Here is a 55410-nt window from a genome sequence, read left to right as displayed (position 1 = left end):
TCGAGCGTAAATTCCGCGAAACCCGTCTGTATCAGGTTGCTCCCATCTCCACCAACCTGATCCTGTCGTACGTTGCCGAACACCTGCTCGAACTGCCGCGCTCCTTCTAAAGGATCAGCGTAAAGCCCAGTGCGTTTGCTTAAGCAGGCGCGACTGGGGAGCCATGACAAGAGAGATAATAATCATGAGCCAACCCAACGGCCTCCGTCCGCTCGATGGCATTACCGTCGTCAGCCTTGAACATGCCATTGCAGCACCTTTCTGCACCCGACAACTGGCCGATCTCGGCGCACGTGTCATCAAGGTCGAACGCCCCGGCACAGGCGACTTCGCCCGGGGCTACGACCAACGCGTCAACGGCCTCGCCTCGCATTTCGTCTGGACCAATCGCTCGAAAGAAAGCCTGACCCTCGACCTGAAACAAGAGTCGGCCACCGAGGTGCTGGACAGTTTGCTGGCTACGGCCGATGTCCTGGTGCAGAACCTGGCGCCGGGTGCGGCTGCACGAATGGGGCTTTCATTTGAGGCGTTGCATCAGCGGTTTCCGCGCCTGATCGTTTGTGACATTTCAGGCTATGGCGCAGGCGGCCCCTATGAAAAGAAAAAGGCTTATGACCTGTTGATCCAGAGTGAAGGCGGATTCCTGTCCGTCACCGGAGGCCCCGGCGATGAAGAAATGGCCAAGGCCGGTTGCTCAATTGCTGACATCGCGGCCGGCATGTACGCCTACACCGGAATTCTATCTGCCTTGCTGTTGCGTGGGCGCACCGGCGAAGGTAGCCACCTCGATGTGTCGATGCTGGAAAGCCTGGTCGAGTGGATGAACTACCCGATGTACTACGCCTACAACGGCGCGCCTCCGCCACCTCGAGCAGGCGCCGCGCACGCCACGATCTACCCCTATGGCCCCTTCCCCATCGGTGACGGCTCCACAGTCATGCTGGGTTTACAGAATGAGCGCGAATGGCAGCTGTTTTGCGACAAGGTACTGCTGACGCCTGAACTGGCGAAAGACGAACGTTTCTCTGCCAACTTCAAGCGCGTCGAAAACCGCCAAGCGCTGCGGGCACTCATCGTTGAATCGTTCTCCACACTCAATTTCGATGCAGTGTTTGATCGGTTGGAGCATGCGCAAATTGCCAACGCTCGGGTCAACGACATGCAAGGTGTCTGGGACCATCCGCAACTTCAGGCTCGTGATCGTTGGCGAGACGTCGAGACCCCTGCAGGCACCGTTCCTGGCTTGATACCTCCCGGTAGCAACAGCGCATTCGAGCCACGTATGGATGCCGTACCGGGCCTCGGTCAGCACACCGAACAGGTTCTAAGGGAACTGGGGCTGGGCACGGATCGCATTGACCAAATGCGCACAGCCGGGGCGATTTAGTCTTGATCTGAAAACAAAAAGCCTGCCTGCAACGATCAATGATTTTCGAGAGAACACTGCCCAATGAAGATCCTGGTAGCTGTCAAACGCGTTGTGGATTACAACGTCAAGGTTCGCGTCAAGGCGGACAATTCCGGCGTTGACCTCGCCAACGTCAAGATGTCGATGAACCCGTTCTGCGAAATCGCCGTTGAAGAATCCGTACGCCTGAAAGAACTCTCTATAAAAGAAGGGCGCGTTGCGACTGAAATCGTCGTCGTCTCCGTCGGCCCGTCCACCGCTCAAGAGCAACTGCGCACTGCGCTGGCTCTGGGTGCGGACCGTGCCATCCTCGTCGAATCCGCTGAAGATCTGACTTCCCTGGCCGTTGCCAAGCTGCTCAAGGCTGTTGTCGACAAGGAACAGCCTCAGCTGGTGATCCTTGGCAAACAAGCCATCGACAGCGACAACAACCAGACTGGCCAGATGCTCGCTGCATTGAGCGGCTACGGTCAGGGCACCTTCGCATCGAAAGTCGAAGTGTCCGGCGACACCGTTGCCGTGACCCGCGAAATCGACGGCGGCGCGCAGACAGTTTCCCTGAAACTGCCGGCCATCGTCACCACCGACCTGCGTTTGAACGAGCCGCGCTACGCGTCCCTGCCAAACATCATGAAAGCCAAGAAGAAGCCTCTCGAAGTGCTGACTCCGGACGCTTTGGGCGTTTCCACCGCCTCCACCAACAAGACCGTGAAAGTCGAAGCGCCAGCTGCACGCAGCGCGGGTATCAAGGTCAAGTCGGTGGCTGAACTGGTCGAGAAACTGAAAAACGAAGCGAAGGTGCTTTGAGTTAAGGAGCCAGAAATGACTATCTTGGTTATAGCGGAACACGACAACAAAATAGTGGCCCCGGCCACACTGAACACCGTGGCTGCCGCTGCCAAAATCGGTGGTGATATCCACGTGCTGGTTGCAGGTCAGGGCGTTGGCGCCGTGGCTGAAGCCGCAGCGAAAATCGCTGGCGTGGCGAAAGTGCTGGTGGCCGACAACGCCGCCTACACGCACCAACTGCCGGAAAACGTCGCGCCTCTGGTTGCTGCTCTTGCCCATGAAGGCGGGGGCAAGGGCTACAGCCACATCCTGGCTGCCGCCACGTCCAACGGCAAAAACATCCTGCCGCGGGTTGCCGCTCAGCTGGACGTTGACCAGATCTCCGAGATCATCTCGGTTGAAAGCGCTGATACCTTCAAGCGTCCGATCTACGCGGTACACGCCATCGCCACCGTTCAATCGAACGCTGCCGTGAAAGTCATCACCGTGCGTGCTACCGGTTTCGACCCGGTTGCAGCCGAAGGTGGCTCCGCTGCAGTTGAAGCGGTTGCTGCTGCGCACGACGCTGGCACTTCGAGCTTCGTCGGCGAAGAGCTGGCCAAGTCCGATCGTCCTGAACTGACCGCTGCCAAGATCGTCGTTTCCGGCGGTCGCGGCATGCAGAACGGCGACAACTTCAAACACCTGTACGCGCTGGCTGACAAGCTGGGCGCTGCCGTCGGTGCTTCGCGCGCCGCGGTCGACGCAGGTTTCGTACCCAACGACATGCAGGTCGGTCAGACCGGCAAGATCGTTGCTCCACAGCTGTACATCGCCGTCGGTATCTCCGGCGCGATCCAGCACCTGGCCGGCATGAAAGACTCCAAAGTGATCGTTGCGATCAACAAGGACGAAGAAGCGCCGATCTTCCAGGTGGCCGATTACGGCCTGGTGGCAGATCTTTTTGAAGCGATTCCAGAAATGGCTGCCCTGGCCTGATCACTGACCGACTGGAGCAAAGAATATGAGCAACAGTTCCGATTTTTCCCCTTGGATTGGACGACGTCAGGAAAGCCAGGACCGGATAAGTTTCACTCTGGTCAGACGTATTGCCGCGACATTGGGCGAGTCGACTCCACAACCCGGCGAGCCGCTGCCGCCCCTGTGGCACTGGGCATTTTTTCAGGATCCGGTGGGTGCCAGCGGGCTGGGGCCGGATGGCCATCCTGCGTTGGGGGGCTTTTTGCCGCCGGCCCATAACCGCAATCGCATGTGGGCGGGCAGCCGCATTGAGTTTTACCAGGCGTTAAAAGTGGAGGCTGACGTGACCTGTGTATCAACCATCCTCAACGTCGAGGAGAAGCACGGTCGCACGGGATTCTTATTGTTCGTCACGGTACGTCACGAGTTTTTCCAGGACGGCGAACTCGCCCTTCAAGATGAACAGGACATTGTTTACCGCGAACCTACCCCGCCTAAACTGCAAGGCACCGAAACGCTACCTGAAGGCCAATGGCAGGAACGGATAGAGCCCACTCCAACTCTGCTGTTCCGCTATTCCGCAGTCACCTTCAATGGTCACCGCATTCACTATGACTGGCCGTATGTGACAGAAACCGAAGGTTATCCGGGGCTTGTGGTACATGGTCCATTGATCGCCACATTGAACTTGCGTGCCTTCACCAAAGCGCATCCGACGGCGCGCCTGGAGCGTTTCACTTTCCGTGGAGTAAGACCGCTAATTTCACCTCAACCTTTCGAGGTGGGCGGACGCTTGATCGAAAATGGCAAGGCGCAGGTCTGGGCAGGCAATCAGGACGGCACAGCACAGATCGGAGAAATTGAGTTCAGCAATGGAGCAACGACATGAGCAAATCAATTGTTCGATCCGCCCTTTTTGTGCCGGCCACTCGACCAGAGCGCATCCAAAAAGCTATCGCCACCGGTGCTGATCGCGCCATCGTTGACCTGGAAGATGCAGTACAAGAAAACTTCAAGGAGCAGGCCAGGGACAATCTTGATTCTTTCCTGAGCGAAAACCCGGATGCACGGATTCTGGTCCGTGTGAATGCCCCGGGTCACTGGGCGCATGTTGCGGACCTGGACCTTTGCAGACGCCACGCCGGCGTGATTGGAATACTGCTACCCAAAGCAGAAACTGCGGCACAGGTAACCACTGCTGCTGGTACCGAAAAATCGATCTGGCCAATCATCGAGAGCGCCAAGGGTTTGGCTGCAATTAACGAGATTGCCAGCACTCAAGGCGTTGAGCGCTTGTCGTTCGGTAGTCTGGATCTGGGTCTGGACCTGAACCTGACTACAGGCAGTCCAGCCGCTGAAGAAATTCTTAGCCATGCTCGCTACGCCGTTTTACTCGCGACTCGAATTGCCGAACTCGCTCCAGCGCTGGACGGGGTGTTTCCCTCGATCCAAGACACCGTTGGGTTGCTAGGCGCGGTGCAATATGCACGCGACATGGGCTTTGGTGGCGCGCTGTGTATCCATCCAAACCAGGTCGCGATCATTCATCAGGCGTTAAAACCCAGCCTGGAAGAGTTGCACTGGGCGCAACGCATTATCGAAGCCGCCCGTTCGGGCGAAGGCGTTTTCGTGCTGGATGGGCAAATGGTCGATGCACCAGTCATTGGTCGCGCGCAATCCATCATGGCTCGCGCGACCTGACTCGACGCCGACGCTTTTGCTTTAAAGCCATGCATCCCTCCCCGCCACGCAGGACGGTGTCATGACTAACGTTTCAACAATAAGCAAGTCGCCAGCCCAGCGAGCACGGCCGCTGAGCCAAAGATGGGCGAGTCAGAAAAAGACTCGCCTCACCCTTATGAGGAGCTTTTGATGCGTGTCTTCCCTGCAATGCTGGGCGTTACTCTGACTGCGGCGCTAACCTTCACGCCAGTGATGGCTGCCGAACTCACCGGTACACTTAAAAAAATCAAGAACTCGGGGACCATAACCCTGGGCCACCGAGACTCTTCAATTCCGTTCTCCTACATCGCCGACGCTTCCGGCAAACCAGTTGGCTACTCCCATGACATCCAGTTGAAAATTGTCGACGCTATCAAGCAAGAACTTGAGATGCCCGAGCTGAACGTGCGGTACAACCTGGTGACGTCACAAACACGCATCCCGCTTGTGCAAAACGGTACTGTCGATCTGGAGTGCGGTTCTACTACCAATACCGCAGAGAGAGCGCAGCAAGTCGAATTTTCAGTCGGCATCTTCGAAGCCAGCACTCGACTGTTGGTCCGGAAGGATTCGATTTACCAAGATTTTGACCATCTCAATGGCAAGAACGTCGTGACCACTGCTGGCAGCACTGCCGAGCGGATGCTCAAGGTCATGAACGCCGATAAAAAGATGGATATGAACGTCATCTCTGCCAAAGACATTGGCGAGGCTTACCAGATGCTCGAATCCGGTCGTGCCATTGCTTTTATGCAAGATGACGCATTGCTGGCAGGCGAGATGGCCAAAGCTAAAAAACCAGAAGACTGGATGGTCACAGGAACGCCCCAATCCAATGAAATCTATGGCTGCACAATGCGTCGTGGCGATCCGGACCTGAAAAGAGTTGTTGATGATTCGATAAGATCCCTTTTCATCTCAGGTGAAATCAACACCATTTACGACAAATGGTTTACTCAGCCTATCCCCCCTAACGGTTTGAATCTCAAATTCCCCATGAGTGCAGAACTCAAGACAATTATTGCTAAACCCACTGACCAACCAGCGCTTATAAAACCCCAGTAATGTCGAATTGTTAAAATCGTTGGTCAACGCGCAAACGCCACCCGTAAACACTCCGATCAATGCAATGTGACCACCTATACGGCCACGATATTCAACCGCAGCAGCGTCCTTGCGACGACGAATGTCGGCACTGGTACCATTCCGCGCAGCGGATTTCGGCTGTGATCCGCTGCACGGGAGTAGGCTAGCAATAGCCTGCTTTGGACCTCGAACTATAGGCAGCCGTCGGCCAAAAGCTGACGGTGGTGACAGGCAGAAATCGGCCAAAGGCGGTCGTCCATCTAGATGTCCCGGTACACTTCCAGAAGAATCTCCAGCGGGTGCCTCAAGTTTCTGCTCGAAAAACGCTTCACTTGGCTGCGACACGAGTAGCCGGTAGCAAGTGGCTCACCTGGCATGTCCTCCGCAACCATTCGTTTCCATGACTAATCAAAAATCACCCGTGATGTCTCCTGATTACGCGCTTCATGACCATAGGTACCGGACATCCCACAGCAACCTGTCGCTTCAACACTCAGATCTAATTTCAAACGCCGAAATACCGCAACCCACTGCTTACTGCTCGCCGGAACATTGGTCTTAGCCGTACAGTGGGCCAGCAAACGAAATGTCCTTTGCATCTTGCGAATAGGGTCCTCACTCAAGCAGTCCAGTAGCCACTCCTGAGGCAACTCAACCGCGGGAGCCTTCGTCAGGCCGGCAGGCCCATGGTGCCCCTGGCTGTACGGAACTGTACCAGCGCTTTTTACACACTTTCCAGTACGAAGCGGCAGGCCGGAGGACTCCGCATTCCGGCTCTACCCATAGTGAGTGGCGTTAACTACGGTGCAGTGTGTTTGAGGTACCAGTGCTGTGTCGCATCCAAAGAAGCCGCAAAAACTCCAAGGATTTCATTGATATCCTTCTCCGTTGAGATCAACGGAGGACAGAATGCCAATGCATCTCCTATGACTCGGTTGATCATGCCACGCTCCTGGGTCTGAGAGGACAGATACCGCCCGAGTCTGCCAACAGCCTCGAAAGGCTCTTTTGTGTGCCGGTCGGCTACCAACTCAACGGCAGCAATCAACCCCACACCACGAACCTCTCCAACCACAGGATGATCAGCAAACTGCTGAAGGCCCTTGCGAAGGATAATCCCCATTTCAGCAGCATGCTGAACCAGGCCCTCCTCTTCGATAATTTTAAGATTCTCCAGGGCGACTGCAGTAGCTACCGGGTGCCCGCTACCAGTGAAGCCATGCCCTAACGTGCCGATCGACTGGCTCTGGTCGGCAATGTCTTGGTAAACAGCGTCGTTAATCAATATGGCTGCAATGGGCTGATAGGAAGACGACAGCTGTTTGGATACCACCATGACGTCTGGTTTGATATCAAAGGTCTCGCAACCGAACATATTGCCGGTGCGCCCGAAACCACAGATGACCTCGTCCGCGACAATCAAGACGTCATGCTTGCGGCACACCTTCTGGATCTTTTCCCAGTAGGTCTTCGGCGGAATGATCACACCCCCCGCTCCCATCAGCGGTTCGCCATAAAACGCTGCGACCGTCTCAGGGCCTTCCTTGATGATCAGATCATCCAGTTCTCGGGCGAGGCGATCGGCGAACTGTTCTTCTGTTTCACCTGCTCGACCATATCGGTAAAAGTGCGGGCAGCTGACATGCAGGAAGCCCGGCAGGGGAACGTCAAAACCGCGCTGATTTGCCGGCAGCCCAGTGAGGCTCGCACTTACGGTCGTGGTACCGTGATATGCGTTCTGCCGACTGATAAACTTTTTCTTGGCGGGCTTCCCCAGAGCATTGTTCCGGTACCACAAAAGCTTAACTACCGTGTCGTTTGCCTCAGAGCCGGAGTTGGTGAAAAAAACTTTGCTCATCGGCACCGGAGCCATCTCCACCAATTTTTCGGCGAGCTCGATGCTGGGACGGTGTGCCTTGCTAGAAAACACATGATAGAACGGCAGTGTACGTAGTTGCTTTTCGGCAGCCTCGATCAGCCGTTGGTTGCTGAAACCAAGCGCCACACTCCATAGGCCTGACATCGCCTCGATGTATCGCTTATTTTGATTGTCATAAACATGAACGCCTTCTCCACGCTCGATAATCAGGGGGCCATCCGCTTCATGGCGTCGAGCATCCGTATAAGGATGGAGGTGATTTTTAACATCTTTTTGTGCAAGCAAATCCGTCATGATTTTGCCTCGAAGTGAGAGAGGATTCGTTAAACCAAGGGCCGTACAGAAACCCAAATTAAATACCCAGGCAACCGCACCAGGCTCCACAGCTACAGCAACTACCTGTCGCCAATAGCCATGGAGCAAAAAGCGGCATAAACACCGTAGTCGGTGTCCGGACCTACTTGACCAGCTCAGGCTCGCCCACAGGTTATGCGCTAAACCTGTGGGAGCGAGCCCGCTCGCGAAGAGGACTTTAGGGCTGTTGCCAAAAAATCCGGATCAGAAGTAATAGCCGATGTTCATGTACAACTGGTTTTCCCACTGGTTACTACCACCAGTCCCCAGACTCTGGGTAAGGCTGCCGCCACCGATGACCGGATCATTCTTGCCATACAACCATTCCGTGGCGATCCACAGTTTGCTGACGGAGAACGAGGTACCGAAAATCATCCGTTGCGAGGTCTTGAAATCGTCCGCGGATTTATCGAAGGCGCTGTAGTTGGCGTACAGCTGCACACCGCTGATCTGATCGAACAGATACTTGCCGCTGACGTCGTAGCTCACATCCGCTACGTACAAGTTGCCGCGACTGGCGACGTTGAAGGTGCCGTCGTAACCGCCGAAAGTCACCAGTTCATCGGTACCGGGGTTGCGCGGGGACATCTGCTGTCGCGCGGCTTGAAGTTGCACGCCCCACGGGCCGTTTTTGCCAAGGTAGTGCACCGCCACGGCATTGCGCCGACCATCGTTGTTGGTGTCGCGGTTCTCCAGGGACGAGGTCAGGCCGGAAATCCCGACTTCGGACTTCCACGGCCCCAAGTCCAGCGCCTTGGCCACCCGAGGACCACTGTGTTGCGTTCCTGGTTGTTGCTGCCGTCGGTGACATAGCTGTCCGCTTCGGAGACCACGGTGGAGTAGGTGTCACCCTTGCTTGTGCCTTTACCCTGCCAGGCCGGGCGCAGGTAGTAACCGGCCTGAATATTCCAGTCGCCGCTTTGCTGGATGTACTTGGCGCCGACTTCTTCCACGTCTTCCAGTCCCACGACACTGCCCAGGGTTTGGAAGAACGTGCTGCCGAAGTACGGCTGCAAACCAAACGGCAGCTGGTTCAGGCCGACCTGGACCTGCTGGTCGGGGTTGAACTTGTAGCCGATCCACGCCATTTCGGCGAACTGGACGTCACCGACATTCTTTGTGTAGTTGTAAGGGTAGGCTCGACCGTAGAACCGGTATTTGGCCTGGCCAATCCAGGTGTCGGAGTGGTACTTGGCGCTGAGGATCGCGGTGTCGAAGTTGAACTTCTGGATGTCGCGATCCGGATCATAGTCCCAACGCGCCCGGACGGCACCGCCGAGGTCGAGGTTGTCGGTGACCTGGATCGCCATCGCGGGGGTGGCAAGGGCCCCCAACAGCGCCAGCGGGGTCAATGAGCGCAAGGCCCGGGTGGTGTTCAAGTTCATGGTCGCTCCGTCTCTTGTTTATTTTATTTTTGGCAACACTCATCCCGGCCACGGCAAAAGCGCGGTCTGGATGAAAGGGGTAGGGCCCGCCAGGACGAAGGCTGCGAACAGCGTCCAGATGCCAGCGGGCCGGGAGGGTCAGCCGCCGGCGGCGCTCAGGTTCGCTGCCGGTCCCGCTTCTCGCACCGAAGCCCCGGGCGCGGCGGCCAGCAGGGTCTGGGTGTAGTTATGCCGAGGCTGCACATGACACCTCTTCACCAAGGCTGGGACGTTCCTGACAAGCGGCGGTCGTTCATACTCCCGCATCAGCTGCGTTGCAGCTCTTCAACCACAGCGGCACAAGCACGGAAGTTATTCACCGTCCATTCTGAATTGATGAAATCCGGCCAACTGGAAAGTTTTACGATTGCCACTTCAGAAGCCGGATCGAAATAGATACTTTGCCCAAATACACCGCGCGCCGAATAGATGCCCTGCTCACTGTCCAGCACCCAGCACTGATTGCTGTAGGCGGCGCTTGGAAAGTGTTTGAGAAAGGGACCATACAGGACCTCAAAAGCAGGTGTGGAACCACGACCACAAGCACGAACAAAATCCTCTGGAACAATCTGCTCCCCGTTAAAACGTCCACCTTGCAGATACATCTGGGCAAACCGCCCCAGATCGCGCAGCGTGACACTCATCCCGCCATCGGCTAATGCGGTTCCAACACAATCGAGGGTGATATTCGCGTCTTGTTCCGTACCCAGCTTTGACCAGATCTCCCGACTCAGTAAAACGGGGAGCCGCTCACCGCAGGCCCGCTCACAGACCCAAGCCAACATATCGGTATCCACTGAGCGATACTCAAAGAACTGACCATGTTCACGGTCTTTGCCCAGTGACTTCAACAAACCATAAATGCTGTCTGGAGACGTACGCTCTCCCCGTTCACGCCAGCCCGAGGCGATATCCAACTGGATGAATTCAGCATCCGGATCGGTGTAGTCCTCCCTGAATCTCACCCCCGTACGCATATCCAGCAAATCCTGTACCCGGACGTCGCCATAACCGCTTGCCGAAAGCTCGGGCACATAATGGCTGACCGGCGCTTGGGGATCGATTCTGCCCTGACCGATCAACCTGCCGACCAGGCTGCCGATGATGGTCTTGGATACCGACTGCAACAGATGCAACGTGTGCGGCTGCATACCGTTGAAGTACTGCTCCGAAACCACCTTGCCTCGGTGGAGCACTAAAAAGCCATCGGTATAGCTGTCGGTCAGAAACGTCGCCAGGTCAGTTTGACCACCGTCGACCCGCTGGAAACGTACGTCGTCCAGTGAGCGTTCGTCGCGCTCGAGTTCGGTGACCGGCCCGGAACTGCGATGAATAGCGGCCACCGGAAACAGCTGGCTCATGTGCTGGAACGACCAGCGGTTATAGGGCGGACTGTCCCAGTTATGCAGGCCAACTTGCTTTTCCCGGGGCGGCGGATAGCCCTGCATCAGCCTTAAGTCCTGATAACCGACGCCGGGAGCGGTCATGTCTTTTTTATTGTACATAGGGGTTCAGCTCTCATCGTTCAGAGGGTGGTGGCAAGAAAAGCGGTGGCCGTGATCCAGGGTCTCGGCTGGCACCTCTCGGCGACAACGATCACTGGCCCGCGGACAACGGGGCGCGAAGTGGCACCCGGCAGGCCGGTTCAAGGGGCTGGGGATCTCTCCACTCAGGATTTGCAACTGGTCACGGCGCTCCGGGTCGATGGAGGGCACTGAATTGAGCAGCGCACGCGTGTAGGGATGACGCGGTCGGCCGAACACCTGCTCCACCGGTCCGGCCTCGACGATGCGCCCCAAGTACATCACCAGCACCTGCTGCGCCAGATACTCGACCGTTGCAAGGTCGTGGCTGATAAACAGGTAGCTCAGGCCATTGTCGGTCTGCAGCGTCTTGAGCAGTTGCAGCACCTGGGCCTGGACCGACACGTCGAGCGCCGCCGTAGGCTCATCGAGAATCAGCAGTTTTGACTCCAGCGCCAGGGCCCGGGCGATAGCGATACGCTGCAACTGGCCACCGGAGAATTCATGGGGATAGCGCTCCATGTGCTCCTCGCCCATCCCTACATTTCCCAGCAGTGTGAGAATGCGCGCGCGCAAGGCGCTACCGCGCAAACCAAAGGCAACCTTCAGCGGCTCGGCAACAATCGCCTTGATCGTCATTTTCGGGTTCAGCGAGGCGTACGGGTTCTGGAACACCATACTCAAGCTCCTGCCCCGCGCCCTGGCATCAGTGGGCAGCGGCCGACCTTCAACCAGAATTTGCCCACTATCGGCTGGCAGCAGACCGAGCAAGGTCGCGGCCACCGTACTTTTGCCACAACCGGATTCCCCCACCAGCGCGACTGTCTCACCGACCTGTACCTCCAGGCTGATGTGGTCGATGGCGGTCGTCAGGCCGTCGCGGGTGGCGAAGGTCTTGTGCAGCTGATTGACGCTCAGCAGTGCGGGCTGTTTGTTGTTATTCATAACCGTTTACCTTTCAAAGAAGCCTCACACCTTGACCAATATGTTGTGGCAAGCTGCCCAGTGCTCCTTGCCGATGACAACCCTCGGCGCAGCGTGATTGCAGCGTCCGGTGGCGCGTTCACAACGTGGGTTGAAGGCACAGCCAGCCGGGGGAGCCGCCATGTTCGGCACCTGCCCCGGGATGAAGCCCAGGGGCTGGGGTCCCTGCCCCAACTTTGGCACGGTGCCCATCAACTTCAGGGTGTAGGGATGTGCAGGTCGCTTGAACACCTCGCCCACCGGGCCGCTCTCCACCACTTCGCCGGCATACATCACCGCCACCCGGTCACAGAGCGAAGCCACTACTCCCAGGTTGTGGGTGATAAACAGAATCGCCAGGTCCTGCTCCCGTGCCAGCTTGCGCAGCAGAGCGATGATCTGCGCCTGCACGGTGACGTCCAGCGCCGTGGTCGGCTCATCGGCGATCAGCAGTTTCGGCCGACAGGCCAGCGCCATGGCAATCACCACTCGCTGCAACTGACCGCCAGACATCTGGTGCGGGTACTTGGCTAGCGCCAGAGGGGGGTCGGGCATGCTCACCGCTTCCAGCGAGCTCAGCGCCTCGGCGCGGATTTGTGCCTTACTCAGTTGTCGATGGCAGCCGATGACATCGAACATCTGCCGCCCGATGGTGAAGAACGGGTTGAGCGCCTTCATCGGATTCTGGAAGATCATCGCCGCGCCACCGCCACGCAAAACCGCCAACTGCGATGCCGATGCGCCGTTGACCTGCTGTCCGGCGACCCTGACACTGCCTCCCAGCCGAGCGGCCTCAGGCATCAATCCAAGGCAGGACATGGCCGTCATAGACTTGCCCGAGCCCGACTCCCCCACCAACCCGAGGATCTCGCCGCGCCTTACCTTAAGGTCGATGCCGCGTACGGCCTTTACGGTCTTGAACAAACCAGGGAAGGACACCGTCAGCCCTTCCACTTCCAGCACCAGGTCTTGAGCTGCGTCGTTATTCGAAGCGGCGAGACGCTCGATAGCAGAATATTGCAAGGATTCGTCGATCATCAGCGCGTCCCCTTCTTTGGATCAAGCACATCGCGCAGCCCGTCACCCACCAGGTTGACGGCCAGCACCAGGACAAAAATCGCCACTCCGGGAAACAGCACCGTCCAGGGATTCTCGAGTAACTGCGAGCGCGACGCTGAGGCCATCAGCCCCCATTCGATCATGGGCGGCTTGGCCCCCAGCCCGATAAAGCTCAGCGAGGCAGCGGCGAGAATGGTGTAACCAAAGTCCATGGAACCCTGCACGATCACAGGCGTGGTGGCATTGGGCAGTACATGGCGAAGCAAGATACGGCCGTGACTGACGCCCATGGAACGGGCGGCATGGATATAGGTTTCTGAACGAACCCGTACTACCGCACCGCGCATGATCCTCGCGTACCAGGGAAACCAGGAGACAGCGAGCGCTAACATGGCGTTGGCCAATCCCGACCCCAGCGCAGCGGTGATAGCGATCGGCAACAACAGCGGCGGAAAGGCCAGGAACACATCTGAGAAACGCATCAGCAGCGTATCAACTCGACCACCGAAGTAACCGGAAACAAGCCCAATCGGAATACCGATCAGCATCGCAATCAGAGTCACGCTCACTCCGATGATCAGCGAGGTGCGTGCGCCATAAAGCACCCGTGAAAGAATGTCGCGACCAAACTCGTCGGTGCCCATCCAGTGTGCCCAGTTGGGTGCCAGCAATTTCTGGGAAAAGACAATCTTGTTTGGCTCATAAGGTGCAAGCCAGGGGGCGAAGACTGCCGCCAGGATGATCAGCAGCAATAACAGCGCGCCGAATACAAACAACTTGTTATCGCTGGCAAACGCCATGGCCTTGATACGCCATGATGGGGCTCGCGAGGGCATGGACAGGGATACGTCTTGGATACTCATTGGACTCGCAACCTCGGATCAACAAGGTGATACAAGAGATCAACGATCAGGTTGATCGACAGATACGTCGTGGCCAGCACCAGCGTGGCGCCCATCACAGCGGGGAAATCATTCTGGGCAATCGAAAACACTACAAAGCCGCCCAGGCCAGGCCAATCGAAAATGAACTCAACGACTACCGCACCACCGAGCAGGTAACCGAAGGTCAGGCCCACCACTGTCAGGAGCGGAATCATTGTCGCCTTCAGGGCATAGGCGTAATGGATACGCCACTTGGGTACACCGTAAGAAACGGCCGTACGGATGTACTCCTCGGATAACACCTCCACCATCATGTTTCGGGTGATCCGGGTGACAGTGGCCAAGGTCACGATGACCAGGGTGAGCACGGGTAGCGTCAGGTGTTTGATGGCGCTCCACAGTGCTACGAAATTACCGGCCAGCAGAGTGTCGATCAGGTAAAAGCCTGTCACACGCTCAAAAGGGCTATCGAGAAGAATGGAAGCATCGATACGTCCTTGCAGGGGCAGCCAGTTGAGCTTGCCGTAGAACACCAACTGCAAGCCCATGGCCAGGATGAAAACTGGAAACGCCGTCCCGGCGATAGACCCCGCTCGTGCCACGTTGTCGACCACAGAGTTCTGCCGCGCCGCCGAGATGACACCGATCGGCACCCCCAGCACCACTACCCAGAACATCGCCAGGAATGTCAGTTCAAAAGTCGCGCCGACCCGCCTGACCACTTCCTCCACCACCGGTCGCCCGGTGCGCAGACTAGTGCCAAAATCACCTCGGAGAAGATCGCCGATGTAATTGAAGTATTGGATCGGCAGAGGCTTATCCAACCCCAGATTTTCCCGTGCGACGGCAATCTGCTCCACCGTGGGGTGATTCCCCAGCATCATTTCTACCGGGGAACCCGGAAGAGCTCGGCTCAGAACGAAGGTGATGGTCAACACTCCCAAAAGAATGAAGAACATCACTATCAATCGCTGAGCTATATACTTCGCCATTTGGAATACCCCTTGTGGCTAAAAAACTTGACCCTGACTTCTTACGCCCAACATAAAAATCCCAAAAGCGGGTTAACCCTTGAGGGAATAACCAGGCAAATTAACTAACTGCCCGGTTATCGATTTACATGGCAAATCAGGCGTTACAGGTACCACTTCATCAAGGACGACTCAGCATTCAACGATTCAAGTTGTAATAGAGAATCGCCTCATAAGCAGGATTCAGGCTCTTTTCCATACCCTTAATGTCTTTGCGGGAGACGCGTATCTGCTGCACGTCGGCGTACCAGATCGCAGGGGCGTCCTTGGCCAGTAGCTGCTGGGCCTGCACGTACTTTTCAGTGGATTTGGCCCGATCACTGCCTTCTAGCGCCGCCGCCTCTTCGATCAACTGATCAAAGCTTGGGTTGCTGTAGTGAGACAGATTGAATAGCGTGGTTTTCTCTGTATGGAACTCACTGAAAAGCCAATCGCTGGGTGTCGGATACGTCGGCCACCAAGCCATAGATTGCATGTTGGGGGCGGTATCCAGCTTCTTTGCCTTATCCCAGATCACACCCCACTCGCCGGGGAGTAACTCCACCTCAACGCCAACCTGAGACGCCGTCGCCTGGAATAGTTCTGCAGCGTTTGCATAGATGCCACTGATGTACTGCATCGAGACCTTCCAGTCCTGCTTAGGTACACCGGAGGCCTCCAACAATTGCCGGGCTTTATCCAGATCGTAAGAGGCCATAGGCACGCTGGCATGCCCCCAGATACTGGTGGGCAAAGGCCCCTTGGGAACACTGCCGTAGCCATGCAAAATATCTTTGGTGACACTTTCATAGTCCCAGAGGTACTGCAGCGCCTGACGAAATGCCAAGTTGTTCGTAGGGTACTTCTGGGTATTGATCAAAAATTGAAAGTTCTTCCACGAAGGCGCGGTGCTCACCTTGATGGAGGGGTCCTCTCCCAACACCTTGAGCTGATCAAGAGGGATATCCCAGGCGACACCGGCCTCGCCATTTTTAATCATCTGGGTACGGGTGGAGGCTTCGGACACGACCTTCACGATGACCCGATCAAACTGCCCTTCTTTCCAACCTCCCCAGTAGCCATCGAAACGCTCAAGCACCACTTGCTGGCCCGGTTCGACCTGCCCAAGCTTATAGGGACCGGTACCGATGGCGTTGGGAGCCATCATCCAGTCATGCCCTTTCTCCACCGCCGCCGGGGCAATGATGTAAGCGGCATACTGACCTGCCGCGATCAGATTGGCCGGAGTGGGACTCTTAAACTTGAGCACTACCGTATCGTCAGCGAGGGCCTCGACGGTATCCAGACCGTTCCATACAAATGCAGCGCCCTGTTTCAGCTGCTTGACGTAATCAATGGACTTTTTGACGGCTGCGGCATTAAAGGCCGAACCATCATGAAATTTAACGCCGTGCCGCAGCTTGAAGGTCCAGGTCTTGCCGTTGTCGCTGCTTTCCCAGGACGTGGCGAGCCCGGGGGAAAACTCCTCCGCACTGCCTGGCGCGTTATATACAACTAGTGTCTCGTAGATATTGCCAAGTACCCGCACTTCCTCCGAAAAAGCCGAGGCAGGATCCCAATCCTTGAAAGAGGCTCGATCAGCGACAACCAAGGTATTGTTTGCCGCATACACCAAACCACTGGTCAATGGCGCAGTAATGGACAGCGCCATCAACCCCGCCATCAATGTTCTTTTGAATCTCATAGATGTTCCTCTTATTTTTATGGTGGGCGCAGCGGATCACTTGTAGAAGCAGGAACTCATTCAACTGGAATGAATGATGTGATTGGCCGTTAACGAAACTGACTTCTGAGTGGTGTATGGCATTATCGATCTGCCGCACGACCAGCTCAATTTCGCGAGCACGAAGAAAAAAACGCCAGATGACGCCCAGAAGCGTCACCTAGCGTCTATTTTAAAAAAGACTAAAACAGCGGAGGAACCAGGTTGAACTCACCTTCTGATGGATGTACCAGCAGCCGCGCCCTCACCTCGTCGGGAATCTCAGGGGCATCAATCGGAAAACAGCTGCAACTGGTGAGAGCGTTACGCAGGTCGATCGACTCGCCTAGGTACTCAAATACAATATGGGCACCAAAAGGACGGCGGAAATTGTCACCCGAAACGCCGAGTACCAAGCCGTTGAGAAAACGGAAACGACTACGGTAGGAGGGATAAATCGCTGACCAGATATAGCCCCGGGACGAGAGGTACTCGCGCTCTACGATGTAAATCAGATCCGATGAGGCAAAGCAGAACCCACGATATTTATTGATGCCGAAACTCTTCAGCTGGTCATCGCCCAACCTCATCCGCTCGTATGTTTTACTCAGCATCTTTTCGCCGGAGCGGGTCAAGCGGGTAATCGACTTGATCACCTCCCCCGGCGCGGAAGGCGACAACAAATAGACAAAGTAGTAACCCTGGTACTTCGACAACGCCTGCGCGGAGCTCGGGAAAAAGCCGGCTGGTACCGCACTGTCCGGCTCTCGCGTCGTGCGTTGCCTGTTGAGCAGAGCGCGGAAGGATTCATGCTCGGAGAATATTTCCTCCTCATCCACCCCAAAAAAAGTGCAGATCTTGCGCAGGGTAAAGGACGAGGGGGTCGCTTGCGCCCCCAAGTATTTGTTGAACTGCTGGCGGTTGATATCAAGGGAGCGGCACACCTTCGCCACCGACTTATAATATCCGCAGAGAAGGCGCAAGTTTTGACTGAAGTCTTGCATCGACTGGGATGAACTGGAGCTCACCATAAAGAGTATTCCTAACGCCTCAATTAACAACATGCTGAACTAATCGTCGCTTGGGGTCACGGCTTCAAGAGCTCAGTGCAAGACAGTGCCTGAAAGTGGCGCAGAAGCTCGGCATTGCCAACCCCTGATCGACGCGAGCATTGAACCCGACCTTAGCGACTAGGTGAGGAAATATTCAACAAATACACAAGCTTATCCAGCGATTCCTGACGCCTAGGTAGAATTACCATCGGCTGCATATTTGTAATTCGCGCCTATTGCTACCCAAGATGTCACCGCTGTGGTTTTTCGTTAGCACCATCCGTCCGGGCGAGCCCGGGGCTAGCACGTGCGGCCTAGCCCCGAGGCTTTCATGCCACCGAACGGGATCGGGTGGCCGGTGAACTTGATGCCGTTGACCGCGACCATGGCGTGGTCGAGGCGGCAAATCAGGGCGGGGTAGATTAGGTCCCGGCGGTTCATGGACGAGTTCGGCACCCGCCCTGTAACCGGTCGGTGAAACGATGATGCCGCCGGTGCCCATCAGTGGCTCGCCGATAAACGCGGCCACAGTGTCGGGGCGGGCGACATGAGAGCCGGAAATTGAATTTCTGGATGCTGTCAGCGTGTACTTTCATCACGCCACTTCACAGCGCATTTGCACACGCCGCTTCAGGCGAAGTGCAGTCTGTTCCTCACTTCTGGCGTTCGGCTTTTAGCCACTCGCCAGAAGCTGGCGCGCAAACCATTCGCTGGGCCCACACTGTATAGCCGGTAACGGCGCAATCTGTCATGAGTGGTAGCATTCAGCCAAAAGGCGCAACCCTCAACAGCCCACTTTCGCTTGGAACTCTTCAAAATAATGCCGTAACAGTGGCACCTCGCACTAATAGTCAACGTAGGCATGTACGCACCCACCAAATCCCTCCTCTCAATCCAGATAAGTAGCTAGCTATTTGTTGATGAAAGTCTGAAGTATTCATTTGAACTTTCAGATTCTTTCGCCGCTCGGCCTGTGCCTAACATCGGCTCCACAGCGAACCCGCCTGGTATCGCTCAGTGGATCAGATTTACGCAGAGATCCAGACCTGAAGTCCTCTGCCCCGCTGACCATTGATCGCTTGGTGACTTGGCGCCGTTGAAGTGCTTTTGCAGTAGGCCCTGGATTTTTGAGGATCACCGATGAAGCTGGAAATTTTCCGCACGCTGTGGGGTTACACCGCCAGCAAGGCTCAGGCGCTTGAGGAGTTGCTGCAAGCGGGCTTTGATGGCATGGAAGCACGCCTGCCACTGGACGCCCATGAACGGGCTGAGTTTGGCGCCTTTCTCCGGGCCAATCGCCTGGGCTATATCAGCACCGTCTTCACCGCGTACGACGTGCTGCCGGACCAGTCGGCAACGCCCTCCGTGCACCTCAATGACCTGGATCAGAAACTCGCCTGGGCTGGTGAACTCGGCCCGCGTTTCGTCAACGTGCTGGCGGGCAACGACCGCTGGGCCTTGCCACAGCAAGTGGAGTTTTTTGGCCAGGCGCTGGAGCTGGCGCGCAAGCACGGACAGGTCTGCAGTTTCGAAACGCACCGCTCGCGTTCGCTGTTCAATCCTTGGGTGACCCTGGAGTTGATCCGGCAACTGCCCGATCTGTTGTTCACCAGTGACATCAGCCATTGGGTCGTGACTTGCGAGCGCCTGTTGAATGACCCGGCCGATGACCTGAGCGCTTTTGTCGAGCGGGTTCACCATATTCAGGCTCGGGTCGGTTATGACCAGGGGCCGCAAGTGCCGCACCCGGCGGCGCCCGAATACGCAAAAGAACTGGCGTTCCATCAACAGCATTGGGAAAGCATCTGGCGATCACAGCAAGCCCGTGGTTACCAGGTCAGCACCCTGACCCCGGAATTCGGCGCCGACGGCTACCTGCACCATTTGCCCTTCACCAATGTCCCGGTCGCCGACCTGTGGTCGTTGAACGTGTGGATGGGCCAGACCGAGCGCAAACACTTCGAGCGTTTCCACCACTCAAGCCATCCTTAGGGAGTCGATGCCTCATGCCTGACAACAAGAACAACAGCGCCAGCACTGACCCACAAAAAGCCAACTTCAACAGCATCCCGGTGGTCAACATCGCCGGTCTGTTCAGCGTGGAACTTGAACACCGTCTTGCCGTGGCCGAACAATTGGGGCGCGCCGCCAGCGAAGTCGGGTTCCTCTATATCACCGACCACGGCATCGACCCGCAACTGATCGCCAACCTGCGCCAGGCGGCCAAGGACTATTTCGACCAGCCCCTGGACGCCAAGATGCGGCACTACATCGGCACCTCGCAAACCCACAAGGGCTTTGTGCCCGAAGGCGAAGAGGTCTATTCCAAAGGCAAGCCAGACCACAAGGAAGCCTTCGACGTCGGCTTCGAAGTCCCGCCCAATGACCCGCTGGTGCTGGCCAACACTCCGTTGCTGGGGCCCAACGACTGGCCACAGCTGCCAGGTTTCAAGGCGGCGGTGCAGGCCTACTACGAAGCGATCTTTGCCCTGGGCCGACGCTTGTTCAGCGGCTTTGCCCTGACCCTGGGCCTGGAAGAAAACTACTTCGACAGCCTCGTCACCCGACCGCCGTCCAAGCTGCGCCTGATCCACTACCCCTTCGACGGTGCAGCCCATGACGCACCGGGACTTGGCGCCCATACTGATTACGAGTGCTTCACCATTCTCCTGGCCGACAAACCCGGCCTTGAGGTGATGAACAACCTCGGACAATGGATCGATGCACCACCGATTGCCGATGCCTTCGTGGTCAACATCGGCGACATGCTGGAAGTGATGACGGCAGGCGCATTCGTTGCCACCGCGCACCGGGTCCGCAGCGTGAAGGAGGAGCGTTACTCCTTCCCGTTGTTTTATGCCTGCGACTACCACACCCAGATCAAACCACTGCCCGGGTTCGCCCAGGCAGGCAACGACTACGAAGAAATCACGATCGGCGAACACATGTATGGCCAGGCGCTGCAGACCTATCAGTATCTGCGTCGAAGGGTGGCCAATGGGGAAGTTCAACTGCCAGGCAAGGCACGCAAGCCCGCCAGTTTCGGACATTTGAAAAATCAGGCTGAACCGTCCTGATTGAAGTTTTCAGCGACATCCCTTACCTACGCCGGAGTCAGTAAAAAATGAAAAACAACAAAACACTGTTGAGCTTGGCTGTATTGGCAGCCGGAATGCTCGGTGCCTCCGTGAGCATGGCCGCGACAGACTCGTTCAAGGTCGGCATGGAAATCACCTACCCTCCTTTCGAGTCCTATGACAAGGACAAGAACGTCGTGGGTTCGGACCCTGAGTTGGCAACGGCATTGGCCAAGCACATGAACGCCAAGGTGGAGTTCGTCGACACCAAGTTCCCGAGCCTGATCCTGGGCTTGAACTCCGGCAAGTACGACGCGGTCATTTCCGGCATGTACATCACGCCAGAGCGCCAGACTCAGGCTCAGACCATCGCCTATGCCAATACCGGTGCCTCCGTCATGGTGCCCAAGGGCAGCGAGATCAATGCGAAAAAACCTGAAGACCTGTGCGGCTTGAAACTGGGCCTGGAACAGGGCACTACCTGGGTCAAGGAATTCAGGAAGCTGTCCGATGACTACTGCGTGCCGAACAACAAAGGCGCGATCACCGTCAGCGAATACCCTTCGGCGCCTGAAGTGACCCAGGCCCTGTTGTCCAAGAACATTCAGGCCCAGGTTGAAATCGCCGGCGCCGCAAAAATGATCGCGGACAAAACCAACGGGCGCGTGGTGATTACCACCGAGCACCCGATTTATCAGCAAACCCTGGGCATCTTCGTCAAGAAAGGTAACGACGAAACCTTCAAGGCCGTGCAAAAGGCTTTCGAGGAGACCAAAAAGAGCGGTGAATACGCCGCTATTCTTAAAAAATATGGCCTGGAAGAACCGACTGCCAACTAAGAATCTGCCCTTATAGATTGGTCATCTGCCTCCCCGGCACCGGGGCGGCAGATCGAGGTGTCCCATGCAATTCGATTGGTCGTATTTTCTCTCCCTGTTCTCCCTTCCGGACTTCTGGCATGCCTGCATAACAGTCATCCAACTCAGTGCCCTGGCCTGGTTCATCGGCATGCTGCTGGGTTTTGTCCTGGCCACGGCCAAGCTGTCCCATTCGCCGTTGCTGCGCATTCCCGCAGCGGTCTATATCTGGTTCTTTCGCAGCATCCCGTTGCTGGTGCTGGTGGTGTTCGTCTACAACCTGCCGCAATTGTTTCCCGGCAGTGGACCGATTCTGTCCAACCCCTTCTACTCCGGCTTGCTGGCCCTGGTGGTCACCGAAGCGGCGTACATGGCGGAAATCCATCGTGGCGGCCTGATTTCCGTCGCCAAGGGCCAGAAAGAAGCCGGGCGCGCATTGGGCGTCGGCCTGCTCGGCATGCAACGCTTGATCGTGATCCCCCAGGCATTCCGTATTTCGCTGCCCACCTTGATCAATGAATACATCACGGTGGTCAAGCTGACATCGCTGGTCTCGGTCATCTCCCTGACCGAAATCCTCACCGTCGGGCAACGCCTCTATGCCACTAACTTCCTGGTCATGGAAACCCTGGCGGCGGTCGGCGTGTACTACGTGTTGATCGTCACCGTGTTCGGCTTCTTCCTGCAGCGTCTGGAGCGCTACCTGGACCTGAACTTCCGCAAGCCGCACACGCTCGACGCGGCCGCCATCGCCAAGCTCAAGGCCTGTGCCGAAGCATTGCCCGACAACGCGCCCAAAGCCGTCGGCAACAACGCGACGCCCATCCTGCAACTCAAGAACATCCAGAAAAGCTATGGCACGCACAAAGTGCTGCTGGGTATCGACCTGAATGTCCAATATGGCGAAGTGGTCTCGATCATCGGGCCATCCGGCTCTGGCAAAACGTCGCTGATCCGCACGGTCAACGGCCTGGAAAGCATCGATACCGGTGACATTCTGTTGTTCGGCGAAAAATTCATCGAAGCCTCGGACAAACCCAACAGCTCGCGCCTGCGCAAAGGCGTGCGCCACATCGGCATGGTGTTCCAGAACTTCAACCTGTTCCCGCACCGCACCATTCTCGACAACGTCACGCTGGCCCCGCGTTACCACGGTCAGCCGGGCGAGCTGAGTGAACATCGTGCTTATGCGCTACTGGACAAGGTCGGCCTGCTGGCCCATGCCCACAAGTACCCGCACCAGCTCTCCGGCGGACAGCAACAGCGCGTGGCGATCGCTCGGGCCCTGGCCATGGAGCCGCAGATCATGCTGTTCGACGAGCCGACCTCGGCCCTCGACCCGGAACTGGTCAACGACGTGCTCAACGTGATCCGCGACCTGGCCAAAGAAGGCATGACCATGGTCATCGTGACCCACGAAATGGACTTTGCGATGTCGATTTCCGATCGGGTGATTTTCATGGAAAACGGCAATATTCAACTCGATGCCGCACCTGAAACCATTCGCTGCGATGCCGAAGGAGAACGCGTGCGGCGCTTTATGGGCATCGGTGTTCGAGCGCCAAACACGCCGGTCGCAGCGGATCATGCATGATCAGGAAAACTCTTTTTTGAGCTTTGTTCATTCAGGAAAACACGCATGAATCTTGGAATCGCAGGACGCTGGGCGCTGGTGTGCGCGGCCAGCAAAGGTCTGGGTAAAGCTTGCGCAGAGGCACTCGTCCACGAAGGCGTGAACGTGGTGATCACTGCGCGGGGCGAACAGACGCTGAATGAAACAGCCCGCCAGCTCAGAGCGATCAATCCTGAGGTGACGGTCATCGCCGTCGCCGGAGACATTTCGACGCCTGAGGGACGGGCCGCAGCGCTCAACGCCCATGAGCATTTCGATATCTTGATCAACAACGCTGGCGGCCCTCCTCCCGGGGATTTTCGCGAATGGAACCGCGATGCCTGGCTCAAGGCGCTGGATGCCAACATGCTCACGCCCATCGAGTTGATCAAGGCAACGGTGGACGGTATGGCGGCTCGCGGATTTGGCCGAATCATCAACATCACCTCGAGTGCCGTGAAGTCCCCTATCGAAAGCCTGGGCCTGTCCAATGGCGCGCGCAGTGGCCTGACGGGGTTTATCGCGGGGCTGGCCCGACAAGAGAACATTGCCAGTCGCAACGTGACGATCAACAACCTGCAACCGGGCTCCTTCGACACCGATCGACTGCGTGACAACCTGGTCGCCGCGGCCCAGGAGATGGGGCAAGACAGTGAGGCTTTCCTCGACGAATGCCGCAGCGAAATCCCTGCCAAACGCTTCGGCACACCCGAGGAATTCGGCGCGCTGTGCGCCTTCGTTTGCAGCCGTCATGCAAGCTACCTGACCGGGCAGAACTTGCTGATCGATGGTGGGGCCATTCGCTCCAGCCAATAATGGCAGCAGGCGGGGCGGCTTTTCAGCTGCCCTGCCATACTGTTGAGCATGACCCGTGCAACCTTCCGCTTCTACGAGGAGCTCAACGATTTCCTGCCGGCCGAACGGCGGCGGCAGTCATTCACCTGCGAGTGCGCGCAAGGGGCGACGGTCAAACACATGATCGAGGCGCTCGGGATACCGCACACGGAGGTCGAACTGGTATTGCTCAACGGCGAGTCAGTGGGCTTCGAACGGTTGGTCATAGACGGTGACCGGCTGGCGGTGTATCCCAAGTTCGAAGCGCTGGATATCAGTCCGTTGCTAAAGGTTCGCGCGCAACCGCTACGGGTGCTGCGCTTCGTCGCTGACGCGCACCTGGGCGGACTGGCCAGCCTGCTGCGCATGAGCGGCTTCGACACCCTCTACGACAACGCCTTCGAGGATGGCCAGATCGCCGAGATCGCTGCCCGGCAAGGACGCATCGTGCTGACCCGCGACCGCGATCTGCTCAAGCGGCGCATCATCAGCCACGGCTGCTACGTACATGCACTGAAACCATCCCTGCAACTGCGCGAAATCTACGAGCGCCTCGACCTGGCGCGAAGCGCGCGGCCCTTCAGCCTGTGCCTGCATTGCAATCTGCCGCTGCACGAGATCAGCCCGGAACTGGCCCGGGCGCGAGTGCCGCCCCGCGTTGGCGCCCTCTATTCGCACTTCGTGCGCTGCGACGCCTGTCAGCGGATTTATTGGGAGGGCTCGCACTGGCGCGGCATGTGTGCGCTGCTGGCACCGCTACTGGGTCGATAGCCAAACATCGGCCGGCTGCTTCAAGCCACTTTGCGCGTCAACCATGCCCCCCAGAAAAGGCTGCTGAAGAATCGGGTAGCGTCGCCAAATCCGACGTCATGCAACAGCTTTTGAACCGCTGCTTCGGAGTGCGGAGGATCGGCGCCTTGAAGAATTTTCCCAAGCTTGGCTTTCACCTCGTCCGGACTGGCGCCATGCTGCCGCCAACGCTGCCCCCAAGCGGCCAACAGTAACGGCTGACTGGCATAAGCGTACTGATTGCCAGCGACAATCAGCGGCGCATCCGGCCTTAGATGAGCCCGAATGGATCGTAGAATTTGTCGCTTGGCGTCCTCCCCTTCCAGATGATGCAGTACGCCGATCAGGGTGGCTGCATCGTATGATTCGTCTGCTACCAAGTCTTCAACATGACCAAGATGCAGGTCCGTTCTTTCAAGGAAGTTGTTGGCGTCCAGCTGCTGCTTCGCGGCTTCAAGCATCGGCTCGGATGGATCAACGGCGGTGAAGCGCCAACCCGGTTCAAGCCTGGCCATGGCGATAATTTCCTGCGCCGTACCACCAGCGCCCACCACCAGTATGTTTGCCGAGTCTGCAGGGCCAAGGCTTGCCGCCAGCATGCAGGCCGCCAAGTCCTGGCAGGCGTCGTATCCCGCGAGCGCAATACGGCTCTGCCGCCCGTACTCATTGGCGCGGGAGGTATCAAATTTTTCGGCTGCGTTGAGAGAGGATGTTTTCAAGGCGGTTCTCCATGTCCTGAAATCAAGCTACGCCACACGTTGAAATAATAAAAATTCATTAATTTTATGTGCTGCATTCCTGTAAGGAATGTATGGTTGAAACGCTGGGATTCTATCGCTATGAAAATTGATCAATCAGCTCCCAACGGACCTCCCTATGCCAAAGCATCAAACCCGCCCCTCACCCGCTCCGTTACTCAAACAGGGTGAGACCGTTGTCCTGTTCGACGGCGTATGCAAGTTGTGCAATGGCTGGGCAAAGCTCCTTATCCGCCACGACCTCCAGCGACTCGTGCGGCTGGCCTCAGTGCAGTCACCCGAAGGTCAGGCGTTGCTAGCGTGGGCGGATTTACCCCTGGATCAATTCGATACCATGGCGGTGATCCGCGACCGGGATTACTGGACACGTTCCGATGCCTTCTTCGAAGTCGCTGCCCTGCTGCCCGGACGTTGGCGTGCAGTGATGCTTTTGCGCGGCTGCCCGCGCTGGTTACGCGACTGGGCCTACGATCGTATTGCGTTGAATCGGTATTGGCTCTTTGGAAAATACGACACATGCCTTTTACCTAATCCCGACCATGAACAGCGCTTCTTGAAAGCACCCAAATGAGTGCGCTCAAACGGCTCCACTGGATCGCCCGAGGCAGCCTGGTTTTCATGTTTGCCTATCACGGCTTGGTGCCCAAGCTGCTGTGGCTGAGTCAAGGCGAGCGAACCATGATCCAGGCCCACGGCATCACGCAGGTGGAGATGTTTGCCTATGCTGCTGGCGCTGCGGAGATTGGCCTGGCGTTGTGGTTATTACTGGCTCGGCGCAGTGCCTTGCCGTTGATCGTTGCGGCAACGGCGCTGGCCGGCTTGCTGCTGGATGTCGCCATTTTCAATCCAGCGATGCTCAAAGAGGCTTTCAATCCCGTCACCCTGAATGTGGCGGGATTGGCCCTGTGTGCGGTGGCCTGGAACACGAGGCTTGAGCAAAGGTGAACACGGGTGCAGTGGCCCCGCCTGCCCTCCTACACCAATAGTTGAAACAACTGCCCCGGCGTCATTTTCGTCACCATCATCACGATGACAAACATCCCTGCAAATCCGAAAACGCCCATCCACCACCATTTCTTGTACACGGATCGGTAGTCATCATCGAGTGCGTTCCCGGTTTCTACTGCGCTCGAAGCCATCACGCATAACCGCTTCTGAAGCACCAGGACCGGCAGCCAAAGCGAGCCTACGCAAAGGAAGATAATCAACGACGTCAGAATCCACTCCGTGCTCAACGGCAGTCCTGCAACTTTCATCAGCAGGTAACCCGTCACGATCTGGATAAAGCCTGCCGGTGTGGTAATCCAGGTGTCGAACCGAACGACCATCCTTGCCACATGCACAATCACTTGAGGGTTGGCCGTGCGGCTGGCGGCGATCAGGTAAAGGTAAGACCCCATGCCAAATCCGAACAGGAACACAGCGGCGATGATGTGAATGTACTTCAGGCCCAGATAGAGCATGGTCAGCGCTGCTCGTCAGAGAAGTGTACGGACAGGCTCAAATTGTCCGGGTCGTTGATGGCAGCCATGTATTCGTCGACGGTGATTTCGCCCACGCAAGCCCGAGCACCGGACTCGGGCGAATATCCCTGGGCGATTTTCGCGGCCAGGGCAACGGCCGCACAGCTCGGAATTTCCGGGCCTTTATCATTCAACGCCGTGAGCTGTGCCGTCATGGACAGCGGCGTGCCTTCAACACCGAGACCCTGGACGTCGATGTACATCGCGCTTTTGCCGTCGCCAAATCGTTCGAACCACAGTCCCCAGCGATGCAGCCGTGCGGCCCAAGGCGCATGGTCACGAACCAAACCTTTGCGCATTGCCTGGGCAAGGAGGTAATTGGCGACGCCGCCAAGTTTCAGACCCGCACCCGCTTTGAAACTCAGGGTATGGGCGCCGTAGCGGCTGGCGAAGATATCGATGTCCGGCACATCGACATTGGCCAGCATCCGGGTGCCCAAGTGTTGCATCTTGCGAAGCGTGAGGTCCTGCCAGCCCAACACCTCATGCACCTGACCGTGCTTGAGTTGCTTGATCGGTTTGCCCGCGTAGGCAAGAACACCTTCGACGGTAGACAGTCCCGGCATCTTGGCCGAAGAGGAAATGCCATGTTCGATCGAGTCGATGCGTGTAAAGCGATATCGCTGTTGATCAATGATGGCTGCCGATAGCGTCGGCACCGAACTGCAACCACTGAGGATCGCCACGCCCGCCTGTTTTGCTCGAGCATCGAGTACACCGATACCGCTGACGAAGGTTCGGCAGTCAGCCAGGTCGCAGTAGTTCACACCGGCGTCGATGCAGCTCTCGGCGACTGCATAGGATTGCCCTTGAAACGGGCCGCCCGTGTGGATGAGCAGTTGGATATTCATCTTGCTCAGGACGGACTTGAACTCCGTGCCCATGGCATCGCCGCACCAACCTTCGCAGACGATGCCCGATCGGGATTTCAACTCATTGACTGTGCGCTGCAACTTGTGTGGATCGCGGCCCGAGATCACGAGCTCTACGCCTGGCATCGCAATTAAATGCCTGCAAATGATGCTGCCAAAATTTCCGTACCCGCCGATCACCATCACCCTGAGTGCCATTCAACTCTTCCCTAAATGAAACGATCATGCAGCTCGCTCGCCGTGGACCGGGTTGGCGGAGCTTCACTAATTGGATTACGCAGGTGTCGGGGGCCATCGAGTTCATTCAGAGAAACGCTGGCGCCTTTGGAAAGGATCGCGAACGCCGACTGGGAGACGCCCGCCGATTTTGAAAGGGCGATCATACCTGCCAATGACAGCAAGGTATGTAGCCGGGCGAATCTGCAAGTAGCTTCGTGGCTGTGGTGGAAGCGCCGAAGGTGATTCCCAACCATATGCACTATTGCAGTGCAAAATTTTGGCGAAAATCCGTTTCCTCGACTAGGGTATTTACCGAACCCAAACTGCCTGATTCATTGGCGGTCGCCTGATCAAGGAGAGATAGATGACATCCATTCCTCAAGCTGAAAAAACCTATCGCACCTGGTCCAGCCCGATACTCCTTGAGCTCAAGAAGCGAGAGCACCAGCTAGAGCCCGTCGCGCGGCAGGCACTGCAAAATATCCTGATCGAGAGGCGGCTGATAAACACCGCCAATCCTTCTGGCCTGGGCCGGCGCCATACAACCTCCTGACGGCTCTCCACAGCCGGCATCGACCGGCCCTTTTCTGCGGACGGCCTGTTCATCGGATACTTCAGGCGCACCCTTGCGGTAGTGGCCACTAGCCGCTACACGTTAAGGGGAATTCGAAAAGGAGTATGTGAAGATGATTCCAAGATTCGCTGTTGTTCCTGCAATCCCCACGGAAACGGGATCGACGCGCAACGGATCGCGCTTCTACTGCAAAACTGCGTCCGTCGGATTCAACCTTTATGACAATGAAGAAAAGCGGCGACTACCCACTCACTATGCAACCAGGGAAGACGCCGACCGGGAATGCTTGCAGCTCAACAATGAGTGCCTTCAATGCATGCGGGCTGAGAGTTCCGGAGTCAACTTGCCAAAATATCGAACATGACGGGATAAAAAACTTCGCGTTTTGAGGAAGCTGATAAAAGTCCGAAAACCGAGGGAACTGGCACTACGCCACTAATGTCGTAGTGGCAGCACCAGGAGAATCGGATGATCCGCCGTCGACATTTTCAAATCACTTACAGCCTAAAAAAGAGTCGTCATATTTTCGTTCAACCCGACTCACACATGACCGACGCCGACGCATGGTATTACGCCTGCCTGCACTCGGGGATCGGGCTTTCGTATGGAGAAAACCACGATCAGCTAAACGAGGAAGCGCTCCGAGCCCACGCCCAGGCGTCAGGGTTGATGCAAGTCAGTTGGGAGGAGTTGCCATAAAGACAGGCATGGACAACCTACGTGCCGCCGTCCACGCCTTCTATGGCTTTTGAAAAGGCCGTGCCGGCTTGCCGCACCAACTCGCGCCATTCCGCACTGTTGATCAGCCCGGTACGCTCCATCTCGTCAGCGGCCTTGAGCAACTCGTCGTACTGTTCTTCACAATCCATACGAAGTTGCGGCTCGTTCAAGAGTTTGTACCAGGTATCCAGGGCATCTTTTTTCAAATCGTCATTCATCGCCACACTTCCAAGGACAGTCTTCTCTTGGAAAGTGCCAGATCAGTCAGTGTTCCTCGGTTCCGACATACGGCACTGATAAATGAAGTCGCCATTGAGCGATTTCTACAAGCAACTGCGAACCGCCTTGCGCATCGCCTCCGACTTGGCCCACGGCGGTCCCTGGTACAGCGAAATGTGACTGCCGTCCTTGTATTTCACAATGTCCAGAATCTCGTCAGCCGTGATAATGCTCGGCGCTTTGATCCGGTAACCATTGGAAATCGGACTCTGAGTCGTTTTGGAGATTTGCTGCTGCCACAGCGGTAGAACGCAGGCGGCATAGTCCTTGGGTATCTTGTTACTGTATTTGCTGAGGTTAGGCTCGCCTGGCACCAGGGATGCCGGCAACGAACAACCTGCCAGCATCGCCACCGCGATTCCCCCAATCCACATCCGCATGACGCTTCCTTATCCCGAAAAACGGGAAATGTAGCGCGTAGCGGTCCAGACATCCATCGGAATAACGTCAGGAGTTGATGTTGTTCTCACCGGGATCGGGGTATGACCTTTTGTTCAAATACGTCATCCATCGTTCATACGCTTCATGTTGCCATTGAGTGACCCGTTCCCACTCCGGGCCGCTTAATTGATGGGCGGAAATCAGCTTCATCATTTCAGTGGTTGCAGCGTCCAGATCAACAATCAACTCATGCGCATGAAATCTGAAATCGTCGGTATTCGTCATTTGATATGGCCTCACCCTAGCGATAATTCACTCTTTCACTACGACATCACGCAGGTTCGAACCCACGCAACTTCCCGACCAATGGAAGCCCTTCCTTTTCTCGTGGATCGGACGAACACACATTCGCCGCGGCCAAATGGGACTACGCTTTTCTTAGCGGAGTATTGCAGGAGATCATCATGTGGCTTAGCGAAGATGAGAACCAACTTCGGCGTGACCTGCAAGGCGTTGCGTCGGACCTGAGGTGGTCGGCAGTGGAACTCTTGCGCATAGCAGAGCAGCTACGCCTGGCCGGTAATGATGTGGATGCACAGGCAACGCAGAAGCTGTGCGAACTGTTTCAAGGTGATGAAGAACGACTGGCGGGGTATGCCGAAGAAGTCAAGGCAAAGGTGATCAGACGAACGAAAGCTCACTGACGGGAGCGTTGCCATGAACACGCCTCTATTCGTGCTGGTCGTCGTGCTGGCGACGGTGGGTGGTTGCAGCAGTGAGTCACACGTCTATCGTGATCAGCCGCTGGTCGCCAAAGTCGAGTCCGGCATGAGCAAGGATCAGGTCGAGCAGATTGGCGGCCAGCCTTCAGCGATAAGCGAACGCACCGTGGTGCCTGGCACCTGCTTTGACTACAAGCTCAAGCAGGCCGGGCAACAGCAGGCGTACAACATCAGCTTCGATGACCGGGGCAAGGTTGACCACAAAAGCTTCATGACCTGTGCTGAATGGAGCAACGCACAAGAAAGAGCCAGGGAGCCCTCGCACAGTACCGGCGGTGGGGGTTACTGAACAGCTCGCTGCGTTTGCCGATTAACTGGGAACGGGATGGTTACATGTGTTCCGCCATTTATCCGCGAATGTATTGATGGCGGTGCTCTTGAGCTCAGGCGAATCGAGGACAGGCTGACTGTACGCTTCTTCGATCAGCATGGCGCCTAGCTTGTCATGGTCAGGGTTACCCGATTTCACCGCCAGCAGACTTTCCTTGGATTCGCCATTCTGGCGAGACTGCATGATTGAGCCGGCCAATGTACGGAAGACATCGCAAACCTTTTGATTGGTCTGGATCTCACCTTGGGTCTGGGCTTGTGCCAGATTCAGGCTAGCAAAAGAAATAGCCGATATCACGGCGAGAACAGTCGATCGCACCTTAAACATGAATTCGTCCCTGGGTAAAAAGCGCCACCCTATCACCTGAATCGTGGGTTTCAAATCCTCCTCGGACGGGTTTTTCGACAAAAAAATCTCGGTTTACCAGTGATGCTTTTCATTTAAGAAAGTTTTGGGGGTGGGATTGGGATTGGGATTGGGGGCATATCCGTTTCTGCGGTAACGGCGGCTATTGGTTCCGCCCTGACGGCGGGTTACTTGGAAGAGCGCCAAGTAACCAAGCGCTTGCGCCCCTGACGTACGGTGCCTCGCCTAGGCTCGGCATTCCCTCACTCCGGTCCTGCTCCGTGGGCCCGCCGCCATCGGCCATCCATGGCCGGGGGCGGCTAACCCGGCATCCATGCCGGGTTGCCCACTGCGCAGAACCTGCGTTCGGCCTTCCGACGGGGCAGATCAAGATCAAAAGCTGAAGGCGAGCTAACGCTCGACCTGATGAGTGGTGAGGAGCCACAGCGGTGCGCCGGTCCGCTTTATGTAGGAGTGAGCCTGCTCGCGATGCTGTTGCCGTTGATCGTTCCCACGCTCCGCGTGGGAATGCCGCCGGGGACGCTCTGCGTTCCGCTGTCGACACCAGGCTTGAGTCTTGCGCAAGGGTGACGCGGAGCGTCACGGGATGCATTCCCACGCAGAGCGTGGGAACGATCAGGGTCAGGATCACGACGCGCAAGCGTTGAAGAACCAGGTCGGCCCGCAGGCCGCCTCGCTTGGCTTTGGCGGTGCACGCCCCCTCGTGAGGCCGAGCGCAGGTTCTGCGCAGTGGGCACCGCGGCAAGGATGCCGCGGTAGCCGCCCCCGGCCATGGATGGCCGATGGCGGCGGGCCCACGGAGCAGGACCGGAGCGAGGGCATGCCGAGCCTTGGCGAGGCACCGAACGTCAGGGGCAAGAGCGCTTGGTTACTTGGCGCTTCTCCAAGTGACCCGCTGTAAAAGCGGAACCAATAGCCGCCGTTACCGCAAAAACGGATATGCCCCCCAATCCCAACCCCCCAAAACCCTCTTAAATGAACAGCATTACCGCTTTACGGGGGCTTTGAGCGCAGGCTCATTCTGACTTCTGACGTTGAGTCGACCTCGCTCTATAGGCTGGAAGTGCCGCAGCAAACGCCAGTGCTTCTTCCCTGCTGGCAAATGCACCGAGGTGGTCACCTTTGGTGCATACCCGCCAGGGCCCGTTATTTACGCTGAGTACGTCATAACCATTCATGTGCATTTTATTCAGCATCGGAACGCTCATAGTCACCTCCTTTTCGGCAGTGATACGCCGCCATTGACGGGCTTACCTTACACCCGCCCTACGCTCAGGTGCCGACCAGACGTCGCGCCACCGTTTTGTCATTGAGTTGCACTTTTTACCTCCACCAGGGCTCCAACCCTTTGAATACGGGCTCGGGCCTGAATATTGCATTTTTATGTCTTTTTTATGACACGCGGCGGTTTGGTAACAAAATGAAAGTACGCGCAACCGTTATTTGCGAGCAGGACCGGCATGTACTCCTGGTGCGCAAGCCCAGGTCTCGCTGGACGCTGCCCGGCGGAAAAGTCGAGCGCGGCGAAACCATCGCGGACGCGGCCATGCGAGAACTGTACGAAGAAACCGGACTGGGCGTTGACGGTTTGCTGTACCTGATGGAGCTGGAAACGAGCAGCACCCGCCACCACGTCTATGAGGCGTCAGTGCTCAACTCCGACGAGGCCCGGCCACTCAATGAAATTTTCGATTGCATGTGGTATCCGCTGGACGCGGTGCAGAACCTGAACACAAGCGACGCGACGCTGAAAATCATCAAAGCGTTTCAACGTCGCCTGTGAGAATGCGCTGTCGCGTCAGCCTTGATCGCCGCCGCCCACCGGCATGACCATGCCAGTGATGTACGAGGCTTCGTCGCTGGCCAGAAACAGAATAGCGCTGGCCTGCTCATCCAGCGTGCCGTAGCGCTTCATCAAACTGCTGTCGAGCGTCTGGTCGACAATCTGCTGATACCACACCTTTTCCTCGGCGCTTTGTTGCGCGCTGTTGCGCGGAATCACCCGTGGCGGCGCTTCGGTGCCGCCCGGTGCCGTCGCGTTCACCCGCACGCCACGACCGGCGGTTTCGAACGCCAGGCAAGCGGTCAGCGCATTCACCCCGCCCTTCGCCGCGCCGTACGGCACGCGATTGATGCTGCGGGTGGCAATGGACGACACGTTGACGATGGCGCCACTGCCTTGTTCAAGCATGAACGGCAGCGCGGCGTGACAGCACCATAAAGTTGGGAACAGCGAGCGGCGCACTTCAGCTTCAATCTGCGGTGCTTCGTAGTGCTCGAACGGCTTGGCCCAAATCGTCCCGCCGACGTTATTGACCAGCACATCGAGGCGCCCAAAGCGCTCGACGGCAGTGCGCATCACGCGGCTGCATTCCTCGTATTGTTCGAGGTCGGCCGTCAGCGCGAGCACCTGGCTGGTCTGCCCCAGTTGTTGCTGCACCTCGAACACCAGATCCGAGCGGTCCACCAGAATCAACCGCGCACCTTCGGCGGCCATGCGCTCGGCCACGCGCCGACCAATGCCTTGCGCGGCGCCGGTGATCAGCGCGATTTTTTCGTGAAATCTGTTCATGTCTACCTCATGGAAAAACACTGGCTTGGGGGCGGCGCCTGCAGGCATGACTCAAGCCGCGCTGGCGGCGAATTTCTCGTAGTAGAAGTTCGCTGGCGCAACGCCTTGCTCACGAATGAACTGACTGACCGCCTCGACCATCGGCGGCGGACCGCACAGGTAGACGTCGACGTCGCCATCGTTCAAATGCCGTGGCTCGATGTGTTGGGTGACGTACCCCTTGAGCGGATGACGGCTGTCGGGGTTGGCGACGCAGGCACTGAAACTGAAATTCGGGATACGCGCGGCAAAGGCTTCGAGTCGGTCGAGTTCCACCAGGTCGAAATCGTTGGTCACGCCGTAGATCAGATGCAGCGGGTACTCACTGCCCTGCTCGGCGATTTTCTCGAGCATGGCGGTGAACGGAGCCAAACCGGTTCCGCCTGCCAACAGCAACAACGGCCGGCGGATGTCGCGCAGGTAAAAACTGCCCAACGGCCCGGCCAGGCGCATGCTGTCCCCCGCCTTGGCCATGCCGGTGAGGAAGCTGCTCATCAAGCCGCCAGGCACGTTGCGAATCAGGAAACTGACCTCGCCGTCACGCTGCAACGAGCTGAACGAATACGCGCGGGTCTGCTCGCTGCCCGGGATTCCGAGATTGACGTATTGCCCCGGCAGGAATGCCAGTTTGCTCAAGGCCTCGCCCTTGATCGACAGCGCGATGGTGCTGTCCGACAGCTGCCGCACGGCGCTGATGGTCGCGTCGTAACTGGCCTGCTGCGTACGGCACACCTGCGATGACGTCGGCACGCGCACCACGCAATCGCTCTGGGCGCGCATCTGGCAGGTCAAGACAAAACCTTGCTCGGCTTCTTCGGCGCTGAGCGCGTCTTCAATGTATTCCTCACCCAAGTCATAACGGCCGGCCTCGGCGAAGCATTTGCACGTGCCACAGGCGCCGTCGCGGCAGTCCAGCGGAATGTTGATTCCTTGGCGATACGCAGCATCGGCCACGGTTTCGCCAACATTGGCGTCGATGAACCGGGTGACGCCGTCTTCGAAATTGAATGCAATGGAATGAGTCATGACGGTCGCCTCACAGGTGATAGACATCGATAACCTGGCGAACGTAATCGTTCTTCAGGATCACTTTCTTGGCCTTGATCAGCGGGTTTTCACCGCGCACATCGAGGGTGTAGAAACTGCTGCCGAAATAGCTGTCGACGGTCTTGTAGCGAAAACTCAGGGTGTGCCAGTTGAAGCGCACCTTGCACAGTCCGTCGGCCTGTTCGAGCAGCTCGATGTTGCTCAGGTTGTGCGAGGTCCGGGTGTCCGGAATGCTCGCGCTGGAGCGCTCGGTCTTGATGCGGAAGATGCGGTCTTCCAGGCCGGTGCGATTGCCGTACCAGATCAGCGAAATCTCGCGCTGCGGGTCTTCGGTCAACTCGTCGTTGTCGTCCCAGGACGGCATCCAGAACGAGGCATCGGCGGCGTACATTTCCAGCCAGTCGTCCCACTGCTTGTCGTCGAGGTAGCGCGCTTCGCGGTAGAGAAAATCGCGCACGGCGTCATAGGTGATGGTCATTGCACGGCCTCCACTGCGATCAAATCGGACTGTTCAGCAGCCAAGGCCTTGAGCATGGTTTGCTGCCAATACTTGTGTTGCAGCACGAACAGGCCTTCATCTTCGGTGCGCACGCCGCTGAGCAGCGGATGCAAGTCGATCTCTTTGGCCGCCTCATCGGCACCCTCGACCCAGTGTTCGGCGCCACGGGACATGTCGTTCCAAGTGGTGACGCTGCCCTGATAACTGGTCTGGCAGGAGCGAAACTCTTCCAGATCGTCCGGGGTGGCCATGCCGCTGACGTTGAAGAAATCCTCGTACTGACGAATCCGGCTGGAACGTGCGGCGTCGCTTTCGCCTTTGGGGGCGATGCAGTAGATGGTGATTTCGGTGCGGTTGACCGAGATCGGCCGGGCAATGCGGATCTGCGAGCTGAACTGATCCATCAGGTACACGTTGGGGTACAGGCACAGGTTGCGTGAGTTCTCGATCATCCAGTCGGCGCGGGCCTTGCCGAAATCCCGGGCCAGCTCGTCGCGGCGCTCGTACAGAGGACGATCCTCGGGGTTGGACCAGCGGGTCCAGAGCAGCATGTGGCCCTTGTCGAAGGAGTAGAAACCGCCGCCCTGCTTGGCCCAGGTACCGGCGCTCATGGTCGGATTGGCGTCACCGGCCTCGCGCTGTTTGCGTTGGTTCTGGGTGGCGGCGTAGTTCCAGTGCACCGAGCTGACATGATAGCCGTCGGCGCCATTTTCAGCGGTGAGCTTCCAGTTGCCTTCGTAGATGTAGCTGGAAGAACCGCGCAGCACTTCCAGGCCGTCGGTGGACTGGTCGACGATCATGTCGATGATCTTGGCCGACTCGCCCAGGTGTTCAACCAGCGGCACCACGTCGGCCTTGAGGCTGCCGAAAAGGAAGCCGCGATAGGATTCAAAACGCGCGACTTTGGTCAGGTCGTGGGAGCCTTCGCAGTTGAAACTAGCCGGGTAGCCCGCCGCTGCCGGGTCTTTGACCTTGAGCAGCTTGCCGGAGTTGTTGAAGGTCCAGCCGTGGAACGGGCAGGTGTAGGAGCTTTTGTTGCCGGTCTTGTGCCGGCACAGCGTCGCACCGCGATGGCTGCAGGCATTGATGAACGCGTTGAGCACGCCGTCCTTGTTGCGGGCGATGAAGACCGACTGGCGCCCCATGGTCGTGGTGTAGAAATCGTTGATGTTGGGGATCTGGCTCTCGTGCGCCAGGTACAGCCAGTTGCCTTCGAAGATGTGTTCCATCTCCAGATCGAACAAACGCGGGTCAGTGAACATCTCGCGCTTGCAGCGATAGATGCCCTGCTCTTTGTCATCTTCAAGCAGGGAGTGAAGGTATTCGGGTCGCAGGGACATGGCCGCCGCCTCCATTGTTTTTATTCAGGCAGGGCCATGCTAGGACGCGGGGATGTGGCGGACTATCCGCTGGGTGCAGACCTGTATCCGTTTACTGCAATGGGGGGGTTTATGATCGTTCCCATGCTCTGCGTGGGAATGATCAATTTGCCAGATCAGTGCCGGCGCTTGAGGGTGTCGGAGGGCAGTTCGCCGAACTGTTTGCGGTAGCTGTCGGAGAACCGTCCCAAGTGCATGAAGCCGTAATCCATAGCCACTTCCGTGACGTTGCGTACGTTGCAGGTCGGGTCGCTCAGGCACAGGTTGATGCGCTCGAGCTTCTTCTGCCGGATGTAATTTTTCGGTGAGGTTCCAGCATTGCGCTCGAACAATCCGTACAACGAACGCAGGCTCATTTGCGCCTGGCGCGCCAGCTCTTCGCTGTCGATGTCTTGTTTGAGATGGCGTGCGATGTAATCGGCAATCACCTCGAACGTGGCCGACGTCGAGCCAAGGCTGCTGCGCATGACGTTGGTCTTCATCAGGCTCAGCATCTTGCTGACGATGATCTGCGCGTAATACTCCTGCACCCGGGGAATCTGCTCGGTGGCTTCGGCTTCCTGGCAAATCATCGCCAGCAGGCTGACGAACCCTTCCAGCTCATTGAGCTGATAACGGTTCTCCAGAAACCGCACGCCCTGCCCCGGGTAGCGCCAGCGTTGCTCCTCGCACACCGCCTCAAACAGGCGGGTGGGTACTTTGAGGATGAATTTTTCGCAATCGTCGGAGTACGTCAGGTCGACCGGATCGTCGGGATTGATCAGCAGCAACTCACCCGGCGCAAAGTAGTGTTCCTGACCGTGACCGCGCCACAGGCAATTGCCGCGCAGCAACACTTGCAGGTGATAAATGCTCTCGAGCGCGCCCGAGGTCACGCGCACGCTGGCGCCGTAGCTGATGCGGCACAGGTCGAGGCTGGCGAATTTGCGGTGATCCAGGCTGGCCAGTGGCTGACCGACCCTGGGCATCAGGATGCAATGGTTGCCGACATGCTGATTGACGTAACCCGACACCGCGTAAGGGTCGGCGTGGTCGAAAATTCTGCTGCGCTGACTTAACAGTTGCGCGTGCATCATCGGGTTACTCTCGTTGTTGTTATCGATTACGTCGGGCCATTCTAGGTCGCACGTGTCGAACGCAGAAAGCCACGAGATAAACGGTCGTTATCTCGTGGCCCGGTTCGACGGCTCGAAAGGATCAGTCCTCGAGAGCGCGAACCCGTTCCATACGCTGTTGCTCTTGCGGCTGAGCAGTCGATTGCAGCGTGAAATCGAAGTCGATTTCGGCAAACTGGCCGCTGACGCCATGTGCCGCCGCACGTTGCGGATCGTCGCTGAAGGTGATGTGGGCAATCAGCTCGTCGCGGGTGGCATAGGCGAAATCGTCGTGCAGGTACTTATCACCGTCGAGGTTGATCTGGGTGGTCAGGTGACGATGATCCGGGGCGGAGATGAAGAAGTGAATGTGCGCCGGACGCTGGCCATGACGGCCCAGTTGATCGAGCAATTGCTGGGTCGGACCATCCGGCGGGCAGCCATAACCCGACGGCACGATGCTGCGGAAACGATAACGGCCCTCGGCATCGGTAACGATACGGCGACGCAGGTTGAACTCGGACTGGGTGGTGTCGAAGTACGAATACGTTCCGCCCGTGTTGGCGTGCCAGACATCAACCACCGCGCCGGCCAATGGCTCGCCAGCGGTGTTACGCACCTGGCCTTGCATGAACAGGACCACGCCCGGATCGACGCCATCATCGAGACGCGCTTCGCCTTCAGACAGCGGCGCACCCGCCACATACAGTGGGCCTTCGATGGTCCGCGGGGTGCCACCGGCCTTGCCGGCCTGTGCGTCTTCGGCGTCCATCAGCAGGTCCAGGTAATGTTCCAGACCCAGCCCGGCCACCAGCAATCCGGCTTCCTGACGCGCGCCCAGCACGTTGAGGTAATTGACCGCTTTCCAGAATTCTTCCGGGGTCACGGCCAGGTCTTCGATGATGTTCACCGAATCACGCAGGATGCGGTAAATCAGTTCTTTGACCCGTGGGTTACCGGCCTCGTTGAGCAAGCCGCTGGCGTCTTCGAGAAACTTCTGGGCAGTGGCAGTGTGGGAAATCTTCACGTTCATGGGGGATCCTCATCTTGTAATTATTGGCGTAGCAAACCGAGCAGGCTGGGCTCAGCGGTCGTTTTCTCGAATGGAAGAAGGATGCCGGCACATCGCGTCGACCTCGATCGCCATGTACGGGAACAGCGGTAATTGCATCAACAGGTCATGCAGCTCCTGGACACTGTCGACGTCGAACACGCTGTAATTGGCATAGTGCCCGGCGATACGCCACAAGTGACGCCATTTGCCTTGCTCCTGCAGGCGCTGGGCCAGGGCTTTTTCGTCGGACTTCAGCTTGGCCGCCGCTTCCGGATTCATGTCGACCGGCAGATTCACGGTCATTTTGACGTGGAACAACATGATGCTCTCCTCAGGCTTGATGAATGGAAGTGGATGTCTTGTCGCGACGGAAAAACGCCAGGCGTTCTTCATCCAGACTCAGGCCCAGGCCCGGCGTGTTCGGCACATGCAGCTCGAAATCGCGGTAGACCAGCGGCTCGCTGAGTATGTCTTCGGTCAATAGCAACGGGCCGAACAGCTCAGTGTCCCAGGCCAGTTTATTCAGGGTAACGAAGGCGTGGGCCGACGCCAGCGTGCCGATGCCTCCTTCAAGCATAGTGCCGCCGTACAGGCCGATACCGGCGGCTTCGGCGATGGCGGCCGTACGCAACACAGCGCGTGGCCCGCCGTTCTTGGCGATCTTCAAGGCAAACACCGACGCAGCACCGTCGCGCGCCAGATTGAAGGCGTCTTCCACGCATTCGATGGATTCATCGGCCATGATCGGTGCCGGGCTCATGGCATTCAGGCGCACCATACCCGCACGATTGTTGCGCGAGATCGGTTGCTCGATCAGGTCGATGCCGTTGCTGCCCAGAATCCGGCAGGCGCGCAAGGCGACCGCTTCGTCCCAGGCCTGATTGACATCGACCCGCACACTGGCGCGATCGCCCAGGGCTTTCTTGATGGCAATGACGTGGGCCAGGTCGCGATTGACTTCGCCGGCCCCGATCTTCAGTTTGAAAATGCGATGGCGGCGCAGGTCGAGCATTTTTTCCGCTTCGGCGATGTCCTTGTCGGTGTCGCCGCTGGCCAGGGTCCAGGCCACTGGCAGCGCGTCACGAACGCGACCGCCAAGCAACTCGCTGACCGGCAGGCCAAGGCGTTTGCCCTGGGCATCGAGCAACGCGGTTTCGATACCTGACTTGGCAAAAGTATTGCCACGGATGCTGCGCTCCAGGCGCAACATGGCGGCGTTGACATTGGCGCTGTCCTCGCCGATCAACAGCGGCGCGAAGTGCGTGTCGATGTTGGTCTTGATGCTGTCCGGGCTTTCGTTGCCGTACGCCAGGCCACCGATGGTGGTGGACTCGCCGATGCCTTCAATGCCGTCGGCGCAGCGCACACGGATGATCACCAGGGTCTGGTGCTGCATGGTGTGCATGGCCAGTTTGTGCGGGCGGATGGTCGGCAGATCGACAATGATCGTCTCGATCGATTCAATGGCTGTAGCACGCATTTCGATACCCGTCAGGTTCTTGAAGTTCTGGAACGGATTCTCATACGGCTTTTTGCTGGCGGCCAATATAGAATTGGTCTGGCTCGATACCTTAAAGGTATTCAACTGATCAACGCCTGGAGGCCCCATGGAACTGCGTCACCTACGCTATTTTCAGGTGTTGGCTCAAACCCTCAACTTCACCCGCGCCGCCGAACTGCTGCACATTGCCCAGCCACCCCTGAGCCGGCAGATCCAGCAGCTGGAAGACGAACTCGGGGTGTTATTGCTCGAACGTGGCCGCCCGCTGAAGCTGACCGATGCCGGGCGTTTCTTCCATGAGCATTCCACCGCCCTGCTCGAACAACTGGCCAAGACGTGCGACAACACCCGACGCATCGGCCTGGGGGAAAAGACCTGGCTGGGCATCGGTTTTGCGCCGTCGACGCTTTACGGCGTGCTGCCAGAACTGATTCGCCGGCTGCGCAGCGGCGAGCCCCTGGAGCTTGAACTCGGGCTTTCGGAAATGACCACCCTGCAACAGGTGCAGGCGCTCAAGGCCGGGCGCATCGACATCGGTTTCGGGCGGATTCGCATCGACGATCCGGCGATTATTCAGACCGTGCTGACTGAAGACCGGCTGGTCGCCGCCTTGCCCGCCGGCCATCCGCTATTGGCCGGGCCGATCAGCCTTCGCGAACTGGCCAAGGAACCCTTTGTGCTGTACCCCGGCAACCCCCGCCCCAGCTATGCCGATCATGTGATTGCACTGTTCGAGTCCTATGGCGTGAGCATCCACGTGGCGCAATGGACCAACGAGCTGCAAACGGCAATCGGGCTGGTTGGCGCGGGAATCGGGGTCACGCTGGTGCCGGCCTCGGTGCAGTTGCTGCACCGCGACGACATTGGCTTTACCCCGTTGCTGGAAGACAACGCGACCTCGCCGATCATCCTCAGCCGGCGCGTGGGCGATGTGACGCCGGGGTTGAATCATTGTCTGAAGATGATTGATGAATTGTTGCCCCGGGACTAACCGGCGAAGGCCCGGCGTCCGGCGCGCAACTCGGTGCGCAACTCGCCAACGAAGTCAGAGATCGCGCGGATGCTGGTCAGTTGCGCCGGCGACACGCAAGGGATCAGCAAGTCGATACGCCCGGTTGCCGGGTCGTACACCTTGATCCGCAGCAACCCGTTGGAATTCTCGGTGCATTCGCAGGCCAGCGGTTCAAAACCGGACTCCACAATGCTGCAAAGGACTGAAATGGGCACCATGACGAACGCCTCCGTGGCTGATGATCAAATTCAACTCGATCAGCATAGACCCGCTTTCACGCGCCTGCGCCAGCGACTACCCATACGCTGTGTTAGCTGCTTCTCGTTTTGGCGATGTTTTAGTGCGAATCCCCGTCCCATATCCAATTCCAGATTCCCGGCAGTTTCACGGACTGGGAACTGTCGGTAACGGTGCGCGCCATGGCCGCCCGTTGCAGCGCCGCGGTGTCGTCATAAAACGGTTTCTGCGCCAGCGGCACGCCGGTGGCATTGGCACTGTCGAGCAGGATTTGCAGGTATTCGCGGGTATGCCGGGCGGTATATCGATTCAGGTCATGGAACGTCACCACCACCGGAATCACACCGTCCACCGTCGGCAGTTCGCCCTTGGCAATCCGTTCCCGTACTTCGGACAGTTGGCGCAGCATGTTCGCCCGGCGCCGAGGGCTGGCATTGAAGCCCCAGATCTTGCCGTCATTGGCACTGAGGTCGGTCAGCAACACGTGCATCCCGTGACGCTGGTAGGCCGCGAACACACGTTTGTCGTAATTCCAGAATGGCGGGCGCACCAGGGTCGGCGGCGCGCCGGTGATCGCGGCAATGTCGGCGCTGCCTTTGCTCAGCGACTGTTCCAACTGTTCCGGACTCAACGAGCGGTGATTGGTGTGCGAATGGGTCGCGGTGTGGAAGCCCAGCACATGCCCTTCCGCTTGTTCGCGGTGCATGACCCCACGGCCGATGTCGCTGTCGCCGGCCCGAGGCGCGCCGGTCTGAACGAAGAACACCGCTTTGATTCCCGGCAGCACCGGGTTCTGGGCGAGGCTGTCGAGCACGATCATGCTTGGGTTCCAGAAGCTCGATGCACTGGGGCCGTCGTCGAACGTCACGAGGAAGCGGATCGGCGCCTGCTCGTGCAGACGCTGCTCGGTCTGCGGGGTCAGTTCGATGGGTGAAGCGATGCAGCCAACCAGCCCTACAGCGAGGGTGAGTGCGCAAAAAACCTTGAACAGCTGTTTCATGTTTTGCCTTGGGGCCAGACCTTTATGGTCATCACGTTAATTGGCAAAAACCCTTCGCCCATTCATCCATTGTCGGCCCGCAGGTTGCTGCAGGCCGAGGTTGGATCAGGGTACACAGTGTTTGGTTCCAGCGCTCACCCGCGTTGGTTTACTGCGTCAGCGACTGCTGGAACGAGTGGTCGATAATCGGCGCGGTGGCCAATGCCGTGGGCAACGCCTTTACCTTGAACAGGAAGTCCGCCGTGCTCTGCAGGTCAGTGGCGGCCTGCGCATCCACAGGGCCGACGGTCATGTGCGCCTGGCGCAACCAATGGCGGGACACGTTCTGGTCGAGGTTGGCCTTTTTCGCCCACAGGTCAGCATATTCATCGGTGTGGTTGTCGACCCAGGCCCGGGCTTTTTTAAGGCGCACGAGGAAGTCGGCAATGGCTTCGCGCTTGCTATCGATAGATGGCGTCGAAGCCGCAATCGCGCTCAGGCCGGGCATGAGGTTTTTCGCCGTGAGAATCGGCCGAGCGCCGGAAAACAGGATCTGTTGGGAAATGTACGGTTCCCACACCGGGAACGCGTCGATGCTGCCCTGCGGCAACGCGGCAGCAGCGTCTATGGGCATCAGTTTGATGAAGTCGACATAGTCCTCCGGCAGATCGGCTTTCTCCAGCGCACGCAGGGTCAGTTGCTGGCTCCAGGCGCCAGGCCAGTAAGCGACTTTTTTGCCCTTGAGGTCGGCGATGGTTTTGACCGGTGAATCCTTGGGCACCAGCAAGGCGATGGTGTCGGGGTTCTGCCGTGAGACACCGATCAACTTCACTGGCGCCTGTTTGGCGGCCAGGAACAGGAAGCCGGAATCACCGAGAAACCCCACATCCAGCGCACCGGTACTCAGCGCTTCGGCCAGCGGCGCGGCGGCCTGGAAGTGTTTCCAGTCAACGGTATAGGACGCGCCTTCCAGCACACCCGACGCTTCCACCGAAGCGCGAACGTTGTAGTAGTTCTGGTCACCAACATGCAAAACGACGGGTTCTGCGGCGTAGCTCAGTGGCGCGGCAAACAAGGCGCTGGTCAGCAGACCGCGCACGAATCGGGACAGGTTCATCGAAGGCTCCAGGGACGATATTTTTATAGACCCTAACGCTCTTAAAGCGGCCTTTGTAAATTCGATTTAAGCATAAGCTCATGACCGTAAGCAGGCAGTGTTCGCCCAGCAACAGCGAGCCAACAGACTGTGTTCAACGCGACATTCCCAGACCTCGCCCGCCCCGCCAATCTCCCGAAAAACCTGTGATGTCCCGACATGGCACAGAGCCTGCAATATTCCTTTTATGCAGGAAGCAACCGTAAGAAATAATTTTCTGAACATAAGAATCTCGCCGCCTTGCCCGGAGCCGCTCCATGAAACCGACCTTCCGCTTTCCCAACGTCAGGTATTTGCTCAGCGCCTGCGCACTGGCCCTGAGCCTGCAACCCGTGGCACAGGCAGCCGAAACACCACCGGCCGAAGTGCATCTGGATTACGCCTATTACTCACCGGTGAGCCTGGTCCTCAAACACTTCGGTTTCCTTGAGCAGGCCCTGCCGCAAACCAAGGTCAGCTGGGTATTGAGCCAGGGCAGCAACCGTTCGTTGGAATACCTCAACAGCGGCGGCGTCGACTTTGCTTCATCCGCCAGCCTGGCCGCCGTGCTCAGCCGCGCCAACGGTAGCCCGATCAAATCGGTCTACGTCTACAGCCGCGCCGAATGGACCGCGCTGGTGGTGCGCAAGGATTCCCCGTACAAAACCGTGGCCGACCTCAAAGGCAAGAAAATCGCAGCGACCAAAGGCACCGACCCGTACCTGTTTACCTTGCGCAGCCTGCAACAGGCTGGCCTGACCAAGGACGATGTCGAACTGGTGCACTTGCAGCACCCGGACGGTCGCACCGCGCTGGAGAAAGGTGATGTCGACGCCTGGGCCGGCCTTGATCCGCACATGGCCGCCAGTGAAGTCCAGGCCGGTTCGCGCCTGCTGTATCGCAACACCCAGTTCAACAGCTATGGCGTGGTCAGCGTCACCGACACCTATGCCAAAGAACACCCGCACACCATCGAAACCGTCCTCAGTGCCTATGAGAAAGCCCGTGAATGGGCGGTGAAAAACCCGGACGAACTGGCGAAATTGCTCGCTGCCGAATCCGGGCTGCCATTGGAAGTGGCCAAGCTGCAACTGTCGCGCACCGACCTGAGCAGCCCGCAACTGACCGCCAAGGATGTCCTCGCGTCCAAGGCAGCCGCGCCGATTCTGGTTTCCGAAGAACTGGTTCGTCGCGGGGTCAATGTCGACCAGGTGATCGATCAGTTGCTCGACACCGGTTCCAGGCAAACCGTGGCGCATGTAGGAGCTGTCGAGTGAAACGAGGCTGCGATCTCTCGATCTTGATTCATCGTGACAGGAGCCCCCATGACCAGCAAAAGCAATAACCTGCCCGCGCCTCTGGCATTGCCTGCACCGCGTCGCCTGAGCACGGCCTGGCAATTGCGTCTCAAGGGGCTGGCGCTGCCGGTGCTGATCATCCTGCTACTGGAATTGGTCGTGCGCATCGGCTGGTTGCCCTCGTATCAAATGCCGGCACCGAGCGAGGTCGCGTTGACCCTTGGTGATCTGGCCGAGGGCGCGCTGTGGAAACACATCAGTGCCAGCCTGCTGCGAGTGCTGCTGGGTTTTGCCATTGGCGCCAGCCTGGCCTTGGTGTTCGCCGCATGGGTCGGTTTGAGCCGCGAAGCCGAAGCCTACCTGGAACCGACGTTCGCCGGTTTGCGCTCGATTCCGAGCCTGGCCTGGGTGCCACTCCTGCTGTTGTGGCTGGGCATCGACGAGACCTCGAAAATCGTCTTGATCGCCATCGGCGCGTTCTTCCCGGTGTACCTCAACGGCGTCGCGGCGATTCGCGACATTGATCGCAAACTGGTGGAAGTCGGCCAGATGTACGGCTTCAGCCGCCGTCGGCTGGTCCGGCGGATCCTGTTGCCAGCCGCCCTGCCCGGCCTGTTCACCGGATTGCGCAGCGGCATGAGCCTGGCCTGGATGTTTCTGGTGGCCGCCGAACTGATCGCCGCGACCAAAGGCCTGGGTTATCTGCTCAGTGACGGTCGCGAGACGTCACGCCCAGACATAGTCCTGGCCGCGATCATCGTATTGGCGCTGCTGGGCAAGCTGAGCGACGGCATTCTCGCCGCACTGGAAAAACGCTTCCTGGCCTGGCGCGACACGTTCAACGGCCAAAGCGCAGAGGATTGAGCCATGCCTGAACACCTGCTGGATATTCACGTCGAGCGCAAAACCTTCGCCGCCACCACCGTCCTCAAAAACATCCACTTGCAGTTGCAGCCCCGTGAAACCGTCAGCCTGCTCGGCCCCAGCGGCTGCGGTAAAAGTACCTTGCTGCGGATCGTCGCCGGCCTGGAAAAAGACTTTCAGGGCGAGTTGCGCAACACCGCAGGGGAAGTCGCCTTCGTTTTTCAGGAACCCCGGCTGATGCCGTGGCTGACGGTCGAACAAAACATTGGCTTCAGCGCCGACAGCCATTACGACAAGGCCTGGGTCGCGCAATTGATTGAAGAAGTCGGCCTCGGCGGATTTGCGCAGGCATTGCCAAAAGCCTTGTCCGGGGGCATGGCGCAACGGGTGGCGATTGCCCGTGGCCTCTACTCGAGACCGCAGGTGTTGCTCCTTGATGAACCCTTCAGCGCCGTGGACGCGTTTACTCGGATGAAGCTTCAGGACTTGCTGCTGCAACTGGCCGAACGTCACGCCATCGCCCTGCTACTGGTGACTCACGATGTCGATGAAGCCTTGTACCTCAGCGATCGGGTCCTGGTGATGGACAACCGCCCCAGCAGCATTCGTCAGGAGCTGGCCGTGGAACTGACGCATCCGCGTGATCGGCGAGACCCGCTGCTGGCGCGTCTGAAGGCGTTGTCGTTGACGGAGTTGCAGCGTGCCCATGTGATTTGAAGTCTGGGCTGGCTCTTGCCTGTCAGGAATCAGGGCAAGGTGTTGATTAATAAACTTGTTTTAAAGTCGATAAAACAGACAGACCTGTATATACAACAGCAATCGAAGTAAAGTCATTGAAAGGCAGTAACGTTACAACGAGTGTTTCAAATCTGAAGCGCTTGTCTTTGCGCAAATAAAGAAGACGTTAACCGCTTGTCCGACAATTTCAACGCCGTGCATACATTTAATAACACTACCGATAGCATGCGCGCCGCACTTCCCCTTGCAACACCAGTTGACCAAAGAGTCAGCAAACAAGGAACCCCCTAATATCAACAAGCCTTGTAGAGAACCCAGTTGCGCGACGATCTTGCCAATACCCAACTTTTCGTTGTGGAGTGTGTGTATCTGTCGCTGACAGAACGCTTTCAAATCGACTGTTTCATCGGGCAATACATAAGCACCCGAAACCTCCACTCAGTTCCCAATATCAGCGACATCCTTCGTTCAACCCTCAAGGCCTATTGCGGCACGCCTCCGATCATGGTCAATGAGTTGAATGCATGGATCGACAAGACATTGGGCTATCGTGCGTTTCATCCAGACTTTGCGCCGCTGGACGATCTTTGAGTCAATGTTCGTTTGACTGATTAATAAACTGAGCGAACGCGAGTAACTGGGTATTACGCATATACGCTGGAATTTTGATGGATTGACTTTGCGTTCATGAAAAGCATCGCTCTTAGGCGTAATGCTGTTCGCTTAAGGGTGTTTTGGGGTTGGGGTTGGGGTTGGGTACATATCCGTTGTTTTGGTGATGGCGGATATTGGTTCCGCCCTGACGGCGGGTCACTTGGAAGAGCGCCAAGTAACCAAGCGCTTGCGCCCCTGACGTACGGTGCCTCGCCTAGGCTCGGCATTCCCTCACTCCGGTCCTGCTCCGTGGGCCCGCCGCCATCGGCCATCCATGGCCGGGGGCGGCTAACCCGGCATCCATGCCGGGTTGCCCACTACGCAGAACCTGCGTTCGGCCTCCCGGCGGGGCAGATCAAGATCAAGATCAAAATCAAAAGCGCAAGGCGAGCTAACGCTCGACCTGAAGAGTGGTGAGGAGCCACGGGTGTACACCGTCAAAATGTGGGACCGAGCTTGCTCGCGATGAGGCCCTGTCAGTCGGCTGTGATGTTGCCTGTAATGCCGCCATCGCGAGCAAGCTCGCTCCCACAGGTATTGAGTACATCTGCCAAAGCCAGGCTGGCCGGAAAGGTCACCTCGCGTTGCTGATCATTCCCACGCTCCGCGTCACCCTTGCGCAAGACTCAAACCTTGCATCGACAGCGGAACGCAGAGCGTCCCCGGCGGCATTCCCACGCGGAGCGTGGGAACGATCAGCAACCACAACGCGCAAGCGTTGAAGAATCAGGTTGGCCCGCAGGCCGCCTCGCTTGGCTTTGGCGGTGCACGCCCCCTCGTGAGGCCGAGCGCAGGTTCTGCGCAGTGGGCAACCCGGCATGGATGCCGGGTTAGCCGCCCCCGGCCATGGATGGCCGATGGCGGCGGGCCCACGGAGCAGGACCGGAGCGAGGGCATGCCGAGCCTTAGCGAGGCACCGAACGTCAGGGGCAAAAGCGCTTGGTTACTTGGCGCTCTTCCAAGTGACCCGCCGTCAGGGCGGAACCCTAAGCCGCCGTTACCGCAGCAACGGATATGCCCCCAATCCCAACCCCAACCCCAATCCCATCCCCAAAACATTACGCTCTTGCTCAGGTTTTTTGCTCGGGAGTCAGGGCTTCAGAGGACGCTCTTCATCGCGGTCTGACAGCTCCCGACTATCGTCATGCTTCCAGGTCGGGGTTGATGAACGCTTCTGCCGCTCAATCTCTTCCTCCGAAGGCTCATCCTCTTCGTCTTCCAGGTCCTCACGCTTAGGGTCATTAGCCATACTCACCTCACTGCCTGAAGGGATCCACCTTTAAGCGTAGAACAATTTCCAGCCCCCGACTCAGAGCCACCAGCGCAGCAAAAAGAAGAAGCCCATGCTCAACAGCATGCTGAGCAACGTATTGCGGGTGTACAGCACCAGCCCTACCGCCACCAGCGAACTGATCAGGTAGGGGTTGTCCCACTGCAGATTCAACTGTTTGTCCGGCATGAACACGATAGGCCCGCAAATCGCAGTCAACATCCCCGGCACCGCGAACCCGAGGAACTGCCGGGCATTGCTGCTCAAGCGTACCGGCAGTCGCGGTTCGAGGAACACGTAACGGTTGAGAAAGACCAGCACGCCCATCCCGATAATCACCGCCCAGACCATCATGTGCGCTCCCTGTAAAATTTGTTGCAGACAAAGCCTGCCGTCATACCCGCCAACCCCGACAGCACCAGCGCCGAGCCCCACTGCCAATAGCTGAACAACACCGAACAAAACAACGAAACCGCCACACAAACCACCGTCGGAACATTGCGTACCACGGGGGTGATCAAGGCAATAAAGGTCGCTGCAATGGAGAAGTCCAGCCCCAGATGCTCAAGCCCCGGAATGCTGCTGCCCAGCACGATGCCAGCCAGGGTGAACAGATTCCAGGCGACATAAAATGTCAGGCCCACGCCCAGGGCATACCAGCGATTGAACTGTTGTTTGTCATGCTGACTGGTCAGGGCAAACAATTCATCGGTGAGCAAAAAGCCCAGGCCCACACGCCAGCGACCCGGCAGCGGGGAAATCACCGAGCGCATGCTCATGCCGTACAGCAAATGCTGCGAGGTGAGTAACAACGTGGTCAGCAGAATCGAGAAAATCCCGGCACCGCCCTTGAGCATGCCGATCGCAACCAGTTGCGCGGCACCGGCGAACACGATGCTCGACAACCCCTGGCCTTGCAGGGGCGTGAGATTGGCCTCGATGGCCATGGAACCGGCCAACAGTCCCCACGGCGCGGTCGCCAGGGACAACGGCATGATCGCTACGGCGCCGCGAAGAAAGGCGCTGCGTGGCAGGAGTGAGTTCGACATAACGCTCTACAGCCAGGGAAAGACTTGCAACAGTGCCAGCCGCTACGTCCGAAGGCTTGAACAATCTTGCGCACTTGCGGGCAAGCCGCTGTCCTCCATGGAACCGAGTAGCATGGACTCATTGGCATTGCGCATCAGGGAGTCGACATGCTTTACCGGATAGCCGCCGATGGGCTGGTGCTGTTCCACCTGTTGTTCATCCTCTTCGTGCTGTTCGGCGGGTTGCTGGTGCTCAAGTGGCGCCCGCTGATCTGGGGGCATCTGCCCGCCGCGGCATGGGGAGTGAGCGTGGAAGTCTTGCACCTGACATGTCCGCTGACCGAGTGGGAAAACCGCATGCGCCTTGCCGCCGGACAAACCGGTTACGGCGGTGGATTCATCGAGCACTACGTGTGGCCGGTGATCTATCCGGCCGGGCTGACACCGGCGATCCAACTGGCGCTGGGCAGCGTGGTGCTGGCAGTCAACATGTTGATCTATCTTCGGTTGTTCACGTTGTGGAAGTTACGCCGGTATGGGAAACCCCGCGCGAGGGGCGCGCGGACCTGATTATCGGCGCCACCCACAAACCGCCGGCCATCCCCGGCCTTCGCAATCAGTTGGCAATCACACTCATGTTGCGCCCGCTGGCCTTGGCCACATACAAAGCCTTGTCCGCCGCGCCGATCAGGTCGTCGGGCGATTCTTGCAAGGCCCTGTCATAGGCACAAACTCCCACACTGACCGTCACCGTCCCCTCCGGGCTTTCCTTATGCTCGATATTGGCTTGCTGCACCGCGCGGCGGATTTTTTCGGCCACCAGAAACGCCCCGACGTAGTCGGTGCCGGGCAGCACGACGGTAAATTCCTCGCCGCCATAACGGGCGGGAAGATCGCCGGGGCGCTTGATGTTGTCCTGGATGATCGCGCTGATGTTGCGCAGACACTCATCACCGGCCACATGACCGTAACGGTCATTGAAATTCTTGAAGTGATCGACATCGATCATCAACAGGGCGAGGTGGGTTTGGGTGCGTCGGGCGCGGCCCATTTCCGCCAGGATAAACAGGTCGAACTGACGTCGATTGGAAAGGCCGGTCAAGGCGTCTTCCAGCGCCAGCAGTTCCAGGCTGCGATTGACCTCGATCAGTTTGTCCCGGGCATCGAGCAAGACGCTCTGAATATGATTCTGCTGTTTCATGAAACGAATGAGGCGATAACCCAACGCCCCCAGAAACATCAGCAGCAAGAGCACGATGCCCGCGCCCAACGCAGTCTCCTGACGCCATCCCGCCAGGACCTCTTCCTTGTCGAGCGCTACGAAAACGATCAGCGGATATCCCTCGACCCGTCGAAACCCGACCACCCGTTCAACACCGTCCAGATAGGACTTGACCGTTGCCGTGCCGAAACTGGCGCCGGGCAACAGTTGGGTAAACAGCGGGCCATTGGCGAGGCTGATACCGACTTCCGACTCTTTGAACGGCCGTCGAACAATGATGCTGGCATCGTCGGCAATCAGGTTGATTACGCCATTGCTGCCCATGTCGATGCTGTCGTAAAGCTCAAGGAAATGGCTGAGATAGATCGTCGCCAGCGCCACACCGGCGAAACGGCCATCCGGGTGGTTGATCCGGCGCGACACGGTCATGATCCATTCGCCGCTCGAGCGGCTTTTGATCGCCGGCCCGATATGCGGCCCACGGTCAGGATGATCACGATGGAACGCGAAGTACTCGCGGTCGGAATTGTTCGCGCCCGGCACATCCGCGCCATTGGAATTGGCCACCCAGCGCCCTTCTTCATCAAACACAAACAGCCCATGGAGCTGGGGCAATTCACTGCGCTGATCCCTGAGCAAACGTTGCAACCTGGGGAGCCGAGCCGGGTCCATGCCGTCGTTTTCGAGACGATCGACCAAGGTGAACAGCAGCGTATCAGCCTGCTTGATCGACGCTCGCGCTTGCGACGCCAAGGTCTGCGCAAGGTTGGACATCGCCACTTCTTTGTCATGCAGATGGTACTGGCGTGAGGTCCAGGCTTCCCAGACCGCTATCGCGGTCATCGACAGACACACCGCCACCAGCAGCAATACGGCGTGTCGGACCCTGAATCGGGACTCAACCAGATCGGGCAGCCAAGGCGCAGCGGCGACGCTGTTTTCAATTCGGTCTTTAGTGGACGGATGCGCCATGACGTTCCCTGGTTCCTGATGACAAGGCGAATGTTCCTGTTCGCCCGTTCAATGGCATCTCAACAAGATAGGTGATTTGCCGGTTCGTGCCGGGGTTTGTGTCGTGATGATGGGCCGACACCACCGGTTTACCGCGACGGCGGCCTCATTGCCTCAAGCCAGGCCGGATCCAACTGCGTTTGTTGAGTGTCGATACCCAGCGCTTCCATCCGCGCCTTGTGTTGATCCATTTCGCGGGTCAACTGGCTGTGGTCGCTGGAGTTGCCGTCCAGTTCGTGCATCTGGCTCAGGCCCAGGTGATAGAAGCGCAACAGCTTCATGGCCGTCGGATCACCCTGCTCCACCGCCGCCGTTACCTGGTGCATGATGTTGGTGACGCTCATCAGACTGCGCTTGAGCCGCCAGCCGTAGACCGCTGGTGCCATCCATTCCTGGCTCCAGAATTTGCCGCGCATCAGCGCCGCCATCAGCAGCACAGCGACAAACACCCCGCCGACGTTAAACCGCAGATTGTCGCCGCCGGGCTCACCGAACAGCGCCACCGCCGCCGTGGACAGCACCATCGCCAGCGCCAGGAAAATCAGGGCAATAATCACCGTGCTGCGCCGCGTCTGTTGTCGAAAGCGTTCGGCGTTCATCGGCTGGATTTCGAACATTGCGTCGGGTTTCCTTGGGTCGGAGGGCAAAAAGACTGCGGGGCATTATCGCCCCTGCGCAGGATTTAGCTATGCTGAGGCTCCTTTTCATCTTTTCATCGTTAAACGGGGAAATGGCGATACAGCGCAGTTCGTGCCATCTTCTTTCATGGATACATACTATTCGGATGCCATTTGCCTGTATGAATGTCATCGTTTTAAGGATCATTGAATGACCCAACGCCATGTAATCAACGCCTCCGTCAGCCCTAAAGGCAGCCTGGAAACCCTCTCTCAACGTGAAGTCCAGCAACTGAGTGAAGCCGGATCCGGCAGCATCTACACCCTCTTCCGCCAGTGCGCCCTGGCCATCCTCAATACCGGCGCCCATGTTGATAACGCCAAGACCATCCTTGAAGCCTATAAAGACTTCGAAATCCGCATCCACCAGCAAGACCGCGGCGTGCGCCTGGAACTGCTGAACGCCCCGGCCGACGCCTTCGTCGACGGCGAAATGATCGCCAGTACCCGGGAAATGCTGTTCAGCGCCCTGCGCGATATCGTCTACACCGAAAACGAACTCGACAGCCAGCGCATCGACCTGAGCAACTCCCAGGGCATCAGCGATTACGTATTCCACCTGCTGCGCAACGCCCGCACCCTGCGCCCCGGTGTCGAGCCGAAAATCGTGGTGTGCTGGGGCGGCCACTCGATCAACACCGAAGAATACAAATACACCAAGAAAGTCGGCCATGAACTGGGCCTGCGCAGCCTCGACATCTGCACCGGTTGCGGTCCCGGCGTGATGAAAGGCCCGATGAAAGGCGCCACCATCGCCCACGCCAAGCAGCGCATCCACGGCGGCCGATACCTGGGCCTGACCGAGCCGGGCATCATCGCCGCCGAAGCGCCAAACCCGATCGTCAACGAACTGGTGATTCTGCCGGATATCGAAAAACGCCTGGAAGCGTTCGTCCGTGTGGGCCACGGCATCATCATTTTCCCGGGCGGCGCCGGCACGGCCGAGGAGTTCCTGTACCTGCTGGGCATCCTGATGCACCCGGACAACGCTGGCCTGCCCTTCCCCGTGGTCCTCACCGGGCCGAAACATGCAGCGCCGTATCTGGAACAACTGGACGCGTTCGTCGGCGCAACGCTGGGTGAAGCGGCCAAGCAACATTACCAAATCATCATCGACGACCCGGCTGAAGTCGCCCGGCACATGACTCAAGGCCTCAAAGCGGTCAAACAATTCCGCCGCGAGCGCAATGACGCCTTCCATTTCAACTGGCTGCTGAAAATCGACGAAGGCTTCCAGCGCCCGTTCGACCCGACCCACGAAAACATGGCCAACCTCAAACTCAGCCGCGACCTGCCAGCCCACGAACTGGCAGCCAACCTGCGCCGGGCGTTCTCCGGCATCGTCGCCGGTAACGTGAAGGACAAAGGCATCCGCTTGATCGAAAAACACGGGCCTTACCAGATCCGTGGCGACGCCGGCGTAATGAAACCGCTGGACCAACTGCTCAAGGCGTTTGTGGCCCAACACCGGATGAAACTCCCGGGTGGCGCGGCCTATGTGCCGTGTTATCAAGTCGTCGCTTGATAAAACCGTTCCCGCGCGAGCGCGGGAACGACAACCGACGAACTGACAAGCTGCCGCAATTGCCTCTGCAAGAGGCTGCGGCGGTTTACTTGCGTGCGAAGGCACTGCCTCCGAGCTCTCTGTCGCCTGTCAGTACGCCATCGCGAGCAGGCTCACTCCTACACAAAGCAGATCGACGCAACGCTTTTGCCCTTCACCACTCAACAAGCCGAGCGGTAGCTCGCTTGCAGCTCTTGATCTTGATGCACACGCCCCCTCGAGAGGCCGAGCGCAGGTTCTGCGCAGTGGGCAACCCGGCAAGGATGCCGGGTTAGCCGCCCCCGGCCATGGATGGCCGATGGCGGCGGGCCCACGGAGCAGGACCGGAGCGAGGGCATGCCGAGCCTTGGCGAGGCACCGAACGTCAGGGGCAAAAGCGCTTGGTTACTTGGCGCTTTTCCAAGTAACCCGCTGTAAAAGCGGAACCAATAGCCGCCGCGACCACAAAAACGGATATGTACACCCAAAAGAAAATGGTCGGCTACCAGGCCGCCATCGCGAGCAGGCTCACTCCCACAATGGTCCTGGGTACATCCACATAATCAAACCGGCGCCACACCCTCGACAATAATGACCTCAGCCCGTGCCACGCCCTCACGGTGCCGTTTCGCCTCCTGATACTGCTCGCTGTGATAGCAGGCCAGCGCCTGCTCATACGAATCAAATTCAATCACCACACTGCGTTGCGGCGTCGGCCGGCCCTCCATCGCTTCGCTACGCCCGCCC

At 58.0% G+C, this 55410-nt stretch carries 61 protein-coding genes and 2 pseudogenes (2 of these 63 running past the window's edge); 27 read left to right on the top strand and 36 right to left on the bottom strand.

The window, feature by feature from the left end; all coding sequences use genetic code 11:
• The 7 genes from K5K95_RS22565 to K5K95_RS22535 all read left to right on the top strand — a co-directional run.
• Positions 1-110 carry the end of an acyl-CoA dehydrogenase family protein gene (locus tag K5K95_RS22565; RefSeq protein ID WP_222586179.1) on the top strand. 1054 nt of this gene lie to the left of the window's left edge, so only the last 110 of its 1164 coding nucleotides appear in the window; its start codon lies off the left edge, out of view; it ends in the stop codon at positions 108-110.
• Between the two features lie 74 nt (positions 111-184).
• The gene (locus tag K5K95_RS22560; protein WP_222586178.1) at positions 185-1387 is read left to right on the top strand and encodes a CaiB/BaiF CoA transferase family protein; all 1203 of its coding nucleotides are present in this window, start codon (positions 185-187) and stop codon (positions 1385-1387) included.
• 63 nt (positions 1388-1450) lie between these two features.
• A complete protein-coding gene (locus K5K95_RS22555) occupies positions 1451-2215 on the top strand; it encodes an electron transfer flavoprotein subunit beta/FixA family protein (RefSeq protein WP_222586177.1) in 765 nt (254 codons plus the stop codon).
• 15 nt (positions 2216-2230) lie between these two features.
• A complete protein-coding gene (locus tag K5K95_RS22550) occupies positions 2231-3175 on the top strand; it encodes an electron transfer flavoprotein subunit alpha/FixB family protein (RefSeq protein WP_222586176.1) in 945 nt (314 codons plus the stop codon).
• A gap of 25 nt (positions 3176-3200) precedes the next feature.
• Complete coding sequence (locus tag K5K95_RS22545) at positions 3201-4046, top strand: MaoC family dehydratase N-terminal domain-containing protein (protein WP_222586175.1); 846 nt, start codon at positions 3201-3203, stop codon at positions 4044-4046.
• Positions 4043-4858 (top strand): HpcH/HpaI aldolase/citrate lyase family protein, encoded by an 816-nt coding sequence (locus K5K95_RS22540; protein WP_222586174.1) that lies wholly within the window; start codon positions 4043-4045, stop codon positions 4856-4858. The genes K5K95_RS22545 and K5K95_RS22540 overlap by 4 nt, the downstream gene beginning before the upstream one ends.
• Before the next feature lie 171 nt (positions 4859-5029).
• On the top strand, positions 5030-5944 hold the full coding sequence (locus tag K5K95_RS22535) for a transporter substrate-binding domain-containing protein (RefSeq protein ID WP_222590393.1): 915 nt from the start codon (positions 5030-5032) through the stop codon (positions 5942-5944).
• A 281-nt stretch (positions 5945-6225) separates the two neighbouring features.
• Here the strand turns inward: K5K95_RS22535 and K5K95_RS33215 are convergent.
• The 11 genes and pseudogenes from K5K95_RS33215 to K5K95_RS22485 all read right to left on the bottom strand — a co-directional run.
• Positions 6226-6684 (bottom strand): annotated as a pseudogene (locus tag K5K95_RS33215) (hypothetical protein); the annotation flags it as partial.
• Positions 6685-6764: 80 nt separating this feature from the next.
• The gene (locus tag K5K95_RS22530) at positions 6765-8138 is read right to left on the bottom strand and encodes an aspartate aminotransferase family protein (RefSeq protein WP_222586173.1); all 1374 of its coding nucleotides are present in this window, start codon (positions 8136-8138) and stop codon (positions 6765-6767) included.
• A 264-nt stretch (positions 8139-8402) separates the two neighbouring features.
• Positions 8403-9583, bottom strand: a pseudogene (locus K5K95_RS22525) (hypothetical protein).
• 305 nt (positions 9584-9888) lie between these two features.
• Entirely contained in the window at positions 9889-11127 is a 1239-nt protein-coding gene (locus K5K95_RS22520) for a serine hydrolase domain-containing protein (RefSeq protein ID WP_222586172.1), read from the bottom strand.
• A gap of 6 nt (positions 11128-11133) precedes the next feature.
• Positions 11134-12090 carry an ABC transporter ATP-binding protein gene (locus K5K95_RS22515; protein WP_222586171.1) on the bottom strand — a complete coding sequence of 319 codons (957 nt, stop codon included), beginning with the start codon at positions 12088-12090 and terminating at the stop codon, positions 11134-11136.
• 24 nt (positions 12091-12114) lie between these two features.
• Entirely contained in the window at positions 12115-13146 is a 1032-nt protein-coding gene (locus tag K5K95_RS22510; RefSeq protein ID WP_222586170.1) for an ABC transporter ATP-binding protein, read from the bottom strand.
• On the bottom strand, positions 13146-13967 hold the full coding sequence (locus K5K95_RS22505) for an ABC transporter permease (RefSeq protein ID WP_261398035.1): 822 nt from the start codon (positions 13965-13967) through the stop codon (positions 13146-13148). The genes K5K95_RS22510 and K5K95_RS22505 overlap by 1 nt, the downstream gene beginning before the upstream one ends.
• 59 nt (positions 13968-14026) lie before the next feature.
• Entirely contained in the window at positions 14027-15043 is a 1017-nt protein-coding gene (locus K5K95_RS22500) for an ABC transporter permease (RefSeq protein WP_024777129.1), read from the bottom strand.
• Between the two features lie 178 nt (positions 15044-15221).
• Positions 15222-16766: an ABC transporter substrate-binding protein gene (locus tag K5K95_RS22495; RefSeq protein WP_222586168.1), complete on the bottom strand. Its 1545-nt coding sequence runs from the start codon at positions 16764-16766 to the stop codon at positions 15222-15224.
• Positions 16767-16987: 221 nt separating this feature from the next.
• Positions 16988-17848: a helix-turn-helix domain-containing protein gene (locus tag K5K95_RS22490; RefSeq protein ID WP_261398034.1), complete on the bottom strand. Its 861-nt coding sequence runs from the start codon at positions 17846-17848 to the stop codon at positions 16988-16990.
• 288 nt (positions 17849-18136) lie between these two features.
• On the bottom strand, positions 18137-18277 hold the full coding sequence (locus K5K95_RS22485; RefSeq protein ID WP_222590500.1) for a hypothetical protein: 141 nt from the start codon (positions 18275-18277) through the stop codon (positions 18137-18139).
• Between the two features lie 699 nt (positions 18278-18976).
• Between K5K95_RS22485 and K5K95_RS22480 the strand changes: the two genes are divergently transcribed.
• From K5K95_RS22480 to K5K95_RS22455, 6 genes are all read left to right on the top strand, one after another.
• On the top strand, positions 18977-19828 hold the full coding sequence (locus K5K95_RS22480; RefSeq protein ID WP_222586167.1) for a sugar phosphate isomerase/epimerase family protein: 852 nt from the start codon (positions 18977-18979) through the stop codon (positions 19826-19828).
• Between the two features lie 14 nt (positions 19829-19842).
• On the top strand, positions 19843-20913 hold the full coding sequence (locus K5K95_RS22475) for an isopenicillin N synthase family dioxygenase (RefSeq protein WP_222586166.1): 1071 nt from the start codon (positions 19843-19845) through the stop codon (positions 20911-20913).
• A gap of 47 nt (positions 20914-20960) precedes the next feature.
• Positions 20961-21752, top strand: a complete 792-nt coding sequence (locus K5K95_RS22470) for an ABC transporter substrate-binding protein (RefSeq protein ID WP_222586165.1) — start codon at positions 20961-20963, stop codon at positions 21750-21752.
• A gap of 64 nt (positions 21753-21816) precedes the next feature.
• Positions 21817-23364, top strand: a complete 1548-nt coding sequence (locus K5K95_RS22465; protein ID WP_222586164.1) for an amino acid ABC transporter permease/ATP-binding protein — start codon at positions 21817-21819, stop codon at positions 23362-23364.
• A gap of 45 nt (positions 23365-23409) precedes the next feature.
• Positions 23410-24198, top strand: a complete 789-nt coding sequence (locus tag K5K95_RS22460; RefSeq protein WP_222586163.1) for an SDR family oxidoreductase — start codon at positions 23410-23412, stop codon at positions 24196-24198.
• Positions 24199-24246: 48 nt separating this feature from the next.
• On the top strand, positions 24247-24987 hold the full coding sequence (locus K5K95_RS22455; protein WP_222586162.1) for a Mut7-C ubiquitin/RNAse domain-containing protein: 741 nt from the start codon (positions 24247-24249) through the stop codon (positions 24985-24987).
• A 20-nt stretch (positions 24988-25007) separates the two neighbouring features.
• Here the strand turns inward: K5K95_RS22455 and K5K95_RS22450 are convergent, their stop codons facing one another.
• Complete coding sequence (locus tag K5K95_RS22450; RefSeq protein ID WP_222586161.1) at positions 25008-25724, bottom strand: class I SAM-dependent methyltransferase; 717 nt, start codon at positions 25722-25724, stop codon at positions 25008-25010.
• Between the two features lie 157 nt (positions 25725-25881).
• Between K5K95_RS22450 and K5K95_RS22445 the strand changes: the two genes are divergently transcribed.
• Complete coding sequence (locus K5K95_RS22445; RefSeq protein ID WP_222586160.1) at positions 25882-26334, top strand: thiol-disulfide oxidoreductase DCC family protein; 453 nt, start codon at positions 25882-25884, stop codon at positions 26332-26334.
• Complete coding sequence (locus K5K95_RS22440; protein WP_222586159.1) at positions 26331-26708, top strand: DoxX-like family protein; 378 nt, start codon at positions 26331-26333, stop codon at positions 26706-26708. The genes K5K95_RS22445 and K5K95_RS22440 overlap by 4 nt, the downstream gene beginning before the upstream one ends.
• Positions 26709-26737: 29 nt before the next feature.
• Here K5K95_RS22440 and K5K95_RS22435 read toward each other — a convergent pair whose 3' ends face one another.
• The gene (locus K5K95_RS22435) at positions 26738-27226 is read right to left on the bottom strand and encodes a DUF2269 family protein (RefSeq protein WP_222586158.1); all 489 of its coding nucleotides are present in this window, start codon (positions 27224-27226) and stop codon (positions 26738-26740) included.
• Positions 27227-27228: 2 nt separating this feature from the next.
• Entirely contained in the window at positions 27229-28356 is a 1128-nt protein-coding gene (locus K5K95_RS22430; RefSeq protein ID WP_222586157.1) for a saccharopine dehydrogenase NADP-binding domain-containing protein, read from the bottom strand.
• A 385-nt stretch (positions 28357-28741) separates the two neighbouring features.
• On the opposite strand from K5K95_RS22430, the gene K5K95_RS22425 reads away from it, so the two are divergent.
• Together K5K95_RS22425 and K5K95_RS22420 are read left to right on the top strand one after the other, a co-directional pair.
• Positions 28742-28930, top strand: coding sequence for a hypothetical protein (locus tag K5K95_RS22425; protein ID WP_222586156.1), 189 nt, complete (start codon positions 28742-28744; stop codon positions 28928-28930).
• Positions 28931-29419: 489 nt separating this feature from the next.
• On the top strand, positions 29420-29650 hold the full coding sequence (locus K5K95_RS22420; protein ID WP_222586155.1) for a DUF6555 family protein: 231 nt from the start codon (positions 29420-29422) through the stop codon (positions 29648-29650).
• A 17-nt stretch (positions 29651-29667) separates the two neighbouring features.
• Here the strand turns inward: K5K95_RS22420 and K5K95_RS22415 are convergent, their stop codons facing one another.
• The 3 genes from K5K95_RS22415 to K5K95_RS22405 form a co-directional block, all read right to left on the bottom strand.
• Positions 29668-29889 (bottom strand): hypothetical protein, encoded by a 222-nt coding sequence (locus K5K95_RS22415; protein ID WP_222586154.1) that lies wholly within the window; start codon positions 29887-29889, stop codon positions 29668-29670.
• 105 nt (positions 29890-29994) lie between these two features.
• Positions 29995-30330, bottom strand: coding sequence for a hypothetical protein (locus K5K95_RS22410; RefSeq protein WP_222586153.1), 336 nt, complete (start codon positions 30328-30330; stop codon positions 29995-29997).
• Positions 30331-30397: 67 nt separating this feature from the next.
• Entirely contained in the window at positions 30398-30616 is a 219-nt protein-coding gene (locus tag K5K95_RS22405; RefSeq protein ID WP_208667935.1) for a hypothetical protein, read from the bottom strand.
• A 179-nt stretch (positions 30617-30795) separates the two neighbouring features.
• On the opposite strand from K5K95_RS22405, the gene K5K95_RS22400 reads away from it, so the two are divergent.
• Positions 30796-31035: a hypothetical protein gene (locus K5K95_RS22400; protein WP_208667934.1), complete on the top strand. Its 240-nt coding sequence runs from the start codon at positions 30796-30798 to the stop codon at positions 31033-31035.
• A 13-nt stretch (positions 31036-31048) separates the two neighbouring features.
• Positions 31049-31402, top strand: coding sequence for an osmotically-inducible lipoprotein OsmE (gene osmE / locus K5K95_RS22395; protein WP_222586152.1), 354 nt, complete (start codon positions 31049-31051; stop codon positions 31400-31402).
• Positions 31403-31423: 21 nt separating this feature from the next.
• Here the strand turns inward: osmE and K5K95_RS22390 are convergent, their stop codons facing one another.
• Together K5K95_RS22390 and K5K95_RS22385 are read right to left on the bottom strand one after the other, a co-directional pair.
• Positions 31424-31852, bottom strand: coding sequence for a hypothetical protein (locus K5K95_RS22390; RefSeq protein ID WP_222586151.1), 429 nt, complete (start codon positions 31850-31852; stop codon positions 31424-31426).
• A gap of 974 nt (positions 31853-32826) precedes the next feature.
• The gene (locus K5K95_RS22385; RefSeq protein ID WP_222586150.1) at positions 32827-33018 is read right to left on the bottom strand and encodes a DUF2188 domain-containing protein; all 192 of its coding nucleotides are present in this window, start codon (positions 33016-33018) and stop codon (positions 32827-32829) included.
• A gap of 212 nt (positions 33019-33230) precedes the next feature.
• Between K5K95_RS22385 and K5K95_RS22380 the strand changes: the two genes are divergently transcribed.
• Complete coding sequence (locus K5K95_RS22380) at positions 33231-33593, top strand: NUDIX hydrolase (RefSeq protein ID WP_222586149.1); 363 nt, start codon at positions 33231-33233, stop codon at positions 33591-33593.
• Positions 33594-33608: 15 nt separating this feature from the next.
• Here K5K95_RS22380 and K5K95_RS22375 read toward each other — a convergent pair whose 3' ends face one another.
• The 8 genes from K5K95_RS22375 to K5K95_RS22340 form a co-directional block, all read right to left on the bottom strand.
• Positions 33609-34382, bottom strand: a complete 774-nt coding sequence (locus K5K95_RS22375; RefSeq protein WP_222586148.1) for a 1,6-dihydroxycyclohexa-2,4-diene-1-carboxylate dehydrogenase — start codon at positions 34380-34382, stop codon at positions 33609-33611.
• Positions 34383-34433: 51 nt separating this feature from the next.
• The gene (gene benC / locus K5K95_RS22370) at positions 34434-35447 is read right to left on the bottom strand and encodes a benzoate 1,2-dioxygenase electron transfer component BenC (RefSeq protein WP_208667928.1); all 1014 of its coding nucleotides are present in this window, start codon (positions 35445-35447) and stop codon (positions 34434-34436) included.
• Positions 35448-35457: 10 nt separating this feature from the next.
• On the bottom strand, positions 35458-35946 hold the full coding sequence (benB, locus tag K5K95_RS22365; RefSeq protein ID WP_222586147.1) for a benzoate 1,2-dioxygenase small subunit: 489 nt from the start codon (positions 35944-35946) through the stop codon (positions 35458-35460).
• On the bottom strand, positions 35943-37307 hold the full coding sequence (benA, locus tag K5K95_RS22360; RefSeq protein WP_222586146.1) for a benzoate 1,2-dioxygenase large subunit: 1365 nt from the start codon (positions 37305-37307) through the stop codon (positions 35943-35945). Before benA ends, benB begins: the two co-directional genes overlap by 4 nt.
• A 155-nt stretch (positions 37308-37462) precedes the next feature.
• A complete protein-coding gene (locus K5K95_RS22355; protein WP_315903112.1) occupies positions 37463-38422 on the bottom strand; it encodes an AraC family transcriptional regulator in 960 nt (319 codons plus the stop codon).
• A 121-nt stretch (positions 38423-38543) separates the two neighbouring features.
• Entirely contained in the window at positions 38544-39473 is a 930-nt protein-coding gene (gene catA / locus K5K95_RS22350; RefSeq protein ID WP_222586145.1) for a catechol 1,2-dioxygenase, read from the bottom strand.
• A 51-nt stretch (positions 39474-39524) separates the two neighbouring features.
• A complete protein-coding gene (gene catC / locus K5K95_RS22345; protein WP_222586144.1) occupies positions 39525-39815 on the bottom strand; it encodes a muconolactone Delta-isomerase in 291 nt (96 codons plus the stop codon).
• Between the two features lie 10 nt (positions 39816-39825).
• Positions 39826-40974 carry a muconate cycloisomerase family protein gene (locus K5K95_RS22340; RefSeq protein ID WP_167360544.1) on the bottom strand — a complete coding sequence of 383 codons (1149 nt, stop codon included), beginning with the start codon at positions 40972-40974 and terminating at the stop codon, positions 39826-39828.
• 127 nt (positions 40975-41101) lie between these two features.
• Here K5K95_RS22340 and K5K95_RS22335 point away from each other — a divergent pair, with 127 nt between their 5' ends.
• Positions 41102-41986, top strand: coding sequence for a LysR family transcriptional regulator (locus tag K5K95_RS22335; RefSeq protein ID WP_222586143.1), 885 nt, complete (start codon positions 41102-41104; stop codon positions 41984-41986).
• On the opposite strand, the gene K5K95_RS22330 is transcribed toward K5K95_RS22335, so the two are convergent.
• From K5K95_RS22330 to K5K95_RS22320, 3 genes are all read right to left on the bottom strand, one after another.
• A complete protein-coding gene (locus K5K95_RS22330; RefSeq protein WP_222586142.1) occupies positions 41983-42225 on the bottom strand; it encodes a DUF1652 domain-containing protein in 243 nt (80 codons plus the stop codon). The two genes, K5K95_RS22335 and K5K95_RS22330, sit on opposite strands and share 4 nt — an antisense overlap.
• A 119-nt stretch (positions 42226-42344) precedes the next feature.
• Positions 42345-43244: a polysaccharide deacetylase family protein gene (locus tag K5K95_RS22325; protein ID WP_222586141.1), complete on the bottom strand. Its 900-nt coding sequence runs from the start codon at positions 43242-43244 to the stop codon at positions 42345-42347.
• Between the two features lie 148 nt (positions 43245-43392).
• A complete protein-coding gene (locus tag K5K95_RS22320; protein ID WP_090183110.1) occupies positions 43393-44340 on the bottom strand; it encodes an ABC transporter substrate-binding protein in 948 nt (315 codons plus the stop codon).
• A 296-nt stretch (positions 44341-44636) separates the two neighbouring features.
• On the opposite strand from K5K95_RS22320, the gene K5K95_RS22315 reads away from it, so the two are divergent.
• The 4 genes from K5K95_RS22315 to K5K95_RS22300 all read left to right on the top strand — a co-directional run bounded on the left by K5K95_RS22315 (position 44637) and on the right by K5K95_RS22300 (position 47849).
• Positions 44637-45635, top strand: coding sequence for an aliphatic sulfonate ABC transporter substrate-binding protein (locus tag K5K95_RS22315; protein ID WP_222586140.1), 999 nt, complete (start codon positions 44637-44639; stop codon positions 45633-45635).
• Positions 45636-45683: 48 nt separating this feature from the next.
• Complete coding sequence (locus K5K95_RS22310) at positions 45684-46520, top strand: ABC transporter permease (protein ID WP_222586139.1); 837 nt, start codon at positions 45684-45686, stop codon at positions 46518-46520.
• 3 nt (positions 46521-46523) lie between these two features.
• Positions 46524-47237 (top strand): ABC transporter ATP-binding protein, encoded by a 714-nt coding sequence (locus tag K5K95_RS22305; RefSeq protein ID WP_222586138.1) that lies wholly within the window; start codon positions 46524-46526, stop codon positions 47235-47237.
• Between the two features lie 339 nt (positions 47238-47576).
• Entirely contained in the window at positions 47577-47849 is a 273-nt protein-coding gene (locus K5K95_RS22300; RefSeq protein ID WP_222586137.1) for a hypothetical protein, read from the top strand.
• A 1153-nt stretch (positions 47850-49002) separates the two neighbouring features.
• Here K5K95_RS22300 and K5K95_RS22295 read toward each other — a convergent pair.
• The 3 genes from K5K95_RS22295 to K5K95_RS22285 are packed head-to-tail and all read right to left on the bottom strand — an operon-like array spanning position 49003 to position 50231.
• A complete protein-coding gene (locus K5K95_RS22295) occupies positions 49003-49161 on the bottom strand; it encodes a hypothetical protein (protein ID WP_222586136.1) in 159 nt (52 codons plus the stop codon).
• Positions 49162-49221: 60 nt separating this feature from the next.
• Positions 49222-49533, bottom strand: coding sequence for an AzlD domain-containing protein (locus K5K95_RS22290; RefSeq protein ID WP_162830874.1), 312 nt, complete (start codon positions 49531-49533; stop codon positions 49222-49224).
• Complete coding sequence (locus tag K5K95_RS22285; protein WP_222586135.1) at positions 49533-50231, bottom strand: AzlC family ABC transporter permease; 699 nt, start codon at positions 50229-50231, stop codon at positions 49533-49535. Before K5K95_RS22285 ends, K5K95_RS22290 begins: the two co-directional genes overlap by 1 nt.
• 147 nt (positions 50232-50378) lie before the next feature.
• Here K5K95_RS22285 and K5K95_RS22280 point away from each other — a divergent pair, with 147 nt between their 5' ends.
• Entirely contained in the window at positions 50379-50780 is a 402-nt protein-coding gene (locus K5K95_RS22280; RefSeq protein ID WP_222586134.1) for a DUF2784 domain-containing protein, read from the top strand.
• 46 nt (positions 50781-50826) lie between these two features.
• On the opposite strand, the gene K5K95_RS22275 is transcribed toward K5K95_RS22280, so the two are convergent.
• A complete protein-coding gene (locus tag K5K95_RS22275; protein WP_222586133.1) occupies positions 50827-52404 on the bottom strand; it encodes a sensor domain-containing diguanylate cyclase in 1578 nt (525 codons plus the stop codon).
• Between the two features lie 128 nt (positions 52405-52532).
• Entirely contained in the window at positions 52533-53060 is a 528-nt protein-coding gene (locus tag K5K95_RS22270; protein WP_222586132.1) for a DUF3087 domain-containing protein, read from the bottom strand.
• A 211-nt stretch (positions 53061-53271) separates the two neighbouring features.
• Between K5K95_RS22270 and ppnN the strand changes: the two genes are divergently transcribed.
• Positions 53272-54645 carry a nucleotide 5'-monophosphate nucleosidase PpnN gene (gene ppnN / locus K5K95_RS22265; RefSeq protein ID WP_222586131.1) on the top strand — a complete coding sequence of 458 codons (1374 nt, stop codon included), beginning with the start codon at positions 53272-53274 and terminating at the stop codon, positions 54643-54645.
• A 581-nt stretch (positions 54646-55226) separates the two neighbouring features.
• Here the strand turns inward: ppnN and K5K95_RS22260 are convergent.
• Positions 55227-55410, bottom strand: the 3' portion of a protein-coding gene (locus tag K5K95_RS22260; protein WP_222586130.1) for a DUF1330 domain-containing protein. The gene runs 113 nt beyond the window's last position; only the last 184 of its 297 coding nucleotides appear in the window; its start codon lies off the right edge, out of view; the stop codon is at positions 55227-55229.

The organism is Pseudomonas sp. DR48 (assembly GCF_019823085.1).
Lineage (GTDB): Bacteria > Pseudomonadota > Gammaproteobacteria > Pseudomonadales > Pseudomonadaceae > Aquipseudomonas.
Note: the sequence above shows the minus strand (reverse complement) of the source record. Positions and strands in the feature narration are given on the sequence as shown.

Coding starts and splice junctions, on each gene's coding strand:
- ppnN (WP_222586131.1), top strand. CDS start 53,272: ATGACCCAACGCCATGTAATCAACGCCTCCGTCAGCCCTAAAGGCAGC.
- benB (WP_222586147.1), bottom strand. CDS start 35,946: ATGACCATCACCTATGACGCCGTGCGCGATTTTCTCTACCGCGAAGCG.
- K5K95_RS22310 (WP_222586139.1), top strand. CDS start 45,684: ATGACCAGCAAAAGCAATAACCTGCCCGCGCCTCTGGCATTGCCTGCA.
- K5K95_RS22540 (WP_222586174.1), top strand. CDS start 4,043: ATGAGCAAATCAATTGTTCGATCCGCCCTTTTTGTGCCGGCCACTCGA.
- K5K95_RS22460 (WP_222586163.1), top strand. CDS start 23,410: ATGAATCTTGGAATCGCAGGACGCTGGGCGCTGGTGTGCGCGGCCAGC.
- K5K95_RS22445 (WP_222586160.1), top strand. CDS start 25,882: ATGCCAAAGCATCAAACCCGCCCCTCACCCGCTCCGTTACTCAAACAG.
- K5K95_RS22430 (WP_222586157.1), bottom strand. CDS start 28,356: ATGGCACTCAGGGTGATGGTGATCGGCGGGTACGGAAATTTTGGCAGC.
- K5K95_RS22510 (WP_222586170.1), bottom strand. CDS start 13,146: ATGATCGACGAATCCTTGCAATATTCTGCTATCGAGCGTCTCGCCGCT.
- K5K95_RS22275 (WP_222586133.1), bottom strand. CDS start 52,404: ATGGCGCATCCGTCCACTAAAGACCGAATTGAAAACAGCGTCGCCGCT.
- K5K95_RS22500 (WP_024777129.1), bottom strand. CDS start 15,043: ATGGCGAAGTATATAGCTCAGCGATTGATAGTGATGTTCTTCATTCTT.
- K5K95_RS22415 (WP_222586154.1), bottom strand. CDS start 29,889: ATGAATGACGATTTGAAAAAAGATGCCCTGGATACCTGGTACAAACTC.
- K5K95_RS22380 (WP_222586149.1), top strand. CDS start 33,231: ATGAAAGTACGCGCAACCGTTATTTGCGAGCAGGACCGGCATGTACTC.
- K5K95_RS22330 (WP_222586142.1), bottom strand. CDS start 42,225: ATGGTGCCCATTTCAGTCCTTTGCAGCATTGTGGAGTCCGGTTTTGAA.
- K5K95_RS22555 (WP_222586177.1), top strand. CDS start 1,451: ATGAAGATCCTGGTAGCTGTCAAACGCGTTGTGGATTACAACGTCAAG.
- K5K95_RS22505 (WP_261398035.1), bottom strand. CDS start 13,967: ATGGCGTTTGCCAGCGATAACAAGTTGTTTGTATTCGGCGCGCTGTTA.
- K5K95_RS22425 (WP_222586156.1), top strand. CDS start 28,742: ATGACATCCATTCCTCAAGCTGAAAAAACCTATCGCACCTGGTCCAGC.
- K5K95_RS22480 (WP_222586167.1), top strand. CDS start 18,977: ATGAAGCTGGAAATTTTCCGCACGCTGTGGGGTTACACCGCCAGCAAG.
- K5K95_RS22385 (WP_222586150.1), bottom strand. CDS start 33,018: ATGAGCGTTCCGATGCTGAATAAAATGCACATGAATGGTTATGACGTA.
- K5K95_RS22315 (WP_222586140.1), top strand. CDS start 44,637: ATGAAACCGACCTTCCGCTTTCCCAACGTCAGGTATTTGCTCAGCGCC.
- K5K95_RS22485 (WP_222590500.1), bottom strand. CDS start 18,277: ATGAACCGCCGGGACCTAATCTACCCCGCCCTGATTTGCCGCCTCGAC.
- osmE (WP_222586152.1), top strand. CDS start 31,049: ATGAACACGCCTCTATTCGTGCTGGTCGTCGTGCTGGCGACGGTGGGT.
- K5K95_RS22400 (WP_208667934.1), top strand. CDS start 30,796: ATGTGGCTTAGCGAAGATGAGAACCAACTTCGGCGTGACCTGCAAGGC.
- benA (WP_222586146.1), bottom strand. CDS start 37,307: ATGTCCCTGCGACCCGAATACCTTCACTCCCTGCTTGAAGATGACAAA.
- catC (WP_222586144.1), bottom strand. CDS start 39,815: ATGTTGTTCCACGTCAAAATGACCGTGAATCTGCCGGTCGACATGAAT.
- K5K95_RS22535 (WP_222590393.1), top strand. CDS start 5,030: ATGCGTGTCTTCCCTGCAATGCTGGGCGTTACTCTGACTGCGGCGCTA.
- K5K95_RS22285 (WP_222586135.1), bottom strand. CDS start 50,231: ATGTCGAACTCACTCCTGCCACGCAGCGCCTTTCTTCGCGGCGCCGTA.
- K5K95_RS22305 (WP_222586138.1), top strand. CDS start 46,524: ATGCCTGAACACCTGCTGGATATTCACGTCGAGCGCAAAACCTTCGCC.
- K5K95_RS22295 (WP_222586136.1), bottom strand. CDS start 49,161: ATGGCTAATGACCCTAAGCGTGAGGACCTGGAAGACGAAGAGGATGAG.
- K5K95_RS22495 (WP_222586168.1), bottom strand. CDS start 16,766: ATGAGATTCAAAAGAACATTGATGGCGGGGTTGATGGCGCTGTCCATT.
- K5K95_RS22440 (WP_222586159.1), top strand. CDS start 26,331: ATGAGTGCGCTCAAACGGCTCCACTGGATCGCCCGAGGCAGCCTGGTT.
- K5K95_RS22545 (WP_222586175.1), top strand. CDS start 3,201: ATGAGCAACAGTTCCGATTTTTCCCCTTGGATTGGACGACGTCAGGAA.
- K5K95_RS22335 (WP_222586143.1), top strand. CDS start 41,102: ATGGAACTGCGTCACCTACGCTATTTTCAGGTGTTGGCTCAAACCCTC.
- K5K95_RS22465 (WP_222586164.1), top strand. CDS start 21,817: ATGCAATTCGATTGGTCGTATTTTCTCTCCCTGTTCTCCCTTCCGGAC.
- K5K95_RS22320 (WP_090183110.1), bottom strand. CDS start 44,340: ATGAACCTGTCCCGATTCGTGCGCGGTCTGCTGACCAGCGCCTTGTTT.
- K5K95_RS22560 (WP_222586178.1), top strand. CDS start 185: ATGAGCCAACCCAACGGCCTCCGTCCGCTCGATGGCATTACCGTCGTC.
- K5K95_RS22490 (WP_261398034.1), bottom strand. CDS start 17,848: ATGTTGTTAATTGAGGCGTTAGGAATACTCTTTATGGTGAGCTCCAGT.
- benC (WP_208667928.1), bottom strand. CDS start 35,447: ATGACTCATTCCATTGCATTCAATTTCGAAGACGGCGTCACCCGGTTC.
- K5K95_RS22475 (WP_222586166.1), top strand. CDS start 19,843: ATGCCTGACAACAAGAACAACAGCGCCAGCACTGACCCACAAAAAGCC.
- K5K95_RS22355 (WP_315903112.1), bottom strand. CDS start 38,422: ATGATGCACGCGCAACTGTTAAGTCAGCGCAGCAGAATTTTCGACCAC.
- K5K95_RS22470 (WP_222586165.1), top strand. CDS start 20,961: ATGAAAAACAACAAAACACTGTTGAGCTTGGCTGTATTGGCAGCCGGA.
- K5K95_RS22375 (WP_222586148.1), bottom strand. CDS start 34,382: ATGAACAGATTTCACGAAAAAATCGCGCTGATCACCGGCGCCGCGCAA.
- K5K95_RS22420 (WP_222586155.1), top strand. CDS start 29,420: ATGATCCGCCGTCGACATTTTCAAATCACTTACAGCCTAAAAAAGAGT.
- K5K95_RS22515 (WP_222586171.1), bottom strand. CDS start 12,090: ATGAATAACAACAAACAGCCCGCACTGCTGAGCGTCAATCAGCTGCAC.
- K5K95_RS22290 (WP_162830874.1), bottom strand. CDS start 49,533: ATGGTCTGGGCGGTGATTATCGGGATGGGCGTGCTGGTCTTTCTCAAC.
- K5K95_RS22280 (WP_222586134.1), top strand. CDS start 50,379: ATGCTTTACCGGATAGCCGCCGATGGGCTGGTGCTGTTCCACCTGTTG.
- K5K95_RS22550 (WP_222586176.1), top strand. CDS start 2,231: ATGACTATCTTGGTTATAGCGGAACACGACAACAAAATAGTGGCCCCG.
- K5K95_RS22405 (WP_208667935.1), bottom strand. CDS start 30,616: ATGACGAATACCGACGATTTCAGATTTCATGCGCATGAGTTGATTGTT.
- K5K95_RS22340 (WP_167360544.1), bottom strand. CDS start 40,974: ATGCGTGCTACAGCCATTGAATCGATCGAGACGATCATTGTCGATCTG.
- K5K95_RS22520 (WP_222586172.1), bottom strand. CDS start 11,127: ATGTACAATAAAAAAGACATGACCGCTCCCGGCGTCGGTTATCAGGAC.
- K5K95_RS22270 (WP_222586132.1), bottom strand. CDS start 53,060: ATGTTCGAAATCCAGCCGATGAACGCCGAACGCTTTCGACAACAGACG.
- K5K95_RS22435 (WP_222586158.1), bottom strand. CDS start 27,226: ATGCTCTATCTGGGCCTGAAGTACATTCACATCATCGCCGCTGTGTTC.
- K5K95_RS22530 (WP_222586173.1), bottom strand. CDS start 8,138: ATGACGGATTTGCTTGCACAAAAAGATGTTAAAAATCACCTCCATCCT.
- K5K95_RS22455 (WP_222586162.1), top strand. CDS start 24,247: ATGACCCGTGCAACCTTCCGCTTCTACGAGGAGCTCAACGATTTCCTG.
- K5K95_RS22325 (WP_222586141.1), bottom strand. CDS start 43,244: ATGAAACAGCTGTTCAAGGTTTTTTGCGCACTCACCCTCGCTGTAGGG.
- catA (WP_222586145.1), bottom strand. CDS start 39,473: ATGAACGTGAAGATTTCCCACACTGCCACTGCCCAGAAGTTTCTCGAA.
- K5K95_RS22410 (WP_222586153.1), bottom strand. CDS start 30,330: ATGCGGATGTGGATTGGGGGAATCGCGGTGGCGATGCTGGCAGGTTGT.